At 63.4% G+C, this 43,624-nt stretch carries 31 protein-coding genes and 2 riboswitches; of the genes, 15 read left to right on the top strand and 16 right to left on the bottom strand.

Annotation, left to right across the window (positions count from 1 at the left end):
* A partial coding sequence (locus tag ACIQ17_RS06115; protein ID WP_398466474.1) for a dioxygenase occupies positions 1 to 290 on the bottom strand: 290 nt, incomplete at its 3' end.
* 129 nt (positions 291 to 419) lie between these two features.
* Between ACIQ17_RS06115 and ACIQ17_RS06110 the strand changes: the two genes are divergently transcribed.
* Entirely contained in the window at positions 420 to 1,442 is a 1,023-nt protein-coding gene (locus ACIQ17_RS06110; RefSeq protein WP_398466472.1) for a LacI family DNA-binding transcriptional regulator, read from the top strand.
* 4 nt (positions 1,443 to 1,446) lie between these two features.
* Here ACIQ17_RS06110 and ACIQ17_RS06105 read toward each other — a convergent pair whose 3' ends face one another.
* The gene (locus ACIQ17_RS06105) at positions 1,447 to 2,442 is read right to left on the bottom strand and encodes an aldo/keto reductase (RefSeq protein ID WP_398466470.1); all 996 of its coding nucleotides are present in this window, start codon (positions 2,440 to 2,442) and stop codon (positions 1,447 to 1,449) included.
* A gap of 117 nt (positions 2,443 to 2,559) precedes the next feature.
* On the opposite strand from ACIQ17_RS06105, the gene ACIQ17_RS06100 reads away from it, so the two are divergent.
* Positions 2,560 to 3,459 (top strand): LysR family transcriptional regulator, encoded by a 900-nt coding sequence (locus ACIQ17_RS06100; protein WP_398466468.1) that lies wholly within the window; start codon positions 2,560 to 2,562, stop codon positions 3,457 to 3,459.
* Here the strand turns inward: ACIQ17_RS06100 and ACIQ17_RS06095 are convergent.
* Positions 3,456 to 4,553, bottom strand: a complete 1,098-nt coding sequence (locus ACIQ17_RS06095) for a DUF2336 domain-containing protein (protein ID WP_398466466.1) — start codon at positions 4,551 to 4,553, stop codon at positions 3,456 to 3,458. The genes ACIQ17_RS06100 and ACIQ17_RS06095 overlap by 4 nt on opposite strands.
* 288 nt (positions 4,554 to 4,841) lie before the next feature.
* On the opposite strand from ACIQ17_RS06095, the gene rimP reads away from it, so the two are divergent.
* The 8 genes from rimP (at position 4,842) to pnp (ending at position 15,311) form a co-directional block, all read left to right on the top strand.
* On the top strand, positions 4,842 to 5,609 hold the full coding sequence (gene rimP, locus ACIQ17_RS06090) for a ribosome maturation factor RimP (RefSeq protein WP_398466464.1): 768 nt from the start codon (positions 4,842 to 4,844) through the stop codon (positions 5,607 to 5,609).
* Between the two features lie 18 nt (positions 5,610 to 5,627).
* The gene (nusA, locus tag ACIQ17_RS06085; RefSeq protein WP_398466462.1) at positions 5,628 to 7,235 is read left to right on the top strand and encodes a transcription termination factor NusA; all 1,608 of its coding nucleotides are present in this window, start codon (positions 5,628 to 5,630) and stop codon (positions 7,233 to 7,235) included.
* A gap of 15 nt (positions 7,236 to 7,250) precedes the next feature.
* Positions 7,251 to 7,982, top strand: a complete 732-nt coding sequence (locus ACIQ17_RS06080) for an RNA-binding protein (RefSeq protein WP_398466460.1) — start codon at positions 7,251 to 7,253, stop codon at positions 7,980 to 7,982.
* 58 nt (positions 7,983 to 8,040) lie between these two features.
* Positions 8,041 to 10,896, top strand: a complete 2,856-nt coding sequence (gene infB / locus ACIQ17_RS06075; RefSeq protein WP_398466458.1) for a translation initiation factor IF-2 — start codon at positions 8,041 to 8,043, stop codon at positions 10,894 to 10,896.
* 149 nt (positions 10,897 to 11,045) lie between these two features.
* Positions 11,046 to 11,477: a 30S ribosome-binding factor RbfA gene (rbfA, locus tag ACIQ17_RS06070; protein WP_211911207.1), complete on the top strand. Its 432-nt coding sequence runs from the start codon at positions 11,046 to 11,048 to the stop codon at positions 11,475 to 11,477.
* Positions 11,474 to 12,547 carry a tRNA pseudouridine(55) synthase TruB gene (gene truB / locus ACIQ17_RS06065; protein ID WP_398466456.1) on the top strand — a complete coding sequence of 358 codons (1,074 nt, stop codon included), beginning with the start codon at positions 11,474 to 11,476 and terminating at the stop codon, positions 12,545 to 12,547. The genes rbfA and truB overlap by 4 nt, the downstream gene beginning before the upstream one ends.
* A gap of 2 nt (positions 12,548 to 12,549) precedes the next feature.
* Positions 12,550 to 12,819, top strand: coding sequence for a 30S ribosomal protein S15 (gene rpsO, locus ACIQ17_RS06060; RefSeq protein WP_211911209.1), 270 nt, complete (start codon positions 12,550 to 12,552; stop codon positions 12,817 to 12,819).
* A 341-nt stretch (positions 12,820 to 13,160) separates the two neighbouring features.
* A complete protein-coding gene (gene pnp, locus ACIQ17_RS06055; RefSeq protein ID WP_398466453.1) occupies positions 13,161 to 15,311 on the top strand; it encodes a polyribonucleotide nucleotidyltransferase in 2,151 nt (716 codons plus the stop codon).
* Positions 15,312 to 15,593: 282 nt separating this feature from the next.
* On the opposite strand, the gene ACIQ17_RS06050 is transcribed toward pnp, so the two are convergent.
* From ACIQ17_RS06050 to rlmN, 6 genes are all read right to left on the bottom strand, one after another.
* Positions 15,594 to 16,547, bottom strand: a complete 954-nt coding sequence (locus tag ACIQ17_RS06050; RefSeq protein WP_398466450.1) for a homocysteine S-methyltransferase family protein — start codon at positions 16,545 to 16,547, stop codon at positions 15,594 to 15,596.
* 174 nt (positions 16,548 to 16,721) lie between these two features.
* Positions 16,722 to 18,476 (bottom strand): alkaline phosphatase, encoded by a 1,755-nt coding sequence (locus ACIQ17_RS06045; RefSeq protein WP_398466448.1) that lies wholly within the window; start codon positions 18,474 to 18,476, stop codon positions 16,722 to 16,724.
* Between the two features lie 183 nt (positions 18,477 to 18,659).
* Positions 18,660 to 19,997, bottom strand: a complete 1,338-nt coding sequence (gene argG / locus ACIQ17_RS06040) for an argininosuccinate synthase (RefSeq protein ID WP_398466446.1) — start codon at positions 19,995 to 19,997, stop codon at positions 18,660 to 18,662.
* Positions 19,998 to 20,170: 173 nt separating this feature from the next.
* Complete coding sequence (locus ACIQ17_RS06035) at positions 20,171 to 20,977, bottom strand: phosphatase PAP2 family protein (RefSeq protein WP_398466444.1); 807 nt, start codon at positions 20,975 to 20,977, stop codon at positions 20,171 to 20,173.
* Positions 20,978 to 21,022: 45 nt separating this feature from the next.
* Positions 21,023 to 21,499, bottom strand: coding sequence for a hypothetical protein (locus ACIQ17_RS06030; RefSeq protein WP_398466442.1), 477 nt, complete (start codon positions 21,497 to 21,499; stop codon positions 21,023 to 21,025).
* Between the two features lie 145 nt (positions 21,500 to 21,644).
* A complete protein-coding gene (rlmN, locus tag ACIQ17_RS06025) occupies positions 21,645 to 22,877 on the bottom strand; it encodes a 23S rRNA (adenine(2503)-C(2))-methyltransferase RlmN (protein WP_398466440.1) in 1,233 nt (410 codons plus the stop codon).
* Between the two features lie 437 nt (positions 22,878 to 23,314).
* On the opposite strand from rlmN, the gene ACIQ17_RS06020 reads away from it, so the two are divergent.
* Positions 23,315 to 27,733 (top strand): autotransporter domain-containing protein, encoded by a 4,419-nt coding sequence (locus tag ACIQ17_RS06020; protein WP_398466437.1) that lies wholly within the window; start codon positions 23,315 to 23,317, stop codon positions 27,731 to 27,733.
* A 133-nt stretch (positions 27,734 to 27,866) separates the two neighbouring features.
* Here ACIQ17_RS06020 and ACIQ17_RS06015 read toward each other — a convergent pair whose 3' ends face one another.
* The gene (locus tag ACIQ17_RS06015) at positions 27,867 to 28,406 is read right to left on the bottom strand and encodes an invasion associated locus B family protein (protein WP_398466435.1); all 540 of its coding nucleotides are present in this window, start codon (positions 28,404 to 28,406) and stop codon (positions 27,867 to 27,869) included.
* 206 nt (positions 28,407 to 28,612) lie between these two features.
* A complete protein-coding gene (locus tag ACIQ17_RS06010; RefSeq protein ID WP_398466433.1) occupies positions 28,613 to 29,452 on the bottom strand; it encodes an SDR family oxidoreductase in 840 nt (279 codons plus the stop codon).
* 116 nt (positions 29,453 to 29,568) lie between these two features.
* Here ACIQ17_RS06010 and ACIQ17_RS06005 point away from each other — a divergent pair, with 116 nt between their 5' ends.
* On the top strand, positions 29,569 to 30,543 hold the full coding sequence (locus ACIQ17_RS06005; protein WP_398466431.1) for an NADPH:quinone oxidoreductase family protein: 975 nt from the start codon (positions 29,569 to 29,571) through the stop codon (positions 30,541 to 30,543).
* Between the two features lie 130 nt (positions 30,544 to 30,673).
* Here the strand turns inward: ACIQ17_RS06005 and ACIQ17_RS06000 are convergent, their stop codons facing one another.
* Together ACIQ17_RS06000 and ACIQ17_RS05995 are read right to left on the bottom strand one after the other, a co-directional pair.
* On the bottom strand, positions 30,674 to 31,054 hold the full coding sequence (locus tag ACIQ17_RS06000; RefSeq protein ID WP_398466429.1) for a YkvA family protein: 381 nt from the start codon (positions 31,052 to 31,054) through the stop codon (positions 30,674 to 30,676).
* A gap of 77 nt (positions 31,055 to 31,131) precedes the next feature.
* Positions 31,132 to 31,434, bottom strand: coding sequence for a 4a-hydroxytetrahydrobiopterin dehydratase (locus ACIQ17_RS05995; RefSeq protein WP_398466427.1), 303 nt, complete (start codon positions 31,432 to 31,434; stop codon positions 31,132 to 31,134).
* 215 nt (positions 31,435 to 31,649) lie between these two features.
* On the opposite strand from ACIQ17_RS05995, the gene ACIQ17_RS05990 reads away from it, so the two are divergent.
* Positions 31,650 to 33,062: a TAXI family TRAP transporter solute-binding subunit gene (locus tag ACIQ17_RS05990; RefSeq protein ID WP_398466425.1), complete on the top strand. Its 1,413-nt coding sequence runs from the start codon at positions 31,650 to 31,652 to the stop codon at positions 33,060 to 33,062.
* Between the two features lie 95 nt (positions 33,063 to 33,157).
* Here the strand turns inward: ACIQ17_RS05990 and ACIQ17_RS05985 are convergent, their stop codons facing one another.
* The 3 genes from ACIQ17_RS05985 to ACIQ17_RS05975 all read right to left on the bottom strand — a co-directional run bounded on the left by ACIQ17_RS05985 (position 33,158) and on the right by ACIQ17_RS05975 (position 39,589).
* Positions 33,158 to 34,603 carry a PepSY domain-containing protein gene (locus ACIQ17_RS05985; RefSeq protein ID WP_398466423.1) on the bottom strand — a complete coding sequence of 482 codons (1,446 nt, stop codon included), beginning with the start codon at positions 34,601 to 34,603 and terminating at the stop codon, positions 33,158 to 33,160.
* Positions 34,604 to 34,606: 3 nt separating this feature from the next.
* On the bottom strand, positions 34,607 to 36,871 hold the full coding sequence (locus tag ACIQ17_RS05980; RefSeq protein WP_398466421.1) for a TonB-dependent receptor: 2,265 nt from the start codon (positions 36,869 to 36,871) through the stop codon (positions 34,607 to 34,609).
* 106 nt (positions 36,872 to 36,977) lie between these two features.
* A riboswitch (cobalamin riboswitch) is annotated at positions 36,978 to 37,187 on the bottom strand.
* A 131-nt stretch (positions 37,188 to 37,318) separates the two neighbouring features.
* On the bottom strand, positions 37,319 to 39,589 hold the full coding sequence (locus ACIQ17_RS05975) for a TonB-dependent receptor (RefSeq protein WP_398466419.1): 2,271 nt from the start codon (positions 39,587 to 39,589) through the stop codon (positions 37,319 to 37,321).
* A 106-nt stretch (positions 39,590 to 39,695) separates the two neighbouring features.
* Positions 39,696 to 39,896: riboswitch (cobalamin riboswitch) on the bottom strand.
* Between the two features lie 128 nt (positions 39,897 to 40,024).
* On the opposite strand from ACIQ17_RS05975, the gene ACIQ17_RS05970 reads away from it, so the two are divergent.
* On the top strand, positions 40,025 to 41,575 hold the full coding sequence (locus ACIQ17_RS05970; RefSeq protein ID WP_398466417.1) for an alkaline phosphatase D family protein: 1,551 nt from the start codon (positions 40,025 to 40,027) through the stop codon (positions 41,573 to 41,575).
* Positions 41,576 to 41,807: 232 nt separating this feature from the next.
* Positions 41,808 to 43,624, top strand: a 1,817-nt coding sequence (gene typA, locus ACIQ17_RS05965) for a translational GTPase TypA (protein ID WP_398466415.1), incomplete at its 3' end; no start/stop codon positions are given.

The raw sequence follows: 43,624 nt of genomic DNA, 5'->3' as shown, positions 1-43,624 counted from the left end.
GTCTCGCTGGCGCCGTCCTGTCCGTTGTTCAGCAGGCAGACCAGGGTGGAAAGGCCAACGGCATCGCTGAACAGCACGGCCTCGTTATGGGTGTCGTTGGTGGCCTGACCGATCCGGTTGAGGAAATCGATGGCGAATTCGAACTCGGCCTCGGTGAGCCGGACGTCGCGGGCGAAAGCATGGAGGTGGCGCACGAACGACGCCATGACGGTGCGCAAACGGTTATCCGGCGCATGGCTCATGGCGTCGACAACGACGTCGGTCACGTCCTGCTGACGTGTGATGATCATTGGCGTCCTCCCGGTCGATCGGCTCTGGCATCTCGTCGCGCAACGCGGACGGCGCTGATTGCGCAATCGATTGCATAGACGGTAATGCAATCGTTTGCGCGCGTCAAGTTGACCGTTTAGGATGCCGGCATGGCTGCAGTAGTGACGATCAAGGACGTGGCGCGGGAGGTGGGGGTGCATCCCTCCACGGTGTCGCGTGCGCTCGATCCGGCGCGTCGCGAGCGGCTGGGCGAGCCCGTCGTGCGCCGGGTGCTGGAAGCGGCCGAGCGGCTCGGCTACCGGCCGGATGTGGCCGCCGCGAGCCTCCGGAGTGGCCGATCCAGGCTCATCGGCATCGTCGTTCCCGACATCGCCAATCCCGTCTTCTCACCGATCATCAGCGGGCTCGAACGCGCGTTGTCGGCGCGGGGCTATGCGCTGATCGTCGCCGACCAGCGGCCGGACCGCACCGGCGGCAACGACCTCGTGCAGATGCTGATCGCACGCAGGGTCGATGGCCTCGTGCTCGCCAATGTCGCCCTGAAGGACGATGCGGTCGAGCGTTGCCTGAAGGCACAGATTCCGGTCGTGCTGGTCAATCGCGCCGAGGGCGAGTCGCGGGTGCCATCGGTGGTGTCCGACGACATGGCGGGAATGATGCTGGCGGTGGAGCACCTGATTGCATCCGGCCATCGCAACATCGTGCATGTGGCGGGGCCGCAGTCGTTGTCGACGGGGATGCTGCGTCGTCGTGGTTTCGTTGCGGCGATGCGTGCCGCAGGTCTCGATCCCGATATCGACGATATCGAGGAAGCCGCCGCCTTCACCCGCGAGGCGGGATTGCCTGCCGCCCGGGAGCTGCTGGCGCGGCGGCCGGATGCCACGGCGGTGGTCGCGGCCAATGATCTGCTGGCGCTGGGCGTCTACGAGGCGCTGCGCGAACAGGGGCGACGCTGCCCGGAGGACGTCTCGGTGATCGGCCATAACGACATGCCGCTGGTCGATCTCGTCAATCCGCCGCTGTCCACGGTCCGCATCAGCCATCACGAGATGGGCGAGCGGACCGGGGAATTGCTGCTCGATCTGATCACCGGCACCCATCAGGGTGCGTTGCAGATCGTGACGTCGCCTGTGCTGGTGGCGCGCGCATCGACGCGGCCACTGGAGGGCTGAGGGCTTACGCCTTCTCGCTGTCCATGTGCACGAGTTGGCTGTCCGGATAGCGCCCACCCGCGGCTGCATCGACCGGAATTGCCTGTTCCAGCTCTGCAAGATGCGCCGCAGTGAGCTTCACAGCCTGCGCGCCACGTGCTTCGGTCAGTCGATCACGGCGACGGGCGCCGACCAGCGGTACGATATCCTTGCCCTGTGCCGCGACCCACGCGATCGCGACCTGCGCCACCGAGGCGCCGATCTCGCGGGCGATGGTGCGCAGCTTCTCTACCAGTGCCAGATTGTGATCAATATTCGCTGCGGAGAAGCGCGGGCTGATGCTGCGGAAATCCTGGGTACCCTGACCCTTGCTCCAGTGGCCGGAAATCAGACCGCGCGACAGCACGCCATAGGCGGTGATGCCGATGCCGAGTTCGCGGCAGGTGGGCAGGATGCTCTGTTCGATGCCGCGCGAGATCAGCGAATATTCGATCTGCAGGTCGGCGATCGGATGCACGTGGGCGGCGCGGCGGATGGTGTCGGCGCCGACTTCGGACAGGCCGACATGTTTGACATGGCCGGCCTTGATCAGGTCGGCGATGGCGCCGATCGTGTCCTCGATGGGCACATTGGGGTCGAGCCGGGCCGGGCGATAGATGTCGATGGCATCGACATTCAGCCGTTTCAACGAATAGGTGACGAAATTCTTCACCGCCACGGGGCGCGAATCGTAGCCGTTCCAGGCCATGTCGGGGCCGCGCAGGGCGCCGAATTTCACCGAGATCTGTGCCTTGTCACGCCGGGGATGGCCGCGCAGGGCTTCGGCGATCAGCATCTCGTTGTGGCCCATGCCGTAGAAGTCGCCGGTGTCGAGCAATGTGATGCCGGCATCCAGGGCTGCATGGATGGTGGCAACGCTCTCGTCGCGGTCGGCGGGGCCGTAGAAATCCGACATGCCCATGCAGCCGAGGCCGAGAGCCGATGTGTTTGGGCCGGTCTTTCCGAGTGTGCGGGTGTCCATGGGAATGCTCCGTGGCTGTCGATGGCGGTCCATGCCGCCGATGCCGGGCGATATGCACCCGCTCTCGCCGCGCGATAAGCTGGACAATCATGAAAGGGTTGTTCAATTTGACGGACAATGAGCGATCTCGACCTCCGCGACCTTTCAGCGTTCCTCGCCGTTGCCCGCACAAAAAACTTTCGCCGGGCGGCGGTGGAGCTGCAGGTGTCGGTCTCCGGCCTGAGCCAGCGGCTCCGCGACCTGGAAGAGCGCCTGGGTGTGCGATTGCTGCATCGCACAACGCGTAGCGTCGCCTTGACCGAAGCCGGGGAATTGCTGCGCACAAAAGTCGCTCCGGCCATGGAAGACGTCGATGCTGCCCTGCAACAAGTCCGAGGTTTCGGCGCCGCACCGTCCGGCCGGTTGCGGATCAATGCCCCGGCACCGGCAGTGGATCTCGTCCTGGCCCCGATGGTGACGCCGTTCCTGCAGCGTTATCCGGATATCCAGCTTGAAATCATTGCAGAAACGACGCTGATCGACATTGTCGCCGAAGGTTTCGACGCGGGCATCCGGTATGGCGAACATCTTGCCCAGGACATGATCGCGATCTCGCTGGGGCCGCCGGAGCGTTACGCCGTGGTCGCGTCGCCGCAATATGTTGCGCAACATGGGCGCCCCACCGTGCCGCAGGATTTGCTGCAGCATTGCTGCATCAGAACCCGTTTCTCCTCAGGCGCCCTGCTGGACTGGGAGTTTGAGCAGGACGGCCGCGAGGTCCGGGTGGCGCCGGAGCCGGCCCTGATCGCCAGCTATTCACGGCTCGGCATCGAAGCGGCCGAAGGCGGGCTCGGCTTCTTCATGACATTCGAAGGTTATGCGCGGGAGGCGATGGCGGCCGGCAGGTTGGTCAGCGTACTGGACGACTGGCTGCCGCCATTTCCGGGACCGTTCCTTTATTATCCCAGCCGCCGGCAACCGCCGCCCGCCCTGGCGGCCTTTGTCGCCTTTGTCGGGGAATGGCGTCGGCGGCGCTAGTTCGGGATTTCCGAGGTCGGTTCGCGGGTCTGCCAGAAGGTCAGCACGCGCTGGGCGGTGGCCGGCACCAGGCGCTCGAAGTTCTGCCGGGCTTCCTCGACGTCATGGGCTGCCGGCGAGCGGCCGGGGCCGACGCGTAGCGCAATCAGTGCGCGGACCGTGGCCCAGGAAATGCCGATCGACTTGCCGAGGATCAGCATCGGATCGTCGCGGTCGCCCTTCAGGAGCTGGTCGATGGTGGCGATGCGGACACCGGACATGGCGGCGAGGGCCGCCGCCGTCTCCTCATATTGATGCGCGCGGGCGAAGCGCAGCAGGGCACCCTCGTTCAGCTCCGCGCTGGTTTGCAGCTTGCGCACGCTGCGCTCGGCGCTGGCGAAATCACGCGTCAGTCCGAGATGTTGCTGCGTGCCGGAGATGTCCTGCATGGCACGGTTGATGGCCGCGCGCAGTTCCGGCGCAGCGGCATCGAACAGGCGGCGCCGGACGACCTCGACCGAATGCGCCAGCAGATATTTGAGCTGTTCCGTGGACAGGTCATCGCGCTGACCGACCGTGACGGCCAGCACGCCGTCGTCGCCGGCACGGCGGATCAGGCCGTGATAGCCGAGCTGCGAGAACACCGCACCGGCATTGCCGGCCACCCGGCGGATGACCTCGCGGTCGCCGCGGCGGATGATCACATCGGTCAGGCGCGGGCCGAGGGTCGGCCGATCGGAAATGGCAAGCAGATGCGGCTGGCTCTTGGCCTTGGCGATATCGAGCAAGGTCGGCTCGTCGATCTGCGGCGAGCGGCGCAACAGCGGGCCGGCGATCAGGATTTCATCGTCGCGCACCAGCATGGAAATCAGCTGCGGCGGCGCATTGACCAGCTCGGCCAGCCGTTCGGCCAATGCACGGCGTGCCTCGACCCCGGTCTGCGGCACTAGGCTGGTCAGGATGCTGTCGAACAGGTCCACATGGGACGGCTGGAACCGGGAGGCGCCCTGTAGAAACAGGTCGGCGATCTTCCGGACCGCCTCGCCACGGCGTGCGGGATCGCCGTTACGGACGATTTCCTCAAGCCCTGGAATGAGGGATTTGGCCTCTGCCATCAAATTTACTCAACTACGCCACCACAAAGGCCCGCATAGCCTAATGGGGCTTCATGAAGGAAGGGTTAGTCCGGAAAGGCATAGATGCCAGAGTTTACAGTGACTTAACACGGGCAGGGTTCCGGTGCGAGCTGCATCGCGTCGAATCCCGCCCTTGCCGTCCTGCCGAAAAAGGTCTATATCGGCCGCAACTTACAGTTCTCATACGATCCGTTTGAGAGTGGGGCCCCCGGGGACCCGCTCTTTTTTATTACCTGAACCGACCCCAACCTGGACCGCTGCTGCCCGATGACCGACCCGATCGAACCCACCATGGATGATACCGAGCTGCTCGCCGAGCCGCGTCTGGTCGTCGAGCCAGGTGCCGGCGCGCGCGTGGCGGCCATTGCGACGCCGGTGCTCGAAGGCATGGGCTATCGGCTGGTGCGCATCAAGATTTCGGCCGAGGCCGGCTGCACCGTGCAGATCATGGCCGAGCGGCCCGATGGCTCGATGCAGGTCGAGGATTGCGAGGCGATTTCGAATGCGTTGTCGCCGGTACTCGATATCGAGGATCCAATCCAGCGCGCCTATCGCCTCGAGATTTCCTCGCCGGGCATCGATCGCCCGCTGGTGCGCCGTTCGGACTTCCTGCGCTTTCAGGGTCATCTCGTGAAGGTCGACATGGCGGTTGCCGTCGGCGGCCGCAAGCGTTTCCGCGGCTGGATCAGCGCCGTCGAGGGCGGCGAGGTCCTGATCGATCGCGAAGGCGCGCGTGATGGCGAAGATCCGATCACGCGGTTGCCTATGGAAGATATCGGCAGCGCCAATCTCGTGCTGACCGACGAGCTGGTTGCCGAGTCCATGCGTCGCGGCAAGCATGCCGAGGAAGATCTCAAGCGCGAGCTCGGCCTGGCGCCGCCGCCGGCCCCGCATGCCAAGCGCAGCGATCCGAAGAAGAGTTTTGCGCCGAAGCCGAAGGGCAAGGCTGCGAAAGCCGCCAAGAAGCCGCCGCCGAAAAACACCAAGGCCCACCGCCTCGCCGCAGATGCCAAGCGCCGCGGCGATATCGATTGACCCGAAGGAGACTGAGCCATGGCCGCTATCAGCGCCAACCGACTTGAACTCTTGCAGATCGCCGACGCCGTTGCCCGCGAGAAAACCATCGACCGCGGCATCGTCATCTCGGCGATGGAAGAGGCGATCGCCAAGGCGGCGCGCGCGCGTTACGGCTCGGAAACCGATGTTCACGCCGAGATCCATCCGAAGACCGGCCAGCTCTCGCTGACCCGCCATATGCTGGTGGTCGAGGATGTCGAGAACGCGTCGAACCAGATTTCGCTCAATGACGCGCAGCGCGCCAATCCGGGCGCCCAGGTCGGCGACACCATTGCCGACACGCTGCCGCCGCTGGAATATGGCCGCATTGCCGCGCAGTCGGCCAAGCAGGTGATCGTGCAGAAGGTGCGCGAAGCCGAGCGTGATCGTCAGTATCAGGAATTCAAGGATCGCATCGGCGAGATCGTCAACGGCGTCGTCAAGCGCGTCGAATATGGCTCGGTGATCGTCGACCTCGGCCGCGGCGAAGCGATTGTCCGCCGCGACGAGATGCTGCCGCGCGAAGTGTTCCGCAACGGCGACCGCGTGCGTGCTTACGTGTTCGACGTGCGTCGCGAGACCCGCGGTCCGCAGATCTTCCTGTCGCGCACCCATCCGCAATTCATGGCGAAACTGTTCGCGCAGGAAGTGCCGGAAATCTATGACGGCATCGTCGAGATCAAGGCCGTTGCCCGCGATCCCGGTTCGCGCGCCAAGATCGGCGTGATCTCGCGCGATTCCTCGGTCGATCCGGTCGGCGCCTGCGTCGGTATGCGCGGTTCGCGCGTGCAGGCCGTGGTGAACGAGCTGCAGGGCGAAAAGATCGACATCATTCCGTGGTCGCCGGATATCGCGACCTTCGTGGTCAACGCGCTGGCGCCGGCGGAAGTCTCCAAGGTCGTCATCGACGAAGACCGCGAGCGCATCGAAGTCGTGGTGCCCGACACCAACAACCAGCTTTCGCTGGCGATCGGCCGCCGCGGCCAGAACGTACGTCTCGCCTCGCAGCTGACCGGCTGGGACATCGACATTCTCACCGAGCAGGAAGAATCCGAGCGTCGCCAGGCCGACTTCGAGAACGCCACCCGCGTGTTCATGGAAGCGCTGAATGTCGACGAAGTCGTCGGCCAGCTGCTGGCGTCGGAAGGTTTTACGAACGTCGAGGAACTGGCGCTGGTGGATGCCAAGGAACTGGCCAGCATCGAAGGCTTCGACGACGAGACCGCCGACGAGCTGCAGAGCCGTGCGCGCGAATATCTCGAGCAGCTCGAGGCCGAGCTGAGCGCCCGTTGCAAGGAGCTCGGTGTCGATGAGGCGCTGCGCGAAGTGCCCGGCGTGACCCTGCAGATGATGGTCAAGTTCGGCGAAAACGACGTCAAGACCGTCGAGGACCTCGCGGGCTGCGCCACTGACGACATCGTCGGCTGGACCGAGCGCAAGGAAGGCTCCGAGCCGGTCAAGCATGCCGGTTTCCTCGATGCCAACGAGATGTCGCGTGAGGATGCCGAGCGCATGATCATGGAAGCCCGCGTCGTGGCTGGCTGGATCACCCGCGAAGACCTCGACAAGGGCGTTGAGCCCGAGTCCGAAGAAGCCGAAGCGTAAGGATATGCGCCACGCATGCTCGCCAGTTTTGACCCCGCAGATCTTGATCGCGGCCCCCGAGACACCAAATCGGGGACTGAGCGGATGTGCGTGGTCACACGGCGCGTGCGTCCCATCGATGACCTGATCCGTTTCGTTCTTTCGCCCACCGGCGAGCCTGTTCCCGACCTCAAGCGCAAGCTCCCGGGCCGGGGACTGTGGGTTTCGGCATCGCATAAGGCGGTGGCGGAGGCGGCGAAACGCAATCTTTTCGCCCGGGGTTTCAAGAAAAACGTCAAGGTGTCGGCTCAAATCGCCGATGAAACCGATAAATTGATGCTGCGCGGCGTGACCGACGCTCTGGCCATGGTGGCCAAGGCGGGTCAGGTCGTCTCCGGTTTCACCAAGGTCGAGGACGCATTACGGCGTAATACCGCCGAAATCTTGCTCCATGCTAGCAACGGTGCTGCCGACGGAATTCGCAAGCTGGACGGTATCGTCCGACAAAATGCCGCCTTCGATGACGAAACCGACCAGATTCCGATCATAACGCTGCTCAGCAGTGACGAATTGGATTTGGCATTGGGGCGGTCAAATGTGATACATGCTGCCGTGCTCACAGGCCCGGCGGGCAAAACGTTCCTGTCGCGCAGCCAGACTTTGGTCCGATACCGGATGGCTGACGCTGACATCAACGCAAGCGCCAAACCATCGAAGACCCATGCGTCGCCGGACACGGTGCCGCCGGACGACGATTTCGCCGATTGAAATTCGAACGATGACGAATGTGCGACCGCGCACACCGCAAAAGGACTAGGACTGCTGAATGGTTGATACGAAAACGCCTGGCGACAAGACTCTGAGCGTTCCCAGCAAGACCTTGACGCTGAAGCCGCGCGTCGAGCAGAGCACTGTGCGCCAGAGCTTCAGCCAGGGCCGTAGCAAGCAGGTGGTGGTCGAGAAACGCGGCAAGCGCCGCATTCCCGGCGAAAGCCACGCTGAAGCTCCGGCGCCTGCTCCCACACCTGCGCCCGCGGCACCCGCTGCCGCTGCGCCGGCGCCCGCTGCGCCGAAGCCTGCTGCACCGGCAGCTCCGGCTCCCGTTGCTGCTACGCCTGCGGCTCCTGCCGCCCCGGCACCTGTCGCTGCTGCGCCGGCGGCTCCCGTTCGCGCTGCTGCACCCGCCGCGCCGGTTCGCCCGGCCGCGCCTGCTGCTCCGGTGCGTACCTCCTCATCGGGCTCGTCGTCCCGCGCTCCCAGCGCCCCGTCGCGCTCGGCTTCGCCGCCGCCGCGCGGTGGTTCGGGCCGTCCGCAGCCGCCGCAGCGCAGCGGCTCTGGCGTCGTGCTGCGCACGCTGACCGAGGACGAGCGTAACGCCCGCGCCAGCGCGCTCGCCGATGCGCGCGCCCGTGAGGTCGAAGAACGTCGTCTTGCCGAGGCAGAGGCAGCCCGCCGCAACACCAAGGAATACAAGGAGCAGATGGAGCGCGAAGCTGCCGAGGCCCGTCGCAAGGCCGAGGAAGAGCGCCATCGTCTGGAGGAAGAAGCCAAGCGCAAGGCGGAAGCCGAAGCCAAGCGCCGCGAGGCCGAGGCTGAAGCCAAGGCCAAGGCTGCGGCCCGGTCGACCTCCACCACCGCCCGCGCTCCGATCGCCACCACGTCGGGCCGTCCCGCCGTTGCCGCCGATGGCAGCGACGAGGACGAGGCACCGCGCGTCATTCGTCGCCCCGGCAGCCCCGCCCGTCCGGTGATTGCGCCGAAGCCGACCGCCAAGCCCGGTCCGCAGAAGGAACGTGGCCGTCTCACCGTCGTCACCGCGCTGTCGGCCGGTGACGTGCGCGAGCGTTCGGTCGCATCGTTCCGCCGCCGTACCCAGCGCCTGAAGGGTCATCAGTCGAACGAGCCGAAGGAAAAGCTCGTCCGCGAAGTGATCATTCCGGAAGCGATCACGATTCAGGAACTCGCGAACCGCATGGCGGAGCGCGCGGTGGACATCATCCGCATGCTGATGAAGCAGGGCGCGATGCACAAGATCACCGACGTGATCGATTCCGATACCGCACAGCTGATCGCCGAAGAACTGGGCCACACCGTCAAGCGCGTTGCCGCGTCGGACGTTGAAGAAGGCTTGTTCGACGTCGCCGACGATTCCACCGATACGGAAACCCGTTCGCCGGTCGTCACCGTCATGGGTCACGTCGACCACGGTAAGACGTCGCTGCTCGACGCGCTGCGTCAGGCCAACGTTGTGTCGGGTGAAGCCGGTGGCATTACCCAGCATATCGGCGCCTATCAGGTCACCTCGCCGGAGAGCGGTAAGAAGATCACCTTCATCGATACGCCGGGCCACGCCGCGTTCACCGCGATGCGCGCCCGCGGCGCCAAGGTTACCGACATCGTCATCCTCGTGGTGGCGGCCGATGACGGCGTGATGCCGCAGACGATCGAAGCCATCAACCACGCCAAGGCAGCGGGTGTGCCGATCATCGTGGCGATCAACAAGATCGACAAGCCGGATGCGAAGGCGGAGCGCGTGCGCACCGAGCTTCTGCAGCATGACGTGCAGGTCGAATCCTTCGGCGGCGACGTCGTCGACGTGGAAGTGTCGGCGAAGAACAAGACCAATCTCGACAAGCTGCTCGAAATGATCGCGCTGCAGGCCGAAATCCTCGACCTGAAGACCAATTCGGATCGTCCGGCGGAAGGCACCGTGATCGAAGCCAAGCTCGATCGTGGTCGTGGTCCAGTGGCCACCGTGCTGGTTCAGCGCGGTACGCTGCGGATCGGCGACATCATCGTGGCCGGTGCCGAAATGGGCCGTGTCCGCGCACTGATCTCGGATCAGGGCGAGCAGCTGACCGAAGCCGGTCCATCGGTGCCGGTCGAGGTGCTCGGCTTCAACGGTCCGCCGGAAGCCGGTGATCGTATGGCCGTCGTGGTCAACGAAGCCCGCGCCCGCGAGATCACCGACTACCGTACGCATCAGAAGCGTGAGAAGTCCGCCGCATCCGCCTCCGGCATGCGCGGCTCGCTCGAGCAGATGATGAGCCAGCTGAAGACCTCGGGCCGCAAGGACTTCCCGCTGGTCATCAAGGCCGACGTGCAGGGTTCGCTGGAAGCCATTCTCGGCTCGCTGGAGAAGCTCGGCACCGACGAGGTCGCTGCCCGTATCCTGCATTCAGCCGTCGGCGGCATCTCGGAATCGGACGTCACGCTGGCTGAAGGCTTCAACGCCGCCATCATCGGCTTCTCGGTTCGTGCCAACAAGGAAGCGACGGCTCTTGCCAAGCGTAACGGCATCGAGATCCGCTACTACAACATCATCTACGATCTCGTGGATGACGTGAAGAAGGCCATGTCCGGCCTGCTCGCGCCGACGTTGCGCGAAACCATGCTGGGCAATGCGCAGATCCTCGAAGTGTTCAACATCTCGAAGGTCGGCAAGGTCGCGGGTTGCCGCGTCACCGACGGCACTGTGGAACGCGGCGCCAATGTGCGCCTGATCCGCGACAACGTCGTCGTGCACGAAGGCAAGCTGTCGACCCTGAAGCGCTTCAAGGACGAAGTGAAGGAAGTTGCGTCAGGCCAGGAATGCGGCATGGCGTTCGAGAACTACTCCGACATGCGTGCCGGTGACGTGATCGAGTGTTATCGCATCGAGACCATCCAGCGCTCGCTGTAAGTCCAAGTCTTACAGAGAGCCGGATTTTGAGAAGGACGTCATGCCCGGCGTAAATGCGCCGGGCATCCACGTCTTTGATTTTTCACAGAACAGGCGTGGATGGCCGGGATAGTCCCGGCCATGACGTCGTTTATTGTTGGCTAGGAAAGATGCCCAAGCATCATCAAAAATCTGCGACGCCGGGTGGCTCGCAGCGTCAATTGCGTGTCGGCGAACTGATGCGCCACGCGATCGCCGATATCCTCTCGCAGGGTGGTGTCTACGATCCCGTGCTGCAGACCAACATCATCACGGTGCCGGAGGTGCGGATGTCTCCGGACCTCAAGCTGGCCACCGTTTATGTAATGCCGCTCGGCGGCAAGAACACCGAGCCCGTGCTGAAGGCACTGGCGGCGAACAAGAGCTTTTTGCGCACCGAAGCCGCGCATCGGGTGAACCTGAAATACGCGCCCGATCTGCGCTTCCGCATCGACGAACGTTTCGACGAAGCCGAGCGTATCGACAAACTTTTGCGCACCCCCGCGGTGGCGCGTGACCTCAAACAAGACTCTGATAATCAAGATTCGGACGAGAACGAATGACTGTGACGACGACCAAGACCGACACCGGCCTTGAGGTGAGCCCGCTTCCGCAGGCGCCGCGCGGCAATAATGATCCGCGCCATCAGGGCGGCAAGCGCCAGGGCGGTGGACAGGTTCGCCGCGACAAGCGCGACGTCCATGGCTGGGTCATTCTCGACAAGCCGCTCGGCATGACCTCGACCCAGGCGGTCGCCGTCGCCAAGCGTCTGTTCCAGGCCAAGCGCGCCGGCCATGCCGGTACCCTCGATCCGCTCGCCTCCGGCGGCCTGCCGATCGCGCTGGGCGAAGCCACCAAGACCGTCCCGTTCGTGATGGATGGTCGCAAGCGTTATCGCTTCACTGTCGCCTGGGGCGCCGAGCGCGATACCGACGACACCGAAGGCCGGGTTACCCAGACCTCGGATATCAGGCCAACGGCCGAGCAGATCCGTGCGCTGCTGCCGCAGTTTACCGGCAATATCGAGCAGACCCCGCCGCAATATTCGGCCATCAAGATCCAGGGCGAGCGCGCCTATGACCTGGCGCGCGACGGCGAGACCGTCCCGCTGGTTCCGCGCCCCGTCGTTATCCACGAATTAGTGCTTACAGAACAACCAGATAGCGACCATGCCGTTTTCGAGGCCGAGTGCGGCAAGGGCACCTATGTGCGCGCGCTGGCCCGTGACATCGGCCGTCTGCTCGGCTGCTACGGCCATATCTCGTCGCTGCGCCGGACCCTGGTCGGACCCTTCGCCGAAGCTGACATGATTCCACTGGCAGAATTGGAGGCTTTGTGCGATAGAGCCGCGTCTGGCGAGGGAAGCCTCGCCGACGCGCTACTGCCCGTTGAGACCGCGCTGGACGACATCCCGGCGCTGGCCGTCACACGGTCAGATGCGGCAAGGCTCCATCGGGGCCAGGCCGTCTTGTTGCGCGGACGGGATGCGCCTCATTGCAATGGCACGGTTTATGTCACGGTGTCGGGCCGGTTACTGGCCCTCGCCGAACTCAGCAATGGCGAGCTCATCCCCAAGCGCGTGTTCAACCTTTCCGGATTGGTTGCCAATCCGGTGCAAAAAGAAAGTCACTGACGATGTCGATTGCCGCCGAACGCAAAGCGGAAGTCATCAAGAACAGCGCCCTCAAGGCCGGCGATACCGGTTCGCCTGAGGTCCAGGTTGCCATCCTCTCGGAGCGCATCACCAACCTCACCGAACACTTCAAGACCCACACGAAGGACAACCATTCCCGTCGTGGTCTTCTGAAGCTGGTGTCCACCCGTCGTTCGCTTCTCGATTACATCAAGAAGAAGGACGAGGCCCGGTACAAGGCCCTGCTCGCAAAGCACGGCATTCGCCGCTAAGCGATTTAACGCGCGCAGCTCCTGCGCGCGTTTTCGCATGGATAGGTCCCACACAACCCAACCATGCCATTACGTAGTGCAGGCCAGAGTGGCCCGCACGATAGCGTCCAGCCGCAATCCGGCAGCTGGGCGATGACGGGCAAGGAGCCTGTCGCGCGGCGTGAAGCTAGAAGGCTTCAGGTCGCGACCATCGGAAGGATGGACGCCATTGGACATTCACAAGCCATGGCAGGATCGCCAGACGCTGACTTCGCAATCGATGCGAAGCGTCTTGCAGTCTTGCGCATGGCTTTTGTTTTTTCGGCGCCACGCTTTTCGTGAACCCATGAAAGATACCAAAGATGTTTAAACCTCATTCCGTCGAGATCGATTGGGGCGGCCGTCCGCTCAAGCTGGAAACCGGCAAGATTGCCCGTCAGGCTGACGGCGCCGTCATGGCCACCTATGGCGAGACCATCGTCCTCGCGACCGTCGTGGCCGCCAAGGCGCCGCGCGAAGGCGTCGACTTCCTGCCGCTGACCGTCGACTATCAGGAAAAGGCCTACGCAGCCGGCCGCATCCCCGGTGGCTACTTCAAGCGTGAAGGTCGTCCGACCGAGAAGGAAACCCTGGTTTCCCGCCTGATCGACCGCCCGATCCGTCCGCTGTTCGCCGATGGCTGGCGCAACGAGACCCAGGTGATCGTGACCGTGCTCTCGCACGACATGGAAAACGATCCCGACGTGCTGGCCATGGTGGCTGCCTCGGCTGCGCTGACCCTGTCGGGCGCACCGTTCAAGGGCCCGATCGGCGCTGCCCGCGTCGCCTTCCAGAACGACGAATACATCCTCAACCCGACCCTCGACGAGATGGCCGACACCCAGCTCGAGCTGGTCGTCGCCGGTACGTCGGATGCCGTGCTGATGGTGGAATCGGAAGCCAAGGAGCTTTCGGAAGAAATCATGCTCGGCGCCGTGATGTTCGGTCACCGCCACTTCCAGCCGGTGATCAAGGCGATCATCGAGCTCGCCGAGAAGGCCGCCAAGGAGCCGCGCGAAGTCACCGTCGTCGATGACAGCGCCCTCGAAAAGGAAATGCTCGGCATGGTCGAGCAGGAACTGCGCGCCGCTTACGCCATCCCGGTGAAGCAGGATCGCTACGCCGCCGTCGGCGTGGTGAAGAAGAAGGTCATGGATCACTACTTCCCGGAAGGGAAGGAGCCCGCTTACGACAAGCTGCGCATTGCCGGCGTGTTCAAGGAGCTCGAATCCAAGATCGTGCGCTGGAACATCCTCGACACCGGCAAGCGCATCGACGGTCGCGATTCCAAGACTGTCCGCAGCATTCTCGCTGAAGTCGGCGTGCTGCCGCGTGCGCATGGTTCGGCACTGTTCACCCGCGGTGAAACCCAGGCCGTGGTTGTCACCACGCTCGGCACCGGCGAAGACGAGCAGTATATCGACTCGCTGTCGGGAACGTACAAAGAGACGTTCCTGCTGCACTACAACTTCCCTCCCTACTCGGTCGGTGAGACCGGTCGTCTGGGCGGCACCAAGCGTCGCGAAATCGGCCACGGCAAGCTCGCCTGGCGCGCGATCCATCCGGTGCTGCCGGGCCACCACGAGTTCCCCTACACCATCCGCGTGGTGTCGGAGATCACCGAGTCGAACGGTTCGTCCTCGATGGCCTCGGTCTGCGGCGCGTCGCTCGCGCTGATGGATGCCGGCGTGCCCTTGAAGCGTCCGACGGCGGGTATCGCCATGGGCCTGATCCTCGAAGGTTCGCGCTACGCGGTTCTGTCGGACATCCTAGGTGATGAAGATCACCTCGGCGACATGGACTTCAAGGTGGCCGGCACCGAGCAGGGCATCACCTCGCTGCAGATGGACATCAAGATCGCCGGTATCACCGAAGAGATCATGAAGGTCGCTCTCGCCCAGGCGAAGGACGGTCGCGTTCACATCCTCGGCGAAATGGCGAAGGCGCTCACCAATGCCCGCGCCGAGCTCGGCGAATACGCACCGCGCATCGAGACCTTCAAGATCGCCACCGACAAGATCCGTGAAGTGATCGGCACCGGCGGCAAGGTGATCCGCGAGATCGTCGAAAAGACCGGCGCCAAGGTCAACATCGAGGACGACGGCACCGTGAAGGTGGCTTCGTCGGATGGCGAGGCCATGAAGGCGGCCATCAAGTGGATCAAGTCGATCGCTTCCGATCCGGAAGTCGGCCAGATCTACGAGGGCACCGTCGTCAAGGTGATGGAGTTCGGTGCATTCGTGAACTTCTTCGGCGCCAAGGACGGTCTGGTTCATATCAGCCAGCTCGCCGCCGGCCGCGTGCAGAAGACCTCGGACGTCATCAAGGAAGGCGACAAGGTCAAGGTCAAGCTGCTCGGCTTCGACGATCGAGGCAAGACGCGTCTGTCGATGAAGGTTGTCGACCAGGAGACTGGCGAAGATCTTGAGGCCAAGCAGAAGACCGAGGGTGAAGCGGCTCCGGCTGCTGAGTAAATCGCCTCACAGCGAAATAAGAAAAGGGCGGCCGAAAGGCCGCCCTTTTTGTTTTCTGAATTGTAGTTCGCCGAAGCTGATGGTCTCCCTCCCCGGAGCGAAGCGAATGGGGAGGGTGGCGCGTAGCGCCGGGTGGGGTCTCTCCCCACGTGACGTCGGAGTTTGGGGAAGCACCCCACCCGTCTCGAAGCATCGCTAAACGCTCGCTTCTCACCACCCTCCCCACGGCGCGGCGTAGCCGCTTGGGGGAGGGAGAAGAACCGCGCGTTACTCTCGCCGCGCTCATACCGGCGTCGCGGCAAAGGGCATGCAGGCCGCTGCTATGGCGGCGACGTGCCGATGGTCGGTGCCGCAGCAGCCGCCCAGGATACGGATGTCCGGGAAGGACTGCCGCAACTGATGATAGCGCTTTGCGAGATCATTTGGATCTCCTGCGTCGAGGGTCTCCGCCTCGTCGAGTTCGGCGTGGCTGAGGGTGGATGCATTGGCGCGGATACCTTGGATCCGCTGCACCCAGGCTTCTTTGGCGTGCAGCGCGCCTTCGAAATGAGACGGATGGGCGCAGTTGATCATGTAGTAAGCCGGGGACGCTTCCGTCGCGAGATCGGTCGCTTCGATCGCATGACGCAGTGGTGTACCATCGGCCAGCCGTCCGTCTGTCTCCACGGTAAAGGAGATGACGCAGGGCATATCGAGCGATCGCGCAGCCCGTGCGATGCCAACGGCCTCGTCAATCGTCGAGAGCGTAAAGGCGGTGACCATGTCGGCCGCTGTCCCGGCGAAGCTCGTGATCTGGGTGCGATGATAGTCCTCGGCTTCCGGCGCAGTCATGTGGCCAGCCTTGTAGCCGTCTCCGCGCGGGCCGATGGCGCCGCTGATGACACAAGGCATGGCCTCGGTCTCCCATTCGTCGCGGAGCTCCACAAGCAGGTCGATCGCAGCGACATTGGCCGCATGAAGCGCGCCGGCGTCGTAGCCGAGCCTGTCGCCCCAGTCCGGATTGGCGCGCCATGTCGCGCTGTCGAGCACGAAGCCGGCGCCCTGCGTCCGGGCGGTCTCCAGATAGGGCCGGTAATAGGCTTTCAGCCGGTCTCGCCCCGTCGTCGAGCCGAGCAGCACGAAGGAGGCGAAATGCGGCAGTTCGAGCCCGTCGTTGAAGATCAGTGACGTCTCCATGCCGCCGTCTGTGAGAAAGGCGCCGCGACGCTGCGGCAATGCGCTGCGATACTTGCTCATGGCGTGCTCCTGAACGGATACGCACGTGAGTCTGGTTTTGGGCGAGCCAGTTCAGCGCGCAGCCTGATGCAACTTGTCGCATGGGTGGCGATAGCGCGCACCCATTCGCGGGAGCAGTAATCGAGGACGGACCAGAGTCCGTCTCATCATCAATGGAGAGTGCCGGTGCGTGAACTACTTCGCACCCAACCCCAGCGCATCCACCATCACGCGAAACACTTCCGTATTGTCCATCTGCCCCTTCACGCGATCGCTGCCCGGGCCCGTCGCCGTCAGGATCACATCCTCGCCGGAATGCACGCTGGCATTCATCATCGCCGGCAGATTACCCAGCCGCAGCATGGCGCCGGGCGCGTTCTTGTATTTTTCATTCGCCTTGAACGTATTTGGCGCCTCACCCGCTTCCGTCGGCTGGTTTGGTCCATCGAGCTTTGGCCGCAGCGTCTCATAATGATCAGGCACGCTCGCCGACATGATCGCCAGCCGCCGGCTCACATCCACGCGTGATGGATAACCCTCCGCGTCCGGCGCCGGATAGTTCGGGAAGCCGGCCTTGTCATAGACGCCGATCCGCTCGCGCAGCGGCAGGTTCGCTTCCGCGCTCATGTCGTCATTGACGGTGCCGATCAGGCTGTTCGGATGGCTGTGATCCGACACAACGAGGATCAGCGTGTCCTCGCCGCGCTTCAGCGCCCATTCCTTGGCGAGCTTCACCGCATTGTCGAGCATGATCACGTCGTAAACGGCGCGATCGAAGTCCAGCATATGCGCATATTTGTCGATCATGCCGGACTCGACCATCAGGACAAAGCCCTTGTCATTGCGCGACAGCACATTGAGTGCCGCCTGAACCTGTTCGGTGAGATCCGGCTGCTCCGGATTCTTTTTGACGCCGCCGCCCTTGAGGAATCTGCGGTCGAGCACGCCGTCCATGTTGCCGGGCGTGAACAGGCCGAGCAGTTTTGTGGTGTCCGTGTTGTCGGCCGTGGCTTTCAGTTCACCGGCGGTCTTTACATAGGGATAGCCGGCGTCTTTGAATTTGGCGATGTAGTCCACTTCGTCGGCGCGCTTGCCGATATCGACCGCACGCGGCAGGAAATTCGCCGCCCCACCGCCGAGGATAACGTCGGGCTTCGCGGCAAACATCTGCGCGACGATCTCGTCATAGGCTGCGCGGCGGCGCGTATGCGCGACCATTGAGGCCGGCGTCGCATCCTGGATTTCGGTATTCGTCACGATGCCGACCGCAAGATCGAGCTTTCGCTTAACCAGCGACGTGATGGTCTCGACCTTGGGATCGTCGAACACGTCGCGCGTGCGATCCGCATAGACGCCGAGTGCATTGGTCGCGCTCTTGTGGCCGGTCGTATAGGCGCTGGCAGAATTCGCGGAGTCGGTGATGATCGAATCCGTGCCGGCGGTGCCGACCAGCGCCATGCTCGGCATGTCGTCGATGGCGAGCTTGCCGCTGCTCTTGCCTTCCTTGATGCCCTTGGACAGGATGCGCGCCGCCACGCGATGCGATAGCGACATGCCGTCGCCGACAAACAGGATGACATTCTTCGCACGGCGGGCGCCGGTGTCGTAGACGTTCCATGTCACCGACTTGGTGAGGTTGCCCGCCGTGACATCGATCTTGTACGCGCCGGGCTTGTCGAGCACGACATCGCGCAGCACCAGCGCCGATTGATCCTTGCCGTCCTCGCGCTCGATATAATCAGCGCTCTTGCCAAAGGTCGCGCTCTGCTCGGCGCCGTTGATGGTCACCTTGATGTCGGAAGCTGCGATCTTCTCGGGGAGCTCGACCTTGAAATCGAACTTGCTGCCTTTGAGGATTTCGGCGCGATCAATCGGATAGATCGTCTGGGCGTGACACGGGGCGCTCATGAAAAACGCCGCAAGAGCGGCGAGTGAAACGGCTTTGGTCATGGCAGCATCCCTCAGTGGCTTTCTGTCGCAGCAATCTCCATCAATAAAATGGCCGGATGTCACGTCAATGACATCCGGCCAATGAACCTGTAGCCCGGATGGAGCGAAGCGCAATCCGGGGATGTCGAGGTTATTGAATCGCCTGCCCCCGGATTACGCTACGCTTCATCCGGGCTACGGGCGTCACTTCTTGTCGCTACCCAGCTTCGGGATCGTCGCGCCTTCGCCGGCGCTGATCAGGCCGGTCTTCGCATAGACATTCAGCTTCGCGCGGGTATCGGTAATGTCGAGATTGCGCATGGTGAGCTGGCCGATACGGTCGGCCGGCGTGAACGGTGCGTCCTCCACCTTTTCCATGCTCAGGCGTTCCGGCGCATAGGTCAGGTTCGGGCTTTCGGTATTGGCGATCGAATAGTCATTGCCGCGGCGCAGTTCGAGCGTGACTTCGCCGGTGATGGCGCGGGCGACCCAGCGCTGGGCGGTCTCGCGCAGCATCAGGGCCTGCGAGTCGAACCAGCGGCCCTGATAGAGCAGGCGGCCGAGCTTCATGCCGTTGATGCGATACTGCTCGATGGTGTCCTCGTTATGGATGCCGGTGACAAGACGCTCATAGGCGATGTGCAGCAGCGCCATGCCGGGCGCTTCATAGATGCCGCGGCTCTTGGCTTCGATGATGCGGTTCTCGATCTGGTCGCTCATGCCGAGGCCATGGCGGCCGCCGATCACATTGGCTTCCAGGAACAGCGCGACGGGATCGGTAAAGGTCTTGCCGTTCAGCGCGACCGGCTGGCCTTCCTCGAAGCGGACGGTGACGCGCTCGGCCTTGACGACGCAATCGTCCTTCCAGAACGGCACGCCCATGATGGGATTGACGATGGTGATGCCGGTGTCGAGATGTTCGAGATCTTTTGCTTCGTGGGTCGCGCCGAGCAGGTTGCTGTCGGTGGAATAGGCTTTCTCCGCGCTCATCTTGTAGGCGAAGCCGTGGGCGGTCATGAAGGCCGACATTTCAGCGCGGCCGCCGAGCTCGTCGATGAACTGGTCGTCGAGCCAGGGCTTGTAGATCTTCAGCTCGGGATTGGTGAGCAGGCCGTAGCGATAGAAGCGCTCGATGTCGTTGCCCTTGAAGGTCGAGCCGTCGCCCCAGATATTGACGCCGTCTTCCTTCATGGCCGAGACCAGCATGGTGCCGGTCACCGCGCGGCCGAGCGGGGTGGTGTTGAAATAGGTGATGCCGCCGGTGGAGACATGGAAGGCGCCGGCCTGGATCGCGGCGATGCCTTCATGCACGAGCTGCTGGCGGCAATCGACGAGGCGGGCCTTCTCGGCGCCGAATTCCATCGCCTTGCGCGGAATCTCGTCGTAATCGGCCTCGTCGGGCTGGCCGAGATTGGCGGTATAGGCGAAAACTTTCGCGGCCTTCTGCTTCATCCAGAGCAGCGCCGCCGACGTATCGAGGCCGCCGGAAAAGGCGATGCCGACATTCTTGCCGGTGGGGAGGCTCTTCAGAATCGTGGTCATGGGGCGTCCAATCGGGGCTATTTTTCGCGGTCAGCGATAGCGCGGCGGACCAAAGGGCGTCAACGCGGGAACAGCTCTCTTGTCGCCACCCGGCTTGACCGGGTGGCCCAGTAAACTGGGGCCGGTGTGTAGGGTTGCCCGGTCAAGCCGGGCAACGACAGAGTGAGACGGCATCAATCGTGATGCTGCTCGGTGATCCGGCTGCCCAGCGATGGCTTTGGCGGATTGCGGCCGGACAGCATCCGGCGCCGCCAGGCATAGCCGGGCCAGGCGAGTTTGGTCAGCCAGCGGTCGATGCCTTCATCCGTCATCCGGGTCCGCGGCCAGCGGTAGATCCATCCGTGCACCAGCCAGATCACCAGAAACGAGGCGAGGCCGGCGATCATCACGTCGGTGAAGAAATGCCCGCCAAAGGCCATCCGCCAGCCCGAGGTGGCGAGGCCGAACACCGTTGCGGCCGCATAGGCGGCCGGGCGAAGCGCCGGCGGCGCCAGCGCGGCTGGCGCATAGGTCCAGAATGCCGTGGCACCCTCGCCGGAGAAGAACGAGCAGTTGCGGACGCATTGCCCGCTCGGGTCCCACCAGGCCTTGAACTGCCAGGGGCCGCCGAATTCGGTCACGGCGACGGGGCGCGGGCGGCTCCAGAAGGTCTTGAAGGTGAAATTGGTGAGGAAGCCCGCCGACATCAGCATGGTGATGACCAGAAAGGCCATGGTGCGGCCCTTCACCAGCAGCGGCCGGTTCGGCCAGATCAGCTTGACGATCAGCGCCAGGATCGACGGTGCGACGAAGGCCCAGGCGATCCACATGGCCGCGTTGCGCGCGAACTGCGCATAGGGCAGCCCCGAATAGGTGAAATCACGGGTTTCGGGACTGAAGAACAGCGCCGCGAGCTTGAGATCGAGCTCGGGCCAGACGCCGAAAATCACGAGGATCGCTGCAAGCAGCACGAGCGCAATGAGGAGGCCAGTCCGGTTCATGGCGGGCGGTTTATCCGAGGCGCGGGGGGAAGGAAAGTTAAAGCGCTATGGTTTTGCTGTGGCATCCGGCTGCGGCGGCAGGTGCCGCGGCTGCTTCCATCGGCCGGCATTGCGGCCGGCGATCACCCAGTAGATCAGCCCGGCAATGATGCCGGCGCCGGTCATCACTTCGAGGTGACGGCGCACGATGCCGTCGAATGTCATGGTGGTGGCGTCATAGGGGATCAGGCCGAGATAGCAGGCAAGGCCGACCACGGCGCCACCGAGCGCATAGGCCAGCACGGCGCGGATATTGAAGGTCTCGGTGATCACGACGACGATCAGCGCGGGGATCAGGGCGAAGCCCGAGAAGAAGATGAAGCCGAAGCCGATCAGGACATTGATCGCATCGGGATTCACCATCCCGGTATCCATGGCGCTGAGTTCGGGGAACAGGATGGAGAAGATAATGATCGTGCCGCCGACCATGGACGCCACGCAGAAGGCAAACAGGATGACGATGATGCGGCCGATCAGGGACATGATGAGAACTCGTTGATCACGTTGCGCACCGATCTCTCCACTGTCGTGGCCGGGCTTGACCCGGCCATCCATCTTTGCGGCTAAACAAGACAGGTGGATGCCCGGGTCAAGCCCGGGCACGACGACTGAGAGATAAGCGCTCCCATCAATCCGTCATCGCCATCGCGCGCAGCGCCTGCCGCTCACGCGCCGACAGCTTTTCCGTCTCCGACTTCAACTGCCCGCAGGCTGCGAGAATGTCGCGGCCGCGCGGCGTGCGCACCGGCGAGGAATAGCCGGCATTGAAAACATATTCGGAAAACGCCTCGATCTGCGCCCAGTCGGAGCATTCGTAGCGCGTACCCGGCCATGGATTGAACGGGATCAGATTGATCTTGGCATGGATACCCTTGAGCATCTTCACCAGCAGTTTCGCATCTTCCAGCGAATCGTTGATGCCCTTCAGCATCACATATTCGAACGTGATGCGCCGGGCGTTGGACGCGCCGGGATAGTCGCGGCACGCCTGCAGCAATTCCTTCAGCGGATATTTCTTGTTCAACGGCACCAGCTCGTTGCGCAGCTCGTCGCGCACCGCATGCAGCGAGATCGCCAGCATCACGCCGATTTCCTCGCCGGTGCGCTTGATGTTCGGCACCACGCCCGAGGTCGACAGCGTGATGCGCCGGCGCGAAATGCCGATGCCTTCATTGTCTGAGACGATCAGCAGCGCGTCGCGCACGGCGTCGAAATTGTAGAGCGGCTCGCCCATGCCCATCATCACGATATTGGTGATGCGGCGATTGGCATTCGGGGTATCGCGGTCGGCCCAGTCATTCAGCCGGTCGCGCGCGACCATGATCTGGCCGACGATTTCGCCCGGCGTCAGGTTGCGCACCAGGCGCTGGGTGCCGGTATGGCAGAACGAGCAGTTCAGGGTGCAGCCGACCTGCGAGGAAACGCAGAGCGTGCCACGGTCGGTCTCGGGGATGTAGACGCACTCGACTTCATGGGCGCGCTCGCCATGGGTGCCCGAGGGCAGTTTCAGCAGCCATTTGCGGGTGCCGTCATTGGAGATTTGCTCGACCGCCACTTCCGGCCGGTCGACCGTAAAATGCTGCTCCAGCTCGACCCGCATGTCTTTGGAAATGCTGGACATTTCCGCAAAGCTTTGGACCCCGCGGTAATACAGCCAGTGCCAGATCTGCTGGCTGCGCATCTTCTGCTGGGCCGGCTTGACGCCGATGGAACCGAGTTTTTCGGCGATCTGCGCGCGGGACAGGCCGATCAGCGACGGTTTTGCCAGCGGCACATAGGTTTCCGTCGCGATCTTCTCCAAGGGAACCTGGAGCGCGTGGGTCTCAACGGCAGTGCTGGCCTCGGCAGAAGCGGGGGTCATGGCGTTCGATCTATGAGTAGGGGCAATGAGTTAGCTCGGTCCCTCATCCTGAGGAGCGGCCTCTTGGCCGCGTCTCGAAGGATGGCGGCGAGTTGGGAGTCTGCCATCATGGTTCGAGACGGCGCTGCGCGCCTCCTCACCATGAGGGACTGAGATAGGCTTTTCGCGCCCGAATGGAAAGGCGCCAAATGCGGCAATATTAACGGCGGCAAGGCGTTGGCGACGTTCCGGGCTGCATTTGCGCCGGCCACGGCCGCGCCGAAGGCTGCCGGCACCTATCGTCGTGACCCAAAAGGCTCACTCGCCAAAATATGCACGCTGTAGTCGAAAATACTCGCTTGGCGAGTGGTGATGATTTTGTGCGTCTGGTAGTCGATTAGTGTTAAAATACCGTTTCGCGGACGATCGGCCGTTGCCGAGGTCGCAGGATTACCATCATGTCGCATTCACTTTCTGTATCTGGTCGCTTTGCCGCAATGCCGGCCTCGGTCACTCGCGAGCCAGGCTCGCGCCGCGCCCGGTTTTGCCTGACGGCCAGCATCCTGGCGCTCACGCTCTCATTGTCGCAGCCGGCGACAGCGCAATGGGTGGGTGGCGACGGCGGTGCGACCGAAACAGGGGGCGGCGGCGGAGCCGGCGGGGCGTCCACGTCCGTCGGCACCGGAGCCGCTGGCACAGCCGGAACGACCTCCGGGGTTGGCGGCGGCGGCGGTGGCGGCGGCGGGGCGGGCACGGCCGGGGGCGATGGCGGGGCCGGCGGCGCTGCCGCGACGGGAGAAGCGGGCGGGGCCGGTGGTGCGGGCGGCCTGGGAGCCGGCGCTGGTGGTGGCGTCGGCGATGATGGCTCGGATATCGGAGCGGGCAGCGGCGGAGGCGGAGGCGGCGGCGGCGCCCACGGATATGTCGGCGGCATGATCCAGGGTGGTAATATCCGTGGCGGCATCGGCGGTTGGGGCGGCTTCGGAAACGGTGCAGCAGGCGGCGGCGGTGGCGGCTCTGGAGGCTATGGAGCGTTCATCACCGCTCAAGGTAGCGTTGTCCTCTCCGCGAACGACTTTATCTGGGGCGGGGGCGGTGGCATTGGCGGCGATGCGGTCGCAGGCCGCGGCGGCAATGGGGGTGATGGCGGAGTAGGACTCTACTTCTCCAATGGCGGCACATTGGTCAACAGGGGCGAGATCGCTGGCGGTATCGGCGGCGAGGGCGGCACGTCGGTGACCGGCGCGGCAGGCAGCCTGGGGCTCGGCGCCGCAGGCGTTGCCGGCGCGGGAATCATGATCGACAGCCGCGATGGATATATCACCGGCGGCTATGGACCCTCAGACGCTGATGCGATCGCCTTCACAGGTGGCGCAAACAGCCTTTGGCTGAATGAAGGCAGCTTTATCACCGGCAATATCAGTCTCGCCGGCGGCAGTTCGGTCAGCTTCATTCAGGACACCGACGTTTCGCTGTATAACAGCATCACCGGTGCAGGGAGCGTGATCCAGGCGGGCACTGGCGTCCTGTTTCTGTCGGCCGGCAACAGCTATACCGGCGCCACCACGGTCTCGGTCGGAGAGTTGCGCGCGAATGCCTTCGGCGCGTTCGGCAATGGCAGTGCCGTGACCGTTGCGGCAGGGGCCCTGTTGAATCTGAACGGATTTAGCCAAGCGATCGGATCGCTTGCGGGCGCCGGCAATGTTTCCGTCGAGGCGGCGAACCTTGCAACGGGCTCGAACAATACAGACACCGCATTTACCGGCATCATTTCCGGCAGCGGCAGCCTGACCAAGACAGGCAGCGGCAGGCTGACGCTGTCGGGTACCAACACATATGCGGGGGGAACGACCGTCAATGCCGGCGTCATCAGTGTCGCCAGCAACACTGCGCTGGGGACCGGCGCTGCGTCGGTCGCGAGCGGTGCAGCAGTGGAAATCCAGGGCGGTGTCACCCTTAGCAACAACTTCACGATCAATGGCAACGGCGCCGGCAACGGTGCGCTACATCATGTTGGCGGTGCCGCTAGCACAATCTCTGGGACCGTGACGCTGGCAACGGATTCAACGGTTTCGTCTGACGGTTCAACGCTGAATGTCGACGCCTTCGCCAGCAACGGTGCCACTCTGACAATCGCCGGTGCGGCCACTGTTTTCACCTACGATATCTCGCTGGGCGCCGGCGGGTTGATCAAGAATGGCACCGGCAATCTCCTGATCCGTAACGAGGGTTCCTATACGGGCGCGACCCAAATCAATGCCGGTACCCTGCAAGCGTACGGGCACGCCATCCCTGATGCGAGCGCAGTCACAATCGCCGCCGGCGCATGGCTCCTGACGGTCGCTCCCGAGACGATCGGCTCCATCGCGGGCGATGGTGGTATCGGCATCGACCTCGGGTCCACGCTCACGACCGGCGGCAACAACGCATCGACCTTGTTTTCGGGATGGATCGACGGCGTCGGCGGGTCTCTCGTCAAGACCGGGACCGGCACCTTCACGCTGACCGGCGACAACACCTATGACGGCGGTACGGCAATTTCCGCCGGTGCGATCAACGTGCAGCACAGAGCGGCACTCGGCACGGGAGCGGTGTCGGTCGCCAGCGGTGCGGCGCTGGAAATGCAGGGCGCCGGCCTCCGCGTCGCCAACGCACTCACGCTGAATGGCGACGGCATCGCGAATGGCGGCGCGCTGCGCAATGTGTCGGGCGGCAATTTCTACGACGGCACCATCACGCTCGGCTCCGCCAGCCGGATCAACTCGGATGTGGGCGCGACCTTGACCGTGAATGCGATCACGGGGACCAACACCACGCTGTCGCTGGGCGGCCTTGGCACGGTCGTGACCGGCGCGATCACCACCGGCGCCGGTGGCCTGATCAAGGACGGGACAGGCACCGCGCGTCTGACCGGGGCCAACACCTATACCGGTGTCACGACAGTCAATGCCGGCATGCTCGTCCTGCAGAACGGATCGGCGATCGCCGACACCGGCGCCGTCGTTGTCAATGAGGGCGGCTTTCTGGCACTGCTGTCCTCGGAAACGATCGGCTCGCTGGCAGGCGCCGGCGGTGTCGAGATTGCCAGCGGCCGCGCACTGACGACCGGCGGCGACAACAGCTCGACCGCATTCTCCGGCCAGATCACGCAGTTGGGCGGCATTGCGTCTCTGGCCAAGATCGGCACCGGTACGCTGACGCTCGCAGGCACCAGCACCTATACCGGCACGACCACGGTCGATGGCGGCACGCTCAGCGTCAATGGCTCGATCGCGTCCTCGTCGCTGACCACGGTCAATGCCGGCGGCAGCCTCGGCGGCAACGGCATCGTCGGCAACACCACCATCAATGGCGGCGCGCTGGCGCCCGGCAATTCCATCGGCCTGCTCACGGTGCAGGGCAATCTCGTCTTCATGGCAGCATCGAGTTACATGGTCGAGGCGACACCGGCCAATGCGGACCGCGTCAATGTCACCGGCACGGCCACGCTCGGCGGCGCTACGGTGAATGCGAACTTTGCGCCGGGCACCTATGTGTCGCGGCAATATACGATCGTGAATGCGACCGGCGGCGTCATTGGCACGTTCAGCCCGCAGGTCACCACCAACCTGCCCTCGACCTTCACGACCAGCCTGAGCTACGACGCGACCAATGCCTATCTCGATCTGGTGCTGAATTTCACGCTGCCGGCCCAGGCGCAGCTCAATCCCAACCAGAACAATGTTGGCAACGCGCTGACCGATTTCTTCAACCGCACCGGCGGCATTCCGCTGGAATTTGCCGCACTGTCCGCGCAGGGCCTGACGCAGGTGTCCGGCGAACTTGGCAGCGGCGCGCAGCAGACGACATTCGACGCCATGAACCAGTTCATGGGCGTGATGACCGATCCGTTCACGGCCGGTCGCGGCGAAAGCGCGAGTGGCTCTGCCATTCCCTTCGCGGACGAAGCGCTGGCCTATGCGGCGAAGCGGCGGCCGAGCGATGCGCTCGCCGCGATCACTCGCAAGGCACCGCCGGTGGCGCCGGTGTTTCAGGAGAGCTGGAACGTCTGGGCCGCCGGCTTCGGCGGCTCGCGCAGCACCGATGGCACGGACGGCACCAACAATGCGACCGCAAGCATTTACGGAACCGCGGTCGGCGCCGATTATCGCTTCTCGCCGGATACGATCGCGGGCTTCGCGCTCGCCGGCGGCGGCACCAATTTCTCGGTGAATGGCGGCGGTGCCGGCCGTTCGGATCTGTTCCAGGCCGGCGCTTTCGTGCGGCATAGCGTCGGTTCGGCCTATATTACCGCGGCTGCGGCCTATGGCTGGCAGGACATCACGACCGACCGCAATGTCACGGTGGCCGGGCTGGATCGCCTGCATGCGGAGTTCAGCGCCAATGCCTGGTCCGGCCGCATCGAGGCGGGCCATCGCTTCGTCCTGCCGTGGGTCGGCGGCCTCGGCGTGACGCCCTATGCGGCGTTGCAGGCCACCGCCTTCGATCTGCCGTCCTATGCGGAGACGGCCGCCGGCGGCGCGACCACTTTTGCGCTGGCCTATTCCGGAAAGACGGCGACCACGACACGCAGCGAACTCGGCCTGCGCGGCGACAAGGCGTTCATCGTCGATGACGCGGTGCTGACGCTGCGCGGCCGCGCCGCCTGGGCCTATGACTTCAACAGCGACCGCAATATCACGGCGACCTTCCAGACCCTGCCGGGCGCAAGCTTCGTCGTGGATGGCGCCGCGCAGGCGCGCTATGCCGCGCTGACCACGGTGGCTGCCGAAATGAAGTGGATCAACGGCTGGTCCGTGGCTGCAAGTTTCGAAGGCGAGTTTTCCGAGGTGACGCAGAGCTATGCAGGCAAAGGCGTCGTGCGTTACGCGTGGTGATGCCTGTAGGGCGTCAGGCGGATCAGCTGAACCGGTCGCGAAGCGCGCCCGGTGGCAAACTCCGGCGTAAATTCGCCTGCCGCCTGCACGTGGCGAACAAGAGCAGATGACGCTTCGCCAATCCGCCCTGCAATTACCTCCGGCACTCCTGCGCGACCTTGTCCAGCGCCTGGGCCAGGCCCTTCAGCGAGAACGAGTCCGTGGTCTCGGTTCCCTTGGACGAGAGACCCTTCACGGTCACGTCGCCGGCCTTGCGCAGTGCCTCGACGAGACGTTCTTCTTCGGCGGCATTCTTGATCCACAGCCCGTCGCCTTGGGTGTACATCGCAAATTTGGCGCCGCCGACATCGAGAGTCGATTCATAACCCGGCTTCAACTGATAGCCGATCATGATCGAGACTTCGTTGCTGACCTTCTCGGCCGGTCGCGTCGAGATGAAGGCGTAAGCGGGATCGCGTGGACGATTGGCAGGATTGGTCTTCGAGGAAGACGGCTTAGCCAGCGCGAAGCATACTTTCTTGCCGCCGGGTGACGCGGTGTAGGCACCCCATGGGCCGAACTGTCCGAGCAGTGTCGGCTCGGCACTGCCGGCGGCAGCAGGTGCTTGCTTGGCCGGTGCGGCCTTGCCCTTGGCAGCCGTCTGCGCCTGCGCAAGATCGGACATGCCGATCATCGCCACGCTCAAGGATACAACTGTCAGGATTCGCCGCACGGACATCAAGTGTCGATCCTCTATCTTTGTGACTGGAAGATGGCCTGGAATCACGCGCACCAACAGTCTTGCAGATAAACGGTGCGGCGTTGTTTGGAAAGGCTCGCACGTCGCGTCGAAAGATAGCAGTCCGCGATGGACTGCGCGCGGAACGCGAAGAGTCGTCCTCAGTTTTTCGTGCGGCCCGCGCGCTGCGTCGCCCATTGCGCATCGGTCCAGTGCAGCAGGTCTTCCGCGCCCGATGAACGCAGATGCGCGCCGCCATCCTGCACGACCATCTCGCCATTGATGTAGCCGGCCTGATCGGAAATCAGGAAGCTGGCAAGGTTGGCGAGTTCACCGTGTTCGCCGACACGGCCGAGTGGATTGCGCGCAGCAGGGCCGGAATCGCGGCCTTCCGGATGGAGCTGCCCGGTCGCGCCCGGCGTCGGGAAAGGCCCCGGTGCAATCGCCACGAGGCGAATGCCCTTGGGTCCCCATTCGACAGCGAGCGATTTCGTCATCGCCAGCAAAGCGGACTTCGCCATCGCTGACGGCATGGTGAAGGCGCGGCCGGTGATGGTCGATGTGGAGAGGATGCTGAGCACCACGCCCTTGTGATTCGACTCGATCCAGCGGCGTCCCGCTTCGAGCGTACAATACATCGCACCATGCAGTGTCGGCGCGAGGATCGCGTCCGCAGCGCGCGCGGAGAGATGTTCGCTCTGCGCGATGAAGGTTGCCGCTGCATTGTTGACGAGGATGTCGAGCGGGCCGTCCTGCCAGATGGCGGTCATCATCTCGGCGACGGCGTTGGCATCGCGGATGTCGCAGGTGAAGGTGCTGACCCGCGCTTCGTGTTCGGTGCGGAGTTGTGCGGCGGCTTCTTCCAGCAACGCGCCGCGTCGTCCGCAGATGATGATCTCTGCACCCAGTTCCGCAAAGCGGCGACTCATCGCCGCGCCGAGCCCGGAGCCGCCACCGGTGACGAGAATGCGCTTGCCGGCGAGGAGACTTTTTTCAAACATTGTTCGCTTCTCCATTATCCGCAAAGCGGAATGCGTCCCGTCAATGACAGTTGCAGGCTTGCGCTAATTCCTTCATGAATCGCTCAACTGTCTCAAGCCGAAGGCCAGGTGCATCGATGAAAGCTATTCTCTGCTCGCAATATTGCGAACCCGACGATCTCGTTTTTGCCGATGTGGAGGATCCCGTTGCTGGTGAAGGGCAGGTGGTCATCGCGATCAAATCGGCGGCGCTGAATTTCTTCGACATCCTGATGATCCAGGGCAAGTATCAGATCAAGCCGCCATTCCCGTTCTCGCCGGCCGCAGAGGTTGCGGGCATCGTCGAAAGCGTTGGTGCAGGTGTGACCTCGCTGAAGGTTGGCGATCGCGTCGTCGCCTCCATCGGTCACAACGGTGCCCGGCAGAAGGTCGCGGCGGCCGCTGCCTCGGTGATCAAGATTCCCGACAATCTCGACTTCGACCGTGCGGCCGGCGTCATCGTGATCTACGGCACCGCGCTGCATGCGCTGGAAGATCGTGCTTCGCCGAAGCCCGGTGAAACGCTCGCCGTGCTGGGCGCCGCCGGCGGCACCGGCCTCGCCGCCTGCGAACTCGGCAAGCTGCTCGGCCTCAAGGTCATCGCCTGCGCATCATCGGACGAGAAGCTCGACTTCGCCAAGAAGCATGGTGCCAAGCTTGGGCTGAACTACGCCAAGGAAGACTTGAAGGAAGGTCTCAAGAGCCTCACCGGCGGCAAGGGCGTCGACATCATCTTCGATCCGGTCGGCGGCAAATATGCCGAGTCCGCTTTGCGCGCGATCGCCTGGGAAGGTCGCTTCCTGGTGATCGGTTTTGCGGCCGGTGATATCCCGAAGATGCCGCTCAATCTGGCGCTGCTGAAGGGCTGCGATATTCGCGGCGTGTTCTGGGGCGCCTGGGTGCGGCAGAACCACGACAAATATCGTGCGAGCATCACGAAGCTGCTGAACTGGGCGGCCGAGGGCAAGATCTCGGCCCATGTGGACCGCACGTTCGCGCTGGAAAAGACGGCCGAAGCCATGAAGGTTCTGGGTGGCCGTCAGGCCATGGGCAAGGTGATCCTGCATCCGTGATGGTTGTCGTCCCGGCGAAAGCCGGGACCCATAACCTCCGATGTCGTGGATAAGACTGCAGAGACACCACGACGTCACTGTCACCATTTCGCCAGCGCTTATGGATCCCGGCGTTCGCCGGGATGACGGGCTAGGCTAGTTCATCCTCTTCCAGACCACGCGCCATCGCGCGTCGTGCTGCTTCCCGATGATCTTCATTGATATGCGTCGCGACCATGCGCAGCGCGGTCGCGAGGATCGCGGCATCATCGCCGAAGCCGAGGATCGGCAATACATCCGGCACGAAATCGAACGGCAGGATGAAATAAGCGATCGCGCCGAGCAGCGCCGCCTGCACATGGCGCGGCGTCTGCCGGTCGAAGGCGCAGTAATAGGCCGCGAGCAAATCTTCCATGAAGGGCAGCTTCACGGCGAGTTTCTTCAGCTTGCGCCAGAACTGCTTGCGAACGCTCTCGCGGTCCTGCGCCAGCCGGTCGGCTGGTTCAAATCCCACGCTGTGTTCGGTGGCCATCGGCAATGTTCCTCGCTGCCAGATCATACCTGTTTCAGATGGTGTCGGAGGCCCCGCTCCGCAACGAACGGTAACATTCAGGCGCCGAGCTGCTTGGCAATGGCATCCATCGCCTTGGCCAGATCGACATCCTTCTGCGTCACCCCATCGGCGTCATGGGTGGACAACACCACGTCCACGGTCTTGTAGACATTGCGCCATTCCGGGTGGTGATCGCGCTTTTCGGCCACCAGCGCGACCCGCGTCATGAAGCCGAAGGCCTCGTTGAAGTCCTTGAAGGTGAAAGTGCGCGCAATGGCGTCCCGTTCCTTGGCCTCACTCCAGCCGGCCAGTTCCTTCAGTGCCGCCTTGCGCCCGTCCGCCGATAGCCGCTCCACCATGCCAACCTCCTGACTTCACCTGAACTTTATCTCAACGCACGCGTCCGCAATCGGGATCCATGCCACAATAAGGCGCCAATGGCGCGCAAGTGGGTAACCACGCGCTCCGGTAACCATGCTGGCGGCGGAACGGACGCATCGCCCGGAACTTTGCTAGACTGCGGCTCCAACCCACCTTGGTGACAATGGACTTGAAGCGCCTGTTTTCGAGATCGATGACGGATGGACCCGAGGTCATCGGACCGGTCGGGCTTCCGTCGCCGCGTTCGGTCCGGCGCAAGATGACATTGATCACGCTGGCCGGCACGCTGGCGATCGTGGCCGCTGTGGCTGGCGCCTATTACTTCGCGATGAAGCCGGTGCCGCTGAGGATCGCGGTCGGTCCGCAGAATAGCGACGACGTCAAGGTCGTGCAGGCGCTCGTGCAGGCTTTCTCCCGGGATCATCGCTCGGTGCGATTGCGCCCGCAGATCACCGATGGTGCCACGGCCAGCGCGCAGGCGCTTGCGGATGGCAAGGTCGATCTCGCCGTCATCCGTGGCGATCTGCAGGTACCCAAGAATGCGCGTGCGGTGGCGACGCTCCGCAAGAATGTCGCGGTGCTCTGGGTGCCGGCTCCCGCCAGGACGGCGCGCGGCAAGAAGGCGGCGCCGAAGATCACCAAGATTCCTGACCTTTCCGGCAAGCGGATCGGCGTGATCGGCAAGACCCAGGCCAATGTCAATCTGCTCAACATCATCCTCCGCCAATACGGCGTCGATCCCGCCAAGGTCACGGTGGTGCAGTTCTCGACTACCGATATCGGCGAGGCCGTGAAGGATCAGAAGGTCGATGCCTTCCTCGCTGCCGGGCCGGTGAACAGCAAGATCACCGGCGATGCGATCCAGTCCTCGTCGCGCGACGGCAGCACGCCGACCTTCCTTGCGATCGATTCAGCAGACGCCATTGCGCAGAACTATCCCGTCTATGAATCGTCGGAAATTCCGGCCGGTACCTTCGGCGGCGCGCCGGCGCGGCCGGATGATGATGTGAAGACCATCAGCTTCGCGCATCACATCGTGGCGCGGCAGGGGTTGTCCGAAGTGACTGTTTCGGCGCTGACGCGGCAGCTGTTTGCGATCCGCCAGCAGATCATCAACGACTTCCCGCTGGCTGCGAAGATCGAGACGCCTGATACCGACAAGGATGCGGTGATCCCGGCACATCCCGGCGCTGCCGCTTACGTGGACGGTGAAGAGAAGACCTTCCTCGATCGCTACAGCGATTACATCTGGTGGAGCCTGATGGGCCTCTCCGCCATGGGCTCGGCCGGCGCCTGGTTCGCGAGTTATTTCCGCCGCGACGAGCGCAATGTGAATGTCTCGCAGCGCGACCGCCTGCTCGACATGATCGCCATCGCGCGCAAATGCGATTCGCTTGAAGAGCTCGACAGCATGCAGACCGAGGCCGATGGCATCCTGCGCGATACGCTCACATGCTACGAACATGGCGCGATCCAGGAAGGCACGTTGACCGCATTCAACATCGCACTCGAGCAATTCCACAATGCCGTGGCGGATCGCAAGGCCCTGATCGGCATGACGCCGCCCGAGCCCGCAAGGCAGATGCCGCGTCCGTTGGCGGTGTGATTCTTGTAGCCGGATGAAGCGTAGCGTAATCCGGGAACAGAAGTGCCAGTTGAAACGCCGGTCCCCGGATTGCACTGCGCTTCATCCGGGCTACGTCATCGCTTCAGATAGCGCCAGCCGACCACGACGCCGCTGATCGAAACGATCGTGCCGAGGATCGACAGCAGGATCACCACGATGTCCCAGGCCGGGCGATATTTCAGCAGCAGCTGGAAGTCGAGACTGTGCAGGGCGTTGAACATCCAGCGATAGGTGCGGCGGCTGGAATCCACTTGGCCGAGCACGTCGCCGGTGACCGGGCTGATGTGAATCCAGGTCTGCGCGGCGTCATTGAAGATCGCGCGCAGCACAGGCAATTCACGCGTACGGTGGTGGGCATACCAGTAGGAATCATAGTCTTTCAGCACTTCGCGCGCCGTCATTTGCGCGGTCGGGAGCATTTTTGCTGCGGCATCCCAGAGGCGGTCTTGCGGCAACACGGCGGCAGTGCCGGTCGAGGCATCCAGCACCGTCGGCACCCCGCTACGAGAACTCGTAATCACCAACGGGCTGCCGTCGAGCCAGACGAACCGGGCCTCGACCGTGTCCGGATGCGCGATCGGCCACTTTGCTGCGATGGTTGCTGCGTCGTGACCAGCGTAACGCTGCAGCATGTCGCGCGCGGTGTTGCGGTCGGCGAAGACATTGCCGGGATTGACCGACAGCCAGCCGGAAAACATCCAGGTCAGGATGAAAGCGCCGGCGATCAGGCCGGTGACGTGATGCCAGGCCATCCAGCCGCGATAGGGCGTGATGTTGCCACTCGCATAACGCCGCTTCAGGCGCATGCGGAGAATGCCAATCCAGATTCCGGTGATGCCGACCACGAGGCAGATGCCTGACGACCACAGGATCACCTGCCGCCACAGCGGCTGATCCTGGCGGAGGATGGTCGGATAGATCCAGTGCGGGATCGAGCCGAGCCAGTTCCACACGCGTTCGGTGCGGTTCGTATCGAGCGCGATCTCGCCGGAGCGGGACGAGACATAGAGTTTGGTGCCCGCATCATCGCCGAGATGGATGAGATAGAACGGCCGCAACGGATCGTAGCGCGCGACGACGCTCCACTGATCGCGGTCGATCATTTCCTCGAGATGAGGCGACTTGCTCGCCGGATGCCGTGCGGCGATTGCGAGGGCCTGCTGCTCGGAAATCTCCGAGACGCCACGGCCGTCCATCGCGGAGATCGTCTGCCGCTGGCCGCTCCGGTCGATCAGTCGATAAACCGGCTCATCCGCCAGCATCATCAGCCGCAGCTCGCGCGGATAGCGCGTGAGGCCTGCGGCCTTCATCGCATCGTCGGGAGAGAGTCTTGCCTTCGCCCATGCGATCTCCGGCAGCGCTGCCAGCCTCTCCTTCTCGGAGAGGCCGGGAAACGCGACATACATCATCACCACGCCGGAGATGAACCACATGGCGAAGAACAGGCAGGTGACGATGCCGATCCAGCGGTGGGTGAGATACAGCCACTGCCGGAGTTTTCGTTTCAGTCGGAATGCCACGCGTCAGAACTTCACATTCACAGCCAACTGCGCTGTGCGCGGCATGCCCAAAATCCACTGGTTGTCGCTGTAGCTCGACGTCGCATAGATCTTGTCGAAGATGTTCCAGACACGCAGCGACACCGTGGTGTTCACGTCAGGCTTCCATTGCAGGCCGGCATTGACCAGCGTGTAGCTCGGCATTTCCAGCGTGTTGGCGCTGTCCGCATAGGTCTTGCCGACGATCTGCACGCCGGCATTGGCCGACCAGTTCGGTGCGAAAGCCCATGTCGCCCAGATATTGGAGACGTTCTGCGGCACGTTGAACGGGACATTGCCGGCAAAATTGACGCCATTCGCCTGCAGGAAGTCGTCATACTTCGCGCGCAGGAAGGCGGTGTTGGCATCGATACGCCAGCCATAATCCAGCAGGACCCCGATCGAGGCCTCGACGCCGCGCGAGGATTGCTGGCCGACCTGCTGCACCGCGCCGCCGCCACCGGGAAACGCTGACAGCAGATTGCTCTTCACGATCTCATAGCCGGCGAGGGTCCACTCGCCGCGGCCGCCCCAGAAGGATTGCTTGACGCCGATCTCCGCCTGCTTGCCGGTGGCGAGATCGAATTTCGAATTGGCGTTGCTCGCCGAGATCAAGCCGCCGACCGTATCCGCGGCCGTGGAATACTGGCCGTAGAAAGCCAGATTCTGGATCGGCGTGTAGACTGCACCGACGCGCCACGAGGTCGCGGAGTAGTCACGCGTGTAGCTGTTGGCGGGATTGCGGAAGTCGGTACGGGTGACGCTCGGCTGGTCCTGGCGGATGCCGGCGATCAGCGCCAGTTGCTCGGTCACCGCCAGGCGATTCTCGGCGAAGAACGCATATTGATTGGCCGTGGCATTGTAGCCGGGGCGTGTCGGGTCCGGACTGTCGAACACGCCGGGATCGAAGTTGTACGGGTTGACCGACGAGAAGCCGCCATAGGGCGAATTGTTGGTGTGCTTGAAGTCGATGCGGTTGACGTCGAAGCCGGCCACGAACGTATTCACCATGCCGAACAGGTGGCCCGTGAAGGTGGCGTCCATGCGGTCGCCGATCTGCTGCTGATGATGATAGATTTCCAGATAGTCGCTGCGGTCGATCAGGCCGGTGCCGGGATTGAAGCCGTAGATCTCGACCTCCTTCCAGTGGCGCTTCGCATACATGTAATAGAGCGTGTTGCGCAAAGTGATGCCGTCGGCCACCTGCCATTCGGTCTTCACCTGGCTCCAGCTGTCCTGATAGCGGATGGTGCTGTCGCTGACATTGTAGTTCTTGAATCGCGTCGCGGGATCGAGCTGGCCGTTGATCAGCGGCGTGCCGAAATACTTCGATGGATGACGGTCGCCATAGTCGGTGGAGAGCGTCCAGGTGACGTCCTCGTTCTGCTTGATCTGCACGGCGGCATGCAGCGCGATGTTCGACTGGTTGTCACGATCGATCCAGCCATCGGACGCGTTGCCGGTGACGGCGATGCGATAGGCAACGTCCTTGCTGATGGGGCCGCCGCTATCCAGCGCGATGCGGCGGGTCATGTTGGTGTCGAGCGAGAGTTCGGCCTGGTTGCGCGGCACCCACAGCGGCAGCTTCGAGATCACATTGATGGCGCCACCGATGGCGCCTTCGCCATACATCACCGAAGCGGGGCCGCGCAGCACTTCGATCTTCTCGGCGGTCCAGGTGTCGAACGGGAAATTGACCGTGCCGGCGCCGACATAGAGGCGCGTGCCGTCATAGAGCGATGTGACAGAGCCGCTGCCGGCAAAGCCGCGGGTGGAGAAGGCGATACCGCCATTGCCGGGCTCGCCGATGGCAGTGATGCCGGTGGCATTCTGCGTGACGGCATCGACGACATTCTGCTGGCCGCGTTCGGCCATGGTCCCTGCGGAGATCACTTCCACGCTGGCCGGCGTCTGCAGGCGCGTGAGGCCGAGGCGGCTGCCGGTGGAGGTGGCGCCGCTGAGATTGAGCGTCGGTGCGGCGAAGACAGGGCCGGTGGGCGTCGCCACGGGAGCGGCAGTCGTGGCGGCGACATTGCGCTGCTGGCGCGAGCGGGCATTGCGTGTGGCGTTGCCCGAGGTCGCGCGGCGCGCGCGTTGCGGCTGGGCAGCGGGCTGCACCACGACGGGATCGAGCGTCTGGCTCGGTTGCGCCGATTGCGACCAGCCCTCGGCGGGCCAGAGCAGGCAGGAGAATGCGACGGAGGAGAGGAGGAGATTGCATCGCCTGGATGCGAAAGGATGGAAGAGCATCGGTCGAGACTCGCGATAACGTGGCACGTCACCGCAAACCAAGCCGCCCTGCATTCCTCACGAACGCAATGCGACTTCCACCAGGACACCCCGCCCAATGTGCTCGCGTGTGACCACGACTGACGGCAGGTCTCCTGGCTCGCGGGTCAAAGCCTTGTCGCCGCCTTCCCAGGCTGGGGGCCCAGTGGCATGTGGCGCAGGCTCGCCGCTTACAGTTGCGGGGGCAGCCGCGGAATCGGTTCGCGCAAACACGTCGCGCGCGCCTCACCGCATTCCCTTTTGGTCCCCGAAGGGCACCGTCGTGATCACGTTAGGGTGAAAGATTGGAATGTGTCAATCACTCCTCGTCATTGCGAGGAGCTCTCGCGACGAAGCAATCCAGCATTGCTCGGGGCCTTCTGGATTGCTTCGTCGCTTTGCTCCTCGCAATGACGACTGATAGTTCGATCAGAACTTCACATTCACCGCGAGCTGTGCGGTGCGCGGCATGCCGAGGATCCATGAATTGGTGCCGCCACCGGTGGCGTAGATCTCGTCGAACAGATTGTAGACACGCAGCGACACCGTGGTATTCACGTCGGGTTTCCACTGCACGCCGGCATTGACGACGTTATAGGCCGGGCGCGTCAGCGTGTTGGCGGCATCCGCCCAGGTCTTGCCGACGATCTGGATGCCGGCATTGGCCGACCAGTTCGGCGCGAATGCCCAGGTCGCCCAGATGTTAGAGACGTTGAGCGGCACATTGACCGGCACATTGCCGGCAAAGTTGACGCCGCTGGCCTGCAGGAAGTCGTCATATTTTGCTTCCAGGAACGCGGTATTGGCATCGATGCGCCAGCCGTAATCGAGCAGCACGCCGACCGATGCCTCGACGCCGCGCGAGGATTGCTGGCCGACCTGCAGGACGACGTTCAGATTGTTGGGATCGCGGGCGAGCAGGTTGTTCTTGACGATCTCATAGCCGGCCAGCGTCCACTCCGCGCGGCCGCCGAGCAGCGACTGCTTCACGCCGACCTCGATCTGCCGGCCGGTGGCGAGGGTGAAATTCGCATTCGCCGCGTTGAGCGCGAGAAGGCCGCTGGTCACCGGATCGACCGCCGTGGAATATTGTGCGTAGAGCGCGAGGTCCTTGATCGGCGTATAGATCGCGCCGACACGCCAGGTGGTGTTCGAGAACGACTTGTCGAGGCTGTTGGCCGGCACGAAGAAATCCGTGCGGGTGACATTCGTCTCGTCCTGGCGGACGCCTGCGATCAGGGACAGCTGTTCGGTGATGGAGAGCTTGTTCTCGGCGAAGAACGCATACTGGTTGGTGATGCTGCGATAATCGACGACGGTAGGCGTCAGGCTAAAATAATTGCCCTGGACCGGATTGAGCAGCGAGACGGTCGAGGTCCCGGTCGAGGCGGACGACAGGAAGTTGGCGTCGCGACCGAACTTGATGTGATTGACGTCGAAGCCGGCGAGGAATTCGTTGGTCATGCCGAACAGATGGCCGCGGAATGTCGCATCCACACGGTCGCCGACCTGTTGCTGAGCCTGATAGATTTCCGTGTTGCTGCTGCGATTGACGAGGCCGGTGGCCGGGTTGAAGGCGTAGCTCTCGATGTTCCGCCAGTGCCGATGCACGTCCATGTAATACAGAGCATTGCGAACGGTGATGCCATCGGCGACCTGCCATTCGGTGCGGATCTGGTTGAGATTGTCCTTGTAGTGAACGATGCCGTCGCTGGCATTGTAGTTGTTGAAGCGCGTCGCTTCGAGAATACCGCGATTGACGACCGGCGTTCCCCAATAGCGTTGCGGCTGCACGTCGGCATAGTCGCTGAGGAAGGTCCAGGTCACGTTCTCGTTCTGCTTGACCTGGATGGCGGCGTGCACGGAGACATTGGAATTGTTACCATTGTCCACCCAGCCATCCGACAGGTTGCCGGTGGCAGTGATGCGATAGGCGACGTTGTCGTTGATGGCGCCGCCACTATCCACCGCAATGCGCTTGGTCATGTTGGTGTCGAGCGAGATCTCGGCCTGGTTGAACGGAATCCAGGTCGGCAGCTTCGACACCACATTGATGGCGCCGCCGATGGCGCCGGAGCCGTACAGCACCGAGGCGGGGCCGCGCAGCACCTCGATGCGCTCGGCCGACCATGTGTCATAGGGGAAGGTCGCGGTGCCCTGGCCGACATAGAGCTGGGTGCCGTCATAGATGGTCATGACGGAACTGGAGCCGGTGAAGCCGCGCGCATTGAAAGCGAGGCCGCCATTGCCGAGCGAAGGGCTGGCGGTGATGCCGATGGCATTCTGCGTCACCGCATCGACGATGTTCTGCTGGCCGCGCTCGGACATGGTCTGCGCCGAGATGACGTCGATGCTGGCGGGGGTCTGCAGGCGGGTGAGGCCCAGGCGGCTGCCGGTCGGCGCCGTGCCAGTGAGATTGAGCGTCGGTGCGGCGAAGGCGGGGCCGGTGGGCGCTGCAACGGGTGCTGCGGTGGTCGTGGCGACATTGCGCTGAGGCCGTGCCCGGGCGGCGCGTGCGGCATTGCCGGTGGCTGCGCGGCGGGCGCGCTGTGGCTGGGCCGCGGGCTGCACGACGATGGGATCGAGGGTCTGGCTTGGCGCTGCGGACTGCGACCAGCTTTCGGTCGGCAGCAACAGGCAGGAGAGAGCGGCGGAGAACAGGAAGCGATGAGTATGCTTCGCGGCAGACAGGGAGGTCATTCCAAAGGACTCGCGACAACGTGGCACGTCACCGCAAACCAAGTCGTTTGCACTCCTTCGAGAATGCAATGCGACTTCCACCAGGACACCCCGCCCAATGTGCTCGCGTGTGACCACGACTGACGGCAGGTCTCCTGGCTCGCGGGTCAGTGCCTTGCGCCGCCTTCCCAGGTCGAAACCCAGTGGCTGATGGCGAAGGCTCGCCGCTTACAGTTGCGGGGGCAGCCGCGGAATTGGCTTGTTGGGAAGAACGAGCCTCACCGCATTCCCTTTTGGTCCGTTAGGAACCGTCGCCGTCACGTTTCGGTGAAATGGCACCGCGAGTCAATGCCCCGGTTTTGCCACAGTGCGGGCGCTGCGGCGGCCTGTCACAGCTGCGTCGCGCGAGATGCTTACAGCCTTTGCATCATCCGTTGCCGATCTCAGGAGAGCACAATGGCCATCCGCGTGTCCCGTCGCCGCTTTCTCACCACGGCTGCCGCAGGAGCGGGCGCGCTGGCGATGCCTCGTCTCAGCCGCGCGGCGGATCGGCCGGTGGTCTCGCATGGCGTGCAATCCGGCGATATCGGTTTCGACAGCGGCATGATCTGGTCGCGCGCCGATCGGCCATCGCAGATGATGGTGGAGGTCGCGACTACCGAGTCCTTTAAACATGCGCGGACGCTTCCGCCGGTGAGCGTGCTGCCTGAGAGCGACTTCACTGCAAAACTGCTGCTGGAGAATCTGCCGGCGGGGCAGGAGATTTTCTATCGCGTCCGCTTCCGCGATCTCGCGCATACGAGCGTCATCGGCGAGCCCGTCACCGGCCGCTTCCGCACGGCGCCGACGGATCGGCGCGATGTGTCTTTTGTCTGGGGCGGCGACGTCGCCGGGCAGGGTTTTGGCATCAATGCCGATGACGGCGGCATGTTCACCTTTGCCACCATGCGCAAGCACAATCCGGATTTCCTGCTCCACAACGGCGATACGATCTATGCCGACGGGCCGATGGTCGCCGAGGTGAAGCTGCCGGACGGCTCGCTCTGGAAGAACACCACGCTGGTGCCGGAGAAAGCGAAAGTCGCGGAGACGCTCGACGAGTTTCGCGCGGCGCATAAATACAATCTGCTCGACGACCATGTGCGTGCGTTCAATGCACAGGTGCCGATCTTCGGCCAGTGGGATGATCACGAGGTCACCAACAACTGGTCGGCATCGAAGCAATTGCCGGCGGCCTATAAGGAGCGTGACATCGGCGTTCTCGCGGCGCGCGGGGCGCGGGCGTTTCACGAGATGTATCCCGTCCGGGTCAATCCGGCCGAGCCCGGCCGCGTCTATCGCACGCTGAATTACGGACCGCATCTCGATGTCTTCATGCTGGACGAGCGCAGCTATCGCGGCCCGAACGGTCCGAACACGCAGACGAGCTATGGGCCCGATGCGTATTTCATCGGTCCGGAGCAGCTGGCCTGGCTGAAGCGGGCGTTGCTGGAATCGCGTGCCACCTGGAAGGTGATCGCCTCCGACATGCCGATCGGCCTCCTGGTCTATGACAATGCAACGACGAAATCCGGGTCCGAGGCGATCGCGCAGGGCGATGGCCCGGCGCTCGGCCGCGAACTGGAGATCGCCGACCTGCTTCGCTTCATCAAGGTGGCGGGGATCCGCAACACGGTCTGGTTCACCGCCGACGTCCATTACACGGCGGCGCATTACTACAACCCGGACAAGGCTCAGTTTCAGGATTTCGATCCGTTCTGGGAGTTCGTCTCCGGCCCGTTCCATGCCGGCACCTTCGGCCCGGCCGGGCTGGACAATACATTCGGCCCCGAGGTCCGCTTCGTGAAGGCGCCGGGCGAGGGGAAGCAGAACCTGCCGCCATCGGCCGGTATGCAGTTCTTCGGCCATGTCCGGATCGAGGGGACAACCGGCCAGATGACCGTAACCCTGCGGGATCGGGCCGATACGGCCCTTTGGAGCACGGTTCTGGACCCGAAAATGGGCTGATTCCAGAGGCAGATTCACGTTGTTTTTGGAGGATTCCTGACTATATTGCGCCGCAACGCGCCCGAGTACCCGGCTTTTTATCCAGAGCCGGGTTTGCTTTTGCAGGGATTGCCCAGCGCGTTTTCAGGCAAGGACTTGTCAAATAGGTCAGGGTTGGTCGCGCATGGAGCGCCGGACCAGCCTCTTGCAGAACCCGCTCAGGGCATCCGTTCGTCGAACCAGAAGAAGACATATGAAACTGCGCAACATCGCCATCATCGCACACGTCGACCACGGCAAGACCACCCTCGTCGACAAGCTCCTGCAGCAGTCGGGCACGTTCCGCGACAATCAGCGCGTCCAGGAACGCGCGATGGACAGCAACGATCTCGAAAAAGAACGCGGCATCACCATTCTCGCGAAGTGTACGTCGGTGCTGTGGGAAGATACCCAGATCAACATCGTCGACACCCCGGGCCACGCCGACTTCGGTGGCGAAGTTGAACGCATCCTGTCGATGGTCGATGGCGTGATCGTTCTCGTCGACGCCGCTGAAGGCCCGATGCCGCAGACCAAGTTCGTGGTCGGCAAGGCGCTGAAGCTCGGCCTCCGCCCGATCGTCGCCATCAACAAGGTGGACCGCCAGGACGCCCGTATCGACGAAGTCGTCAATGAGGTGTTCGACCTGTTCGCCGCCCTCGACGCCACCGACGAACAGCTCGACTTCCCGATTCTCTACGGTTCGGGCCGCAATGGCTGGATGGCCGACAGCCCGGATGCCTCGCACGATGTCGGCATGAAGGCGCTGTTCGAGCTGGTGCTCAAGCATGTGCCGGAGCCGACCGTTGAAGAAGGTCCGTTCCGTCTGCTCGGTACCATTCTCGAAGCCAACAACTTCCTGGGCCGCATCATCACCGGCCGCATCGCGTCGGGTTCGGTGAAGCCGAACCAGACCTTCAAGGTTCTGTCGCGCGACGGCAAGACCGTGGAAACCGGCCGTATCTCGAAGATCCTCGCTTTCCGCGGCCTCGAGCGCCAGCCGGTGGATTTCGCCGAAGCCGGTGACATCGTCGCCATCGCGGGCATGACCAAGGGCACCGTGGCCGACACGTTCTGCGATCCCACGGTCGAGACTCCGATCCAGGCGCAGGCGATCGATCCGCCGACCGTGTCGATGTCCTTCATCGTCAACAACTCGCCGCTCGCCGGCACCGAAGGCGACAAGGTCACCAGCCGCCTGATCCGCGATCGCCTGCTGCGCGAAGCCGAAGGCAATGTCGCGCTCAAGGTCGTCGAATCCGCCGACAAGGACGCGATGGAAGTCTCGGGTCGCGGCGAATTGCAGCTCGCGATTCTGATCGAAAACATGCGCCGCGAAGGCTTTGAGCTGTCGGTTTCGCGTCCGCGCGTGGTGTTCGAGAAGAATGAGGAAGGCCAGACGCTGGAGCCGATCGAGGAAGTCGTGATCGACGTCGATGACGAATTCTCCGGCGTGGTCGTGCAGAAGATGAGCGAGCGCAAGGCCGAGATGATGGAGATGCGTCCGTCGGGCGGCAACCGCCTGCGTCTCGTGTTCCATGCGCCGACCCGCGGCCTGATCGGCTATCAGGGTGAACTGATGACCGACACCAAGGGCACGGCGATCATGAACCGCCTGTTCCACGCTTACCTGCCCTACAAGGGCGAGATCGCCGGCCGCCGCAACGGCGTGCTGATCTCCAACGACCAGGGCGAAGCGGTGGCTTACGCCATGTTCAAGCTGGAAGATCGCGGCCCGATGATGATCGAGCCGGGCTGGAAGGTCTATAAGGGCATGATCATCGGCGAGCACACCCGCGAGAACGATCTCGAACTCAACGTTCTCAAGGGCAAGCAGCTGTCGAACATCCGCACCACGTCGAAGGACGAAGCGGTGCGCCTGACCCCGCCGATCCGCATGACGCTGGAAAAAGCGCTGGCCTATATCGAAAGCGACGAGCTGGTCGAGATCACCCCGAAGTCGATCCGCCTGCGCAAGAAGCATCTCGATGCCAACGACCGCAAGCGTGCGGAAAAGAGCAAGGAAGCGAT

It is taken from the genome of Tardiphaga sp., assembly GCF_044340795.1.
Lineage (GTDB): Bacteria > Pseudomonadota > Alphaproteobacteria > Rhizobiales > Xanthobacteraceae > Tardiphaga.
This window is presented reverse-complemented; position numbering and strand designations above follow the sequence as displayed.

Coding starts and splice junctions, on each gene's coding strand:
- ACIQ17_RS06010 (WP_398466433.1), bottom strand. CDS start 29,452: ATGTTTGAAAAAAGTCTCCTCGCCGGCAAGCGCATTCTCGTCACCGGT.
- argG (WP_398466446.1), bottom strand. CDS start 19,997: ATGACCACGATTCTGAAGAGCCTCCCCACCGGCAAGAATGTCGGCATC.
- ACIQ17_RS05980 (WP_398466421.1), bottom strand. CDS start 36,871: ATGCTCTTCCATCCTTTCGCATCCAGGCGATGCAATCTCCTCCTCTCC.
- ACIQ17_RS06100 (WP_398466468.1), top strand. CDS start 2,560: ATGAGCGATCTCGACCTCCGCGACCTTTCAGCGTTCCTCGCCGTTGCC.
- ACIQ17_RS05990 (WP_398466425.1), top strand. CDS start 31,650: ATGACGGATGGACCCGAGGTCATCGGACCGGTCGGGCTTCCGTCGCCG.
- infB (WP_398466458.1), top strand. CDS start 8,041: ATGGTTGATACGAAAACGCCTGGCGACAAGACTCTGAGCGTTCCCAGC.
- ACIQ17_RS06020 (WP_398466437.1), top strand. CDS start 23,315: ATGTCGCATTCACTTTCTGTATCTGGTCGCTTTGCCGCAATGCCGGCC.
- ACIQ17_RS05995 (WP_398466427.1), bottom strand. CDS start 31,434: ATGGTGGAGCGGCTATCGGCGGACGGGCGCAAGGCGGCACTGAAGGAA.
- ACIQ17_RS06080 (WP_398466460.1), top strand. CDS start 7,251: ATGCTCGCCAGTTTTGACCCCGCAGATCTTGATCGCGGCCCCCGAGAC.
- ACIQ17_RS06035 (WP_398466444.1), bottom strand. CDS start 20,977: ATGAACCGGACTGGCCTCCTCATTGCGCTCGTGCTGCTTGCAGCGATC.
- ACIQ17_RS05970 (WP_398466417.1), top strand. CDS start 40,025: ATGGCCATCCGCGTGTCCCGTCGCCGCTTTCTCACCACGGCTGCCGCA.
- ACIQ17_RS06045 (WP_398466448.1), bottom strand. CDS start 18,476: ATGACCAAAGCCGTTTCACTCGCCGCTCTTGCGGCGTTTTTCATGAGC.
- ACIQ17_RS06050 (WP_398466450.1), bottom strand. CDS start 16,547: ATGAGCAAGTATCGCAGCGCATTGCCGCAGCGTCGCGGCGCCTTTCTC.
- ACIQ17_RS06095 (WP_398466466.1), bottom strand. CDS start 4,553: ATGGCAGAGGCCAAATCCCTCATTCCAGGGCTTGAGGAAATCGTCCGT.
- rpsO (WP_211911209.1), top strand. CDS start 12,550: ATGTCGATTGCCGCCGAACGCAAAGCGGAAGTCATCAAGAACAGCGCC.
- ACIQ17_RS06110 (WP_398466472.1), top strand. CDS start 420: ATGGCTGCAGTAGTGACGATCAAGGACGTGGCGCGGGAGGTGGGGGTG.
- ACIQ17_RS06015 (WP_398466435.1), bottom strand. CDS start 28,406: ATGATCGGCATGTCCGATCTTGCGCAGGCGCAGACGGCTGCCAAGGGC.
- ACIQ17_RS06030 (WP_398466442.1), bottom strand. CDS start 21,499: ATGTCCCTGATCGGCCGCATCATCGTCATCCTGTTTGCCTTCTGCGTG.
- rbfA (WP_211911207.1), top strand. CDS start 11,046: ATGCCCAAGCATCATCAAAAATCTGCGACGCCGGGTGGCTCGCAGCGT.
- rlmN (WP_398466440.1), bottom strand. CDS start 22,877: ATGACCCCCGCTTCTGCCGAGGCCAGCACTGCCGTTGAGACCCACGCG.
- ACIQ17_RS06105 (WP_398466470.1), bottom strand. CDS start 2,442: ATGGACACCCGCACACTCGGAAAGACCGGCCCAAACACATCGGCTCTC.
- truB (WP_398466456.1), top strand. CDS start 11,474: ATGACTGTGACGACGACCAAGACCGACACCGGCCTTGAGGTGAGCCCG.
- rimP (WP_398466464.1), top strand. CDS start 4,842: ATGACCGACCCGATCGAACCCACCATGGATGATACCGAGCTGCTCGCC.
- ACIQ17_RS05975 (WP_398466419.1), bottom strand. CDS start 39,589: ATGACCTCCCTGTCTGCCGCGAAGCATACTCATCGCTTCCTGTTCTCC.
- pnp (WP_398466453.1), top strand. CDS start 13,161: ATGTTTAAACCTCATTCCGTCGAGATCGATTGGGGCGGCCGTCCGCTC.
- ACIQ17_RS06000 (WP_398466429.1), bottom strand. CDS start 31,054: ATGGCCACCGAACACAGCGTGGGATTTGAACCAGCCGACCGGCTGGCG.
- ACIQ17_RS06005 (WP_398466431.1), top strand. CDS start 29,569: ATGAAAGCTATTCTCTGCTCGCAATATTGCGAACCCGACGATCTCGTT.
- nusA (WP_398466462.1), top strand. CDS start 5,628: ATGGCCGCTATCAGCGCCAACCGACTTGAACTCTTGCAGATCGCCGAC.